The 57,671-nt window shown below is 29.2% G+C and carries 63 protein-coding genes, 1 tRNA gene and 1 other RNA gene (2 of these 65 only partly in view); 47 read left to right on the top strand and 18 right to left on the bottom strand.

Features of this window, described 5'->3' with window-relative positions:
- The 10 genes from pglF to CLLT_RS06375 form a co-directional block, all read left to right on the top strand.
- Positions 1-138: the 3' portion of a UDP-N-acetylglucosamine 4,6-dehydratase (configuration-retaining) gene (pglF, locus tag CLLT_RS06330; protein ID WP_074692827.1), read on the top strand. The gene continues 1,626 nt to the left of window position 1, outside the view; only the last 138 of its 1,764 coding nucleotides appear in the window; its start codon lies beyond the left edge, outside the window; its stop codon occupies positions 136-138.
- Between the two features lie 113 nt (positions 139-251).
- Positions 252-629 carry a chemotaxis response regulator CheY gene (locus CLLT_RS06335; protein ID WP_039619063.1) on the top strand — a complete coding sequence of 126 codons (378 nt, stop codon included), beginning with the start codon at positions 252-254 and terminating at the stop codon, positions 627-629.
- A gap of 12 nt (positions 630-641) precedes the next feature.
- A complete protein-coding gene (locus CLLT_RS06340; protein ID WP_074692830.1) occupies positions 642-1,478 on the top strand; it encodes a 50S ribosomal protein L11 methyltransferase in 837 nt (278 codons plus the stop codon).
- Positions 1,478-3,400: an ATP-dependent zinc metalloprotease FtsH gene (ftsH, locus tag CLLT_RS06345; protein ID WP_074692832.1), complete on the top strand. Its 1,923-nt coding sequence runs from the start codon at positions 1,478-1,480 to the stop codon at positions 3,398-3,400. Before CLLT_RS06340 ends, ftsH begins: the two co-directional genes overlap by 1 nt.
- Positions 3,400-4,017 (top strand): phosphatidylserine decarboxylase, encoded by a 618-nt coding sequence (locus tag CLLT_RS06350; protein ID WP_074692834.1) that lies wholly within the window; start codon positions 3,400-3,402, stop codon positions 4,015-4,017. The genes ftsH and CLLT_RS06350 overlap by 1 nt, the downstream gene beginning before the upstream one ends.
- A complete protein-coding gene (pssA, locus tag CLLT_RS06355; RefSeq protein WP_074692835.1) occupies positions 4,014-4,724 on the top strand; it encodes a CDP-diacylglycerol--serine O-phosphatidyltransferase in 711 nt (236 codons plus the stop codon). The genes CLLT_RS06350 and pssA overlap by 4 nt, the downstream gene beginning before the upstream one ends.
- A gap of 63 nt (positions 4,725-4,787) precedes the next feature.
- Entirely contained in the window at positions 4,788-5,342 is a 555-nt protein-coding gene (locus CLLT_RS06360) for a hypothetical protein (RefSeq protein ID WP_074692837.1), read from the top strand.
- A gap of 47 nt (positions 5,343-5,389) precedes the next feature.
- Positions 5,390-5,479 (top strand) — tRNA-Ser (locus tag CLLT_RS06365).
- A gap of 14 nt (positions 5,480-5,493) precedes the next feature.
- Positions 5,494-6,960: a Y-family DNA polymerase gene (locus CLLT_RS06370; protein WP_074692838.1), complete on the top strand. Its 1,467-nt coding sequence runs from the start codon at positions 5,494-5,496 to the stop codon at positions 6,958-6,960.
- Complete coding sequence (locus CLLT_RS06375; protein ID WP_012661969.1) at positions 6,953-7,141, top strand: hypothetical protein; 189 nt, start codon at positions 6,953-6,955, stop codon at positions 7,139-7,141. The genes CLLT_RS06370 and CLLT_RS06375 overlap by 8 nt, the downstream gene beginning before the upstream one ends.
- A 3-nt stretch (positions 7,142-7,144) precedes the next feature.
- Here CLLT_RS06375 and ciaB read toward each other — a convergent pair whose 3' ends face one another.
- On the bottom strand, positions 7,145-8,980 hold the full coding sequence (ciaB, locus tag CLLT_RS06380) for an invasion protein CiaB (RefSeq protein WP_074692840.1): 1,836 nt from the start codon (positions 8,978-8,980) through the stop codon (positions 7,145-7,147).
- 64 nt (positions 8,981-9,044) lie between these two features.
- Between ciaB and CLLT_RS06385 the strand changes: the two genes are divergently transcribed.
- Complete coding sequence (locus tag CLLT_RS06385; protein ID WP_012661971.1) at positions 9,045-9,449, top strand: acyl-CoA thioesterase; 405 nt, start codon at positions 9,045-9,047, stop codon at positions 9,447-9,449.
- A gap of 64 nt (positions 9,450-9,513) precedes the next feature.
- Complete coding sequence (locus CLLT_RS06390; protein WP_074692841.1) at positions 9,514-10,443, top strand: ribose-phosphate pyrophosphokinase; 930 nt, start codon at positions 9,514-9,516, stop codon at positions 10,441-10,443.
- Between the two features lie 151 nt (positions 10,444-10,594).
- Here the strand turns inward: CLLT_RS06390 and ssrA are convergent.
- Together ssrA and CLLT_RS06400 are read right to left on the bottom strand one after the other, a co-directional pair.
- Positions 10,595-10,953: a transfer-messenger RNA gene (gene ssrA / locus CLLT_RS06395) on the bottom strand.
- 1 nt (position 10,954) lies between these two features.
- Positions 10,955-11,365 carry a histidine phosphotransferase gene (locus CLLT_RS06400; RefSeq protein ID WP_074692843.1) on the bottom strand — a complete coding sequence of 137 codons (411 nt, stop codon included), beginning with the start codon at positions 11,363-11,365 and terminating at the stop codon, positions 10,955-10,957.
- Between the two features lie 87 nt (positions 11,366-11,452).
- Between CLLT_RS06400 and ruvB the strand changes: the two genes are divergently transcribed.
- Positions 11,453-12,463, top strand: coding sequence for a Holliday junction branch migration DNA helicase RuvB (ruvB, locus tag CLLT_RS06405; RefSeq protein WP_012661975.1), 1,011 nt, complete (start codon positions 11,453-11,455; stop codon positions 12,461-12,463).
- Positions 12,453-13,496, top strand: coding sequence for an AI-2E family transporter (locus CLLT_RS06410; RefSeq protein ID WP_074692845.1), 1,044 nt, complete (start codon positions 12,453-12,455; stop codon positions 13,494-13,496). Before ruvB ends, CLLT_RS06410 begins: the two co-directional genes overlap by 11 nt.
- Before the next feature lie 6 nt (positions 13,497-13,502).
- Here the strand turns inward: CLLT_RS06410 and CLLT_RS06415 are convergent, their stop codons facing one another.
- A complete protein-coding gene (locus CLLT_RS06415) occupies positions 13,503-14,804 on the bottom strand; it encodes an MFS transporter (protein ID WP_074692846.1) in 1,302 nt (433 codons plus the stop codon).
- A gap of 76 nt (positions 14,805-14,880) precedes the next feature.
- Here CLLT_RS06415 and rdgB point away from each other — a divergent pair, with 76 nt between their 5' ends.
- Positions 14,881-15,498: an RdgB/HAM1 family non-canonical purine NTP pyrophosphatase gene (gene rdgB, locus CLLT_RS06420; RefSeq protein WP_074692848.1), complete on the top strand. Its 618-nt coding sequence runs from the start codon at positions 14,881-14,883 to the stop codon at positions 15,496-15,498.
- Positions 15,499-15,522: 24 nt separating this feature from the next.
- On the opposite strand, the gene CLLT_RS06425 is transcribed toward rdgB, so the two are convergent.
- From CLLT_RS06425 to CLLT_RS06435, 3 genes are read right to left on the bottom strand one after another with little or no spacing between them, the layout of a single operon-like run.
- On the bottom strand, positions 15,523-17,988 hold the full coding sequence (locus CLLT_RS06425; protein WP_074692849.1) for an efflux RND transporter permease subunit: 2,466 nt from the start codon (positions 17,986-17,988) through the stop codon (positions 15,523-15,525).
- Positions 17,988-18,557: a Tgt2/MlaC family protein gene (locus CLLT_RS06430; protein ID WP_070257238.1), complete on the bottom strand. Its 570-nt coding sequence runs from the start codon at positions 18,555-18,557 to the stop codon at positions 17,988-17,990. Before CLLT_RS06430 ends, CLLT_RS06425 begins: the two co-directional genes overlap by 1 nt.
- A 9-nt stretch (positions 18,558-18,566) precedes the next feature.
- Entirely contained in the window at positions 18,567-19,253 is a 687-nt protein-coding gene (locus tag CLLT_RS06435; RefSeq protein ID WP_070257236.1) for an MlaA family lipoprotein, read from the bottom strand.
- 219 nt (positions 19,254-19,472) lie between these two features.
- On the opposite strand from CLLT_RS06435, the gene modA reads away from it, so the two are divergent.
- The 3 genes from modA to CLLT_RS06450 are packed head-to-tail and all read left to right on the top strand — an operon-like array spanning position 19,473 to position 21,468.
- The gene (gene modA / locus CLLT_RS06440) at positions 19,473-20,219 is read left to right on the top strand and encodes a molybdate ABC transporter substrate-binding protein (protein ID WP_074692851.1); all 747 of its coding nucleotides are present in this window, start codon (positions 19,473-19,475) and stop codon (positions 20,217-20,219) included.
- Positions 20,216-20,605: a hypothetical protein gene (locus CLLT_RS06445; protein WP_074692852.1), complete on the top strand. Its 390-nt coding sequence runs from the start codon at positions 20,216-20,218 to the stop codon at positions 20,603-20,605. Before modA ends, CLLT_RS06445 begins: the two co-directional genes overlap by 4 nt.
- The gene (locus CLLT_RS06450) at positions 20,599-21,468 is read left to right on the top strand and encodes a sulfate/molybdate ABC transporter ATP-binding protein (RefSeq protein ID WP_074692854.1); all 870 of its coding nucleotides are present in this window, start codon (positions 20,599-20,601) and stop codon (positions 21,466-21,468) included. Before CLLT_RS06445 ends, CLLT_RS06450 begins: the two co-directional genes overlap by 7 nt.
- 21 nt (positions 21,469-21,489) lie before the next feature.
- Here the strand turns inward: CLLT_RS06450 and CLLT_RS06455 are convergent, their stop codons facing one another.
- Complete coding sequence (locus CLLT_RS06455) at positions 21,490-23,142, bottom strand: 4Fe-4S dicluster domain-containing protein (RefSeq protein ID WP_074692855.1); 1,653 nt, start codon at positions 23,140-23,142, stop codon at positions 21,490-21,492.
- A gap of 89 nt (positions 23,143-23,231) precedes the next feature.
- Here CLLT_RS06455 and selA point away from each other — a divergent pair, with 89 nt between their 5' ends.
- From selA to CLLT_RS06475, 4 genes are read left to right on the top strand one after another with little or no spacing between them, the layout of a single operon-like run.
- Positions 23,232-24,563, top strand: a complete 1,332-nt coding sequence (selA, locus tag CLLT_RS06460; RefSeq protein WP_074692857.1) for an L-seryl-tRNA(Sec) selenium transferase — start codon at positions 23,232-23,234, stop codon at positions 24,561-24,563.
- Positions 24,556-26,361: a selenocysteine-specific translation elongation factor gene (gene selB, locus CLLT_RS06465; RefSeq protein WP_074692859.1), complete on the top strand. Its 1,806-nt coding sequence runs from the start codon at positions 24,556-24,558 to the stop codon at positions 26,359-26,361. The genes selA and selB overlap by 8 nt, the downstream gene beginning before the upstream one ends.
- 53 nt (positions 26,362-26,414) lie before the next feature.
- Positions 26,415-27,128 carry a bifunctional thiol oxidoreductase gene (locus tag CLLT_RS06470; RefSeq protein WP_074692860.1) on the top strand — a complete coding sequence of 238 codons (714 nt, stop codon included), beginning with the start codon at positions 26,415-26,417 and terminating at the stop codon, positions 27,126-27,128.
- Positions 27,115-27,642, top strand: coding sequence for a hypothetical protein (locus CLLT_RS06475; protein ID WP_074692862.1), 528 nt, complete (start codon positions 27,115-27,117; stop codon positions 27,640-27,642). Before CLLT_RS06470 ends, CLLT_RS06475 begins: the two co-directional genes overlap by 14 nt.
- A 22-nt stretch (positions 27,643-27,664) precedes the next feature.
- Here CLLT_RS06475 and gdhA read toward each other — a convergent pair whose 3' ends face one another.
- The 4 genes from gdhA to gltX form a co-directional block, all read right to left on the bottom strand.
- Complete coding sequence (gene gdhA / locus CLLT_RS06480) at positions 27,665-29,032, bottom strand: NADP-specific glutamate dehydrogenase (protein ID WP_081352042.1); 1,368 nt, start codon at positions 29,030-29,032, stop codon at positions 27,665-27,667.
- A 12-nt stretch (positions 29,033-29,044) separates the two neighbouring features.
- On the bottom strand, positions 29,045-29,710 hold the full coding sequence (locus tag CLLT_RS06485; RefSeq protein ID WP_012661991.1) for an MqnA/MqnD/SBP family protein: 666 nt from the start codon (positions 29,708-29,710) through the stop codon (positions 29,045-29,047).
- A gap of 246 nt (positions 29,711-29,956) precedes the next feature.
- Positions 29,957-31,192: a malic enzyme-like NAD(P)-binding protein gene (locus tag CLLT_RS06490; protein WP_074692863.1), complete on the bottom strand. Its 1,236-nt coding sequence runs from the start codon at positions 31,190-31,192 to the stop codon at positions 29,957-29,959.
- The gene (gene gltX / locus CLLT_RS06495) at positions 31,192-32,583 is read right to left on the bottom strand and encodes a glutamate--tRNA ligase (protein ID WP_012661993.1); all 1,392 of its coding nucleotides are present in this window, start codon (positions 32,581-32,583) and stop codon (positions 31,192-31,194) included. Before gltX ends, CLLT_RS06490 begins: the two co-directional genes overlap by 1 nt.
- 64 nt (positions 32,584-32,647) lie before the next feature.
- On the opposite strand from gltX, the gene CLLT_RS06500 reads away from it, so the two are divergent.
- The gene (locus CLLT_RS06500; protein WP_070257224.1) at positions 32,648-33,475 is read left to right on the top strand and encodes a peptidylprolyl isomerase; all 828 of its coding nucleotides are present in this window, start codon (positions 32,648-32,650) and stop codon (positions 33,473-33,475) included.
- 20 nt (positions 33,476-33,495) lie between these two features.
- Here the strand turns inward: CLLT_RS06500 and CLLT_RS06505 are convergent, their stop codons facing one another.
- Positions 33,496-34,827, bottom strand: a complete 1,332-nt coding sequence (locus tag CLLT_RS06505) for an acetyl-CoA carboxylase biotin carboxylase subunit (protein ID WP_012661995.1) — start codon at positions 34,825-34,827, stop codon at positions 33,496-33,498.
- Between the two features lies 1 nt (position 34,828).
- Entirely contained in the window at positions 34,829-35,278 is a 450-nt protein-coding gene (gene accB / locus CLLT_RS06510) for an acetyl-CoA carboxylase biotin carboxyl carrier protein (RefSeq protein ID WP_012661996.1), read from the bottom strand.
- 131 nt (positions 35,279-35,409) lie between these two features.
- Here accB and dcd point away from each other — a divergent pair, with 131 nt between their 5' ends.
- The 7 genes from dcd (at position 35,410) to CLLT_RS06545 (ending at position 42,054) form a co-directional block, all read left to right on the top strand.
- The gene (gene dcd, locus CLLT_RS06515) at positions 35,410-35,970 is read left to right on the top strand and encodes a dCTP deaminase (RefSeq protein ID WP_074692865.1); all 561 of its coding nucleotides are present in this window, start codon (positions 35,410-35,412) and stop codon (positions 35,968-35,970) included.
- Between the two features lie 50 nt (positions 35,971-36,020).
- The gene (pseB, locus tag CLLT_RS06520; RefSeq protein WP_074692866.1) at positions 36,021-37,025 is read left to right on the top strand and encodes a UDP-N-acetylglucosamine 4,6-dehydratase (inverting); all 1,005 of its coding nucleotides are present in this window, start codon (positions 36,021-36,023) and stop codon (positions 37,023-37,025) included.
- 2 nt (positions 37,026-37,027) lie between these two features.
- Positions 37,028-38,158, top strand: coding sequence for a UDP-4-amino-4,6-dideoxy-N-acetyl-beta-L-altrosamine transaminase (pseC, locus tag CLLT_RS06525; protein WP_074692868.1), 1,131 nt, complete (start codon positions 37,028-37,030; stop codon positions 38,156-38,158).
- A complete protein-coding gene (locus tag CLLT_RS06530; protein ID WP_074692871.1) occupies positions 38,151-39,422 on the top strand; it encodes a DUF4910 domain-containing protein in 1,272 nt (423 codons plus the stop codon). Before pseC ends, CLLT_RS06530 begins: the two co-directional genes overlap by 8 nt.
- Positions 39,419-40,201: an AAC(3) family N-acetyltransferase gene (locus CLLT_RS06535; RefSeq protein ID WP_074692873.1), complete on the top strand. Its 783-nt coding sequence runs from the start codon at positions 39,419-39,421 to the stop codon at positions 40,199-40,201. The genes CLLT_RS06530 and CLLT_RS06535 overlap by 4 nt, the downstream gene beginning before the upstream one ends.
- Position 40,202: 1 nt before the next feature.
- Complete coding sequence (locus CLLT_RS06540) at positions 40,203-41,720, top strand: amino acid adenylation domain-containing protein (protein ID WP_074692874.1); 1,518 nt, start codon at positions 40,203-40,205, stop codon at positions 41,718-41,720.
- Positions 41,721-41,823: 103 nt separating this feature from the next.
- The gene (locus CLLT_RS06545; RefSeq protein ID WP_115614000.1) at positions 41,824-42,054 is read left to right on the top strand and encodes an acyl carrier protein; all 231 of its coding nucleotides are present in this window, start codon (positions 41,824-41,826) and stop codon (positions 42,052-42,054) included.
- Here the strand turns inward: CLLT_RS06545 and CLLT_RS06550 are convergent.
- The 3 genes from CLLT_RS06550 to CLLT_RS06560 are packed head-to-tail and all read right to left on the bottom strand — an operon-like array spanning position 42,047 to position 45,257.
- Positions 42,047-43,258, bottom strand: a complete 1,212-nt coding sequence (locus CLLT_RS06550; RefSeq protein WP_074692876.1) for a DUF2920 family protein — start codon at positions 43,256-43,258, stop codon at positions 42,047-42,049. The genes CLLT_RS06545 and CLLT_RS06550 overlap by 8 nt on opposite strands.
- A gap of 5 nt (positions 43,259-43,263) precedes the next feature.
- A complete protein-coding gene (locus CLLT_RS06555) occupies positions 43,264-44,010 on the bottom strand; it encodes a hypothetical protein (protein WP_074692877.1) in 747 nt (248 codons plus the stop codon).
- Positions 44,010-45,257: a DUF2920 family protein gene (locus CLLT_RS06560; RefSeq protein WP_074692879.1), complete on the bottom strand. Its 1,248-nt coding sequence runs from the start codon at positions 45,255-45,257 to the stop codon at positions 44,010-44,012. The genes CLLT_RS06555 and CLLT_RS06560 overlap by 1 nt, the downstream gene beginning before the upstream one ends.
- A 237-nt stretch (positions 45,258-45,494) precedes the next feature.
- On the opposite strand from CLLT_RS06560, the gene CLLT_RS06565 reads away from it, so the two are divergent.
- From CLLT_RS06565 to CLLT_RS06645, 17 genes are all read left to right on the top strand, one after another.
- Positions 45,495-46,799: a YeiH family protein gene (locus CLLT_RS06565; RefSeq protein ID WP_074692880.1), complete on the top strand. Its 1,305-nt coding sequence runs from the start codon at positions 45,495-45,497 to the stop codon at positions 46,797-46,799.
- 9 nt (positions 46,800-46,808) lie between these two features.
- Positions 46,809-47,474 (top strand): AAC(3) family N-acetyltransferase, encoded by a 666-nt coding sequence (locus tag CLLT_RS06570; protein WP_074692882.1) that lies wholly within the window; start codon positions 46,809-46,811, stop codon positions 47,472-47,474.
- A 152-nt stretch (positions 47,475-47,626) separates the two neighbouring features.
- Complete coding sequence (locus tag CLLT_RS06575; protein WP_074692883.1) at positions 47,627-48,214, top strand: hypothetical protein; 588 nt, start codon at positions 47,627-47,629, stop codon at positions 48,212-48,214.
- Between the two features lie 10 nt (positions 48,215-48,224).
- A complete protein-coding gene (locus CLLT_RS06580; RefSeq protein WP_074692884.1) occupies positions 48,225-49,145 on the top strand; it encodes a ketoacyl-ACP synthase III in 921 nt (306 codons plus the stop codon).
- Positions 49,142-49,372, top strand: coding sequence for an acyl carrier protein (locus CLLT_RS06585; RefSeq protein WP_081352044.1), 231 nt, complete (start codon positions 49,142-49,144; stop codon positions 49,370-49,372). The genes CLLT_RS06580 and CLLT_RS06585 overlap by 4 nt, the downstream gene beginning before the upstream one ends.
- Before the next feature lie 14 nt (positions 49,373-49,386).
- Positions 49,387-49,626 (top strand): acyl carrier protein, encoded by a 240-nt coding sequence (locus tag CLLT_RS06590; RefSeq protein ID WP_074692885.1) that lies wholly within the window; start codon positions 49,387-49,389, stop codon positions 49,624-49,626.
- Entirely contained in the window at positions 49,610-50,419 is an 810-nt protein-coding gene (locus tag CLLT_RS06595) for an AAC(3) family N-acetyltransferase (RefSeq protein ID WP_081352045.1), read from the top strand. The genes CLLT_RS06590 and CLLT_RS06595 overlap by 17 nt, the downstream gene beginning before the upstream one ends.
- Complete coding sequence (locus CLLT_RS06600; RefSeq protein ID WP_074692887.1) at positions 50,400-51,464, top strand: 3-oxoacyl-[acyl-carrier-protein] synthase III C-terminal domain-containing protein; 1,065 nt, start codon at positions 50,400-50,402, stop codon at positions 51,462-51,464. The genes CLLT_RS06595 and CLLT_RS06600 overlap by 20 nt, the downstream gene beginning before the upstream one ends.
- Positions 51,461-51,694 carry a hypothetical protein gene (locus CLLT_RS06605; protein ID WP_074692889.1) on the top strand — a complete coding sequence of 78 codons (234 nt, stop codon included), beginning with the start codon at positions 51,461-51,463 and terminating at the stop codon, positions 51,692-51,694. The genes CLLT_RS06600 and CLLT_RS06605 overlap by 4 nt, the downstream gene beginning before the upstream one ends.
- Positions 51,694-52,443, top strand: coding sequence for an SDR family NAD(P)-dependent oxidoreductase (locus CLLT_RS06610; protein ID WP_234944987.1), 750 nt, complete (start codon positions 51,694-51,696; stop codon positions 52,441-52,443). The genes CLLT_RS06605 and CLLT_RS06610 overlap by 1 nt, the downstream gene beginning before the upstream one ends.
- A gap of 27 nt (positions 52,444-52,470) precedes the next feature.
- Complete coding sequence (gene pseF, locus CLLT_RS06615; RefSeq protein WP_074692891.1) at positions 52,471-53,166, top strand: pseudaminic acid cytidylyltransferase; 696 nt, start codon at positions 52,471-52,473, stop codon at positions 53,164-53,166.
- Complete coding sequence (pseG, locus tag CLLT_RS06620; protein WP_074692893.1) at positions 53,163-53,987, top strand: UDP-2,4-diacetamido-2,4,6-trideoxy-beta-L-altropyranose hydrolase; 825 nt, start codon at positions 53,163-53,165, stop codon at positions 53,985-53,987. The genes pseF and pseG overlap by 4 nt, the downstream gene beginning before the upstream one ends.
- Positions 53,984-54,490, top strand: a complete 507-nt coding sequence (pseH, locus tag CLLT_RS06625; protein ID WP_074692894.1) for a UDP-4-amino-4,6-dideoxy-N-acetyl-beta-L-altrosamine N-acetyltransferase — start codon at positions 53,984-53,986, stop codon at positions 54,488-54,490. Before pseG ends, pseH begins: the two co-directional genes overlap by 4 nt.
- Positions 54,490-55,110, top strand: coding sequence for a formyltransferase family protein (locus CLLT_RS06630; RefSeq protein ID WP_074692896.1), 621 nt, complete (start codon positions 54,490-54,492; stop codon positions 55,108-55,110). Before pseH ends, CLLT_RS06630 begins: the two co-directional genes overlap by 1 nt.
- 29 nt (positions 55,111-55,139) lie before the next feature.
- Positions 55,140-55,733, top strand: coding sequence for a class I SAM-dependent methyltransferase (locus tag CLLT_RS06635; RefSeq protein ID WP_074692897.1), 594 nt, complete (start codon positions 55,140-55,142; stop codon positions 55,731-55,733).
- A 6-nt stretch (positions 55,734-55,739) separates the two neighbouring features.
- On the top strand, positions 55,740-56,498 hold the full coding sequence (locus CLLT_RS06640; RefSeq protein ID WP_074692899.1) for a hypothetical protein: 759 nt from the start codon (positions 55,740-55,742) through the stop codon (positions 56,496-56,498).
- Between the two features lie 12 nt (positions 56,499-56,510).
- A complete protein-coding gene (locus CLLT_RS06645) occupies positions 56,511-57,290 on the top strand; it encodes a sulfite exporter TauE/SafE family protein (protein WP_074692901.1) in 780 nt (259 codons plus the stop codon).
- Here the strand turns inward: CLLT_RS06645 and flhB are convergent.
- Positions 57,282-57,671, bottom strand: the final stretch of a protein-coding gene (gene flhB / locus CLLT_RS06650; protein ID WP_074692903.1) for a flagellar biosynthesis protein FlhB. 687 nt of this gene lie beyond the right edge of the window; the window shows 390 of its 1,077 coding nt (coding positions 688-1,077); its start codon lies off the right edge, out of view; its stop codon occupies positions 57,282-57,284. The genes CLLT_RS06645 and flhB overlap by 9 nt on opposite strands.

The following is a 57,671-nucleotide window of genomic DNA, read 5'->3' on the forward strand; positions in this document are numbered from 1 at the left end:
ATATTTGTTACCACTAGTGAAATTAAAGATTTAAAAATTTTAAATCAAGAAATAGAAAAATTACTCCAAAGCACCGATCCTGCAAAAGTTTTAAAGGAAATTGTGCCTGAGTTTAATCATAATAAAAATGGAGAGTGATTAAATTCTAATTTTATTTTTAAATGGTATAATATAAACTTTTAATTGATTAATAAAAATAAAAACGATACAATTACACTTTTATGTAATTACATCAAGACAAAGGAAAAAAAGTGAAATTATTAGTAGTTGATGATAGTTCTACCATGAGAAGAATAATCAAAAACACTCTTGTAAGATTAGGTCATAAAGATGTTTTAGAAGCTGAACATGGAGTTGAAGCTTGGGATTTGCTTTCACAAAATGATGACATAAAAATTTTAATTACCGACTGGAATATGCCTGAAATGAATGGCTTGGAATTAGTAAAAAAAGTAAGGGCAGAAGAAAAATACGCCGATATGCCTATTATCATGGTAACTACAGAAGGTGGTAAGGCAGAAGTTATTACAGCTTTAAAAGCAGGTGTAAATAACTATATCGTAAAACCTTTTACACCTCAAGTATTAAAAGAAAAACTTGAAGATGTTTTAGGAACAAACGAAGGCTAATTATAAGTTTTTATGCAAACACATTATTACGAACTTTTTTTTCAAACAGACAAGGAATATTTAGATTTATTCCTTGATCTTATTTTTTCTCTAGATATAGACGCCATAGAAGAAAAAAACGATGGCATTTATATACGATCAGAAGAAGATATAGAACTCATTCAAATAGCCTTACAAAATTTTCATCAAAAATTATGTGAAAAATTTAACACTAATATTTATTTTCATTCTACTTTAGAAAAAAAAGAAAATAAAAACTGGATAGAAGAGTATAAAAAAGGTATACAAGCTTTAACTATTGACAATATCCACATTCATACCACTTGGCAAGAAGCCATACAAGATAAAATCAATATCATTATAGATCCTGCCCTAGCTTTTGGCTCAGGACATCATGAAAGCACTTATACTTGTATAGAATTTTTACAAAAATACACAGATGATTCCAAATTTTGTTTAGATGTAGGCTGCGGAAGTGGGATTTTAAGTATCATCATGGCAAAGCTTGGAGCTAAAGTGCAAGCTTGCGATACAGATGAGCTAGCCATAGTTGCAAGCAAGGAAAATGCAAAATTAAATCAAGTTAACTTTGATGATATTTGGGTAGGTTCTATTAATAAAAGCTTACATAAATATGATATAGTTGTGGCAAATATCATTGCTGATATTTTAATCATACTAGAAAAAGATCTTAAAGAAAAAACCAAAGAAGGTGGAATTTTAATCTTATCTGGTATTTTAAACAAATACAAAGAAAGAATTAAAGATAAATTCAAAGATTTAACTTTGTTAGAATGCAAACACAAAGGAGAGTGGTTGAGTTTAGCTTACAAAAAGGAAACAAAATAATGAATAAAAAACCAAACGAACCAAAAGATAATCCAAACAATAATAGCTTTTTCAACAAAAATCCTATTTTTATTTTCGCTATTTTTGCCATTGTGATGATTCTTTTATTTAAAGGATTTTCAGATGATGGTAGTATGGGTATTATGGGCGGAGAAAACACCAAAAAAGTTACTTATTCTGAATTAAAAACTTTAATTGAAAACAATCAAATTGCCCAAGTTAATATAGGCCAAACCACCATAAAAGCTGTATCTAAAGCAGGAAATATGGTATATATTACTAAAAAAGTTCCAAATGATGCTACTTTTGTACCTTTGCTTGATTCAAAAGGCGTTTCTTATGGAGCTTTTAATGAGAGCAATTGGTTTATAGACATCTTGCTTTCTTGGGTTTTACCGGTATTTATTTTCTTTGGTATATGGATGTTTTTAGCCTCTCGTATGCAAAAAAATATGGGTGGATCCATACTTGGCATAGGAAGTTCTAAAAAGCTTGTAAATTCAGAAAAACCAAAAGTTAAATTCAATGATGTTGCAGGTGTTGAAGAGGCTAAAGAAGAAGTTAAAGAGATTGTTGATTTTCTAAAATATCCTGAAAGATATATAAGCTTGGGTGCTAAAATTCCAAAAGGACTTTTACTTGTAGGCCCTCCAGGTACGGGTAAAACTTTGCTTGCAAAAGCAGTAGCAGGTGAAGCTGATGTGCCTTTTTTTAGTGTTTCAGGATCATCTTTTATAGAAATGTTTGTGGGTGTTGGAGCTAGCAGGGTTAGAGATTTATTTGAAAATGCCAAAAAAGAAGCTCCAGCTATAGTTTTTATAGATGAAATTGATGCCATTGGTAAATCTCGTGCTGCAAGTGGTATGATGGGTGGAAACGATGAAAGAGAACAAACTTTAAATCAACTTTTAGCAGAAATGGATGGCTTTGGGACTGAAAGCTCTCCTGTTATAGTTTTAGCAGCTACAAATCGTCCTGAAGTTTTAGATGCAGCCTTGCTTAGACCAGGTCGTTTTGATAGACAAGTTTTAGTTGATAAGCCTGATTTTAAAGGAAGATGTGATATTTTAAAAGTTCATATGAAAGATGTTAAAATTTCACCTGAAGTAAAAGTTGAAGATATAGCAAGATTGACAGCAGGACTTGCGGGTGCTGATTTGGCAAATATTATAAATGAAGCAGCTTTACTTGCAGGTAGGGATTCTAAAAAACATGTAGAACAAAAAGACTTAGTTGAAGCAGTAGAAAGAGCTATAGCAGGACTTGAGAAAAAATCACGCAGGATAAATGATAAAGAGAAAAAAATCGTAACTTATCATGAGTGCGGCCATGCTTTAATCGCTGAAACTACAAAAGGTGCTAAAAAAGTAAGTAAAGTTTCTGTTATACCAAGGGGTTTGGCTGCTTTAGGATATACGTTAAATACACCTGAAGAAAATAAATTTTTAATGCAAAAACATGAACTTTTAGCTGAAGTTGATGTACTTTTGGGTGGGCGTGCGGCTGAAGAAATTTTCATAAAAGAAATTTCAACTGGCGCAAGTAATGACCTTGAACGTGCAACAGATATTATAAAAGCAATGATTTCTATGTATGGTATGAGTGATATAGCTGGACTTATGGTGCTAGAAAAACAAAGAAATACTTTTTTAAGTGGTGGACAAACTATCAAAGATTATTCTGATAAAATGGCTCAAGATTTAGATGAGTATGTGAAGAAAACCTTAGATGAACGCTACGCAGGTGTAAAAGAAATTTTAAAAACTTACAGCGGTGCTATAGAAGTAATGGTACAAGCACTTTATGAAGAAGAAACTATTGATGGTACTAAAGTAAGAGAGATTATTAAAAACTATGAAGAAGAAAACAATCTTCCAACACGTTTAGAAGAAAAAGAGCAAGAAGTTACTAAGGATAACTAATGAAAACAAATTTTATTGCAAAGGCTGGCTGGAATTTACTCATAGTTCTAGCTTTAGTTTTTGCAATAGCTCAATTTATATGGGGATTTTCTTGGTTTTTATGGTGTATTTTTATACTTTTTGCTTGCCTTTTTAGAACTAGTAAGATCGATTATATAGCAGATCCAAGTACTATCATAGCCCCCATAGAAGGAAAAATAAAATGCATTAAAACAAGCTCATATAAAGAACTTGGTGAATGCATAGAAGTACAAATTATAAATAATATCGTTCATCAAGGCAATATCATAGCCCCGCTTGATATGGATATAGAAGAAACTAGACCAAGACACGGACTTTTTTTATGTCCATTTATGAAAAATACAAATTTAATGGGTGAAAGAATGCTATTTTTAGCACGTTCTAAAGGTAAACAATGGGCATTGCGCATCATTTTTGGTGCTTTAAACAGAAAAGCTCATATTGATGATTTTGGTCATCATTTAAACCATGGACAAAATATAGGTTTTATGTTTGATGGTAGTGTGAGTTTATTGCTTCCAAAAGATACAAGAATTTGTGTAAATGAAAATGACAAAGTGCGCATTGGCGCATTAATAGGATATTTAAATCCATGAATTTTAAACTAATTTATATTTTACCTAATCTTTTTACAGCTGCTTCTATATTTTTAGGCATTATTTCAGTGATTGCTTCTATTAATCAAAATTTTGATAAAGCATTAATTTATATCATTTTATCATTAATTTGTGATGGCTTAGATGGACGCGTTGCAAGAGCTACTAATTCTACTTCTAAATTTGGAGTTGAATTTGACTCGCTAGCAGATTTAATAGCCTTTGGTGTTGCACCTGCTATGCTTTTTTATATGAGTATAGGTTATGAATATGGACGTTTTGGTTCATTGATAGCTGGTTTATTTGTAGTTTTTGGCGCCATACGCTTAGCAAGATTTAATGTCACCACAGGTACTTATGAACCTTCAGTTTTTATAGGACTTCCTATACCAACAGCTGCAGTTGTAAGTGCTTTATGGGTAAGTGCTTATTTGTATTATGATTTTTTGCGTGATTTTTCTTTGATGGTAGTATGTATTCAAATGCTTTTAGCTTTTTTAATGGTAAGCAATATAAGATATCCAAGTTTTAAAAAAATCGATTTAAAACGGGCAAATGTTTTAAAGGTGTTAATCCTTTTGGTAATCTTATTTTCCATGCTTTATTTGTATTTTTTAGAAAGTGCATTAATCGTTGCAAGTTTATATGTGCTTTATGGAATCATACGAAGCTTTTTTACTCTAGCTCGTAAATTTAAAAAAGATTAAAAATTTTATTTTCACTTCACCCTTTAATAATACACTTCTCATTATTTTCAAAAAGGAGTAAAAATGAATAAAAGCAAATTATTCAGACAAATTCACATTTACATTAGCTTGTTTTTCTTGCCGCTAGCATTTTTATATGCTATTACTGGTTTTGCTTATATAGCTGGTTTTGACGGGGAGAGTGGAGCCAAAGTTCAAACTCAAAAAATCCAAGCTATTATCCAAGAAGGCGCTGAAGCTGAATTTTTAATTGATTTTTTAAAGAAAAATAACTTAAAACTTCCTTCATCTTTAGAACCAAAACTTAACAAAAAAGGTGATGGTATAGAGCTTGGCACTATAAACTATACCGCAAGTATTGTCAAAATAGATGAAAATAATTATAAAATCATCACAAGAGAAAGAAGTTTGCTTGGAAATATGATTTTGCTTCATAAAGACAAAGGTATGTGGTATTTTTCTGTACTTGGATTAGCTTTTGCACTTGCCATGATAATCCTTTATATTTCAGGACTTTTAATCACTTTAATAGCTATACGCAAAGACAGAGGTAAACAAATCGCAGTTTTAGGTGCTGGTTTTGCTATAACTTTAATCATAGCTTATTTCAGTGTATAAATTTAAGGTATATCTTATAAAGTTTAAGATATACTTTCAACTTTTAAGGACAGATGGGTGAGTGGCTGAAACCACACCCCTGCTAAGGGTGCAGATCTTAACGGGTCTCGAGGGTTCAAATCCCTCTCTGTCCGCCACTTTTGGTTATTTTATGCAAAATTATCTTTATGCTTCTATAGATTTAAAATCATTTTATGCTTCAGTTGAGTGTATTTTAAGAAATTTAGATCCTTTAACAACAAATCTTATTGTAGCAGATAAAGAAAGAACAGATAAAACTATAATATTAGCAATTTCTCCTGCATTAAAAACTTATAATATACCTAGTAGATTAAGACTTTTTGAATTTAAACAAAAAATACACTTGCTAAATAAAGAAAGATTAAAACAAAACAAAAAGCACATTTTTAAAGCTAAAAGTTTTAACATTAATGAGCTTAATAAAGATATAAATTTAGAAATTGATTATATCATCGCCAAACCATCAATGGCTACTTATATAGAATTTAGCGCCAAAATATATAGCATTTATTTAAAACATTTTGATCCAAAAGATATACATGTGTATTCTATTGATGAAGTTTTTATAGATCTTAGCTCATATCTTGATAAATACAAGCTTTCAGCTTATGAATTACTAACTAAAGTTTTGCTTGATATCTTACATACATGCAAAATCATCGCAACAGCTGGCATAGGAACAAATTTATATCTAGCAAAAATTGCCATGGATATACTAGCTAAAAGACAAAAAATAGATGAAAATGGCTTATTAATAGCATTTTTAGATGAGAAATTATATAAATATAAAATGTGGGCACACAAGCCATTAAAAGATTTTTGGCGTATTGGTAAAGGTATTGCCTTAAAGCTTGAGAATTTAAACATTTATACTATGGGAGATCTTGCAAGATTTTCTTTAAACAATGAAGCTTTGCTTTATAAACATTTTGGAATTAACGCTGAACTTTTAATAGATCATGCATGGGGCATTGAAACTTGCACGATGAAAGACATTAAAAATTACAAATCACAAAATCACTCTAAAATCATGGCTAAAGTTTTACCCTTTGCGTATGATCATAATCAAGCAGTAAAAGTTTTAAAAGAATTAATCGATCATTTAACACTTGAATTAATCAAGCACAATCTTAAAACAAATCACATCACACTAGATATACAATATGATAAAAGTAATTTAGAAAATTTAAATTCTTACAAAGGCTTTATCATCAAAGATGATTATGGAAGAAATATACCAAAAAATGCACATGCAAGTATAAATTTAGAAAATTACACTAATTCTTTAAAACTCATAAATAAAAAAAGTTTAGAGCTTTTTTATAAAATCATTGATAAAAATTTAAGTATTAGAAAAATAAGCTTAAGTTTAAATAACATCACCGCAAATGCACAAGAAAATTTTCAAGAATTAAATTTATTTAGTGATTTAAATGAAATTTTACAAGAACAACATCAACTTGCAAAAGAAGAAAAATTGCAAAAAGCAAGACTTCAAATTATGCATAAATTTGGCAAAAATGCTATTTTAAAAGCTTCAAGTTTAGACAATGAAACAAAAGGAATTTCTTCTTTAATAGGAGGACATAATGCATGAAAAATATGAAGATATTATAAATTTAAAATATCAAAAATCAAAAAATTTTCCACCAATGCCAAGAGAAAAAAGAGCAGCTCAATTTGCTCCATTTTCAGTATTAAATGGCTTTCAACAAGCCCTTAAAAAAGTCCAAAAAGACATGGAAAAAAGGCTTGAAAAAAGCAATTATGAAAAATAATTTTTAAATTTGATTGCTGTATTTTTCAAATTCTCCACTCTCATCAATATCATTGCCATATAATTGATAAAGTTCATAATAATACTTCACAAATTCTTTACAATCATCATCACTAGGTAAAAACACCCCATCTTCTAAAATGCAAAATTCATCTAAATAAATTTTTGCATCTTCTTTTAACATATAATGTCTTGCTAACTTATAGTAATTTTGCATAAACACAGCTTTAAAGGCTTCATAAGCTTCCTCATCAAATTTAATGTTTAATTTCCCATTTGCAAAAGATAACACCCCTGATTTAAACAACAATGATAAATGAATCAAACCTTCTGTATAATAAGGCTTAACCTCCTCTACTCTTTGCCAAGCAATCAATCCTATAGCCCTTTTAATAAGCTCATAAAACACAGGAAGTTTTAAATCATCTTCTTCATGCAAGAAAAAATTTACAAGCCCGCCTGCAGTGGCTTTAAACTCTTCTATATTTTTAAACACCCCGCTTTCATTCATTTTTTTCTCACTATCATTTGCCACAAAGAAAATATGCCCAAATTCATGTCCTATAGTAGAAACTTCATATATTCTTTTCCATAATTTTTCATTGTAAAATAAAATTTCCCTACCATAATCTAAAAATTCTTTTTCAAACACCATAGATGAAAGCTTCATGAAAGGTTTAGTTTTAGCATTTTCATAAACATAATTTAAAAATGCAAAAATCTTTTTACCAGCGATATTACTTACATATTCATCATTTGGAACGACTTGAGCTGAAAAAAGTCCCTTAAGCTCTGCTCCATAAAAAATCATAGGCATGCAAATATAAAGTTGGGTTTTATCTAAATTAAAATTTACCTCTTCGAAAAGTTTTTCATCTTTTTCTTCTAAATTTTCATAAATCATAGAAAAACTTTCTTTGATATTTTGCTTAAAAATATCAGCATCAAAATCACTCACATCTTCTAAGCGTATATCCCACTCAAGCGCTACTGCATGCGTATAAGAATCCTCATAATATTCTAGTGGATGTCCTATTTGTAAAGGTGATTTTACTTCCATCCATGCAAGTTCAGCCTCTTGCCATTTTTTAATCACCTCATCGTTATTTTTCTCACAAAATGCAAATTTTAATTTTTCTATGTAATTTATATAAGCATTTTTTTCATCATCGCATGTGCAATTTCTTAATTTTTCTAATAATTTATCAAACTCATATTCAAGTTTTAAAACTTCATTTTCAAAGGCTCTTGCATAAGGTAAAAATTTCCAAATAGTCCCTATTTTCACTAAAGCCCCATAGCTTCTTTCACAAATTTGTCCATCTTGGTTAAGTTGGTAAAGCTCATTTTGTTTTAAAAATTCCAAAGCATCGCTTAGATTTGGAAATTGTTCTTTTAAAATTTTATTATTAGTATCTAAAATTTGCTTACTCCAAACAAGATCAAAAGCATTCATAACAACACCTATATTATGCACACCTTGAACCAAATTTAAGTAAAACTCATCTAATAAATTTTTACTTTTAATTTCATCAATTAAATCTTGATGTTCTACTTCATAAAAGGCTCTTACTAAAGAATGAACTTTGTATTTAATTTTTGTGATTTCTTCTTCGTTTAAACCCTTTTTTTCAAGCTCTTGGACTAAATTTTCTTCTTTTAAATCTACCAAGCGTCGCAAAAGAGCTAAAACATTGCTTTTTTCATTGTCAAGTTCAGCTAATTCTAAAGCTCTATCTATCAAAGGATGGTTTTGATTGGTTTGAAGTATATTATAAAGACTATTGATATTTTGTTTCCTATTTTTCACAATTTTTGCTATTTGCTTAAAATCATTCATTTTTTACCTTTCTTTATTTTTAAAACTTAATTATAATGTTTTTTTTAAAACACAAGGAGAATGTATGAAAGATATGGGAGAACCTAAGCTAAGAGTTATAGCTATGCCAAGCAATACAAACCCCGCTGGTAATATCTTTGGTGGTTGGATCATGTCACAAATTGATCTAGCTGGAGCCATTGCAGCAAGAGAACTTTCCCCACAAAGAGTTGTCACGGTTGCGGTAGATAAAATCATTTTTAAAGAACCAATTTTCGTGGGTGATTTGGTATCTTGCTATGCAAAAATAATCAAAGCAGGCAATACTTCTATCACCGTAGCAGTAGAAGTAGTTACTCAAAGAGCTAATGAATATGGCCGTGTGTATTGTATGCATGTAACTTCAGCTGTAGTAACTTATGTAAGCGTAGATAAAGATGGAAATAAATTTCCTATTGATGCGGATTTAAAAAGATTACATGGCTTTTAATATGTTTTATTGTATTTTCAAAAAAAATTTTATATCATCACAAAAAATTTTCTAAGGCTTATATATGCGTGGATATAAAATATTTTCTGGTTCAGCAAATGAGGAATTTGCTAAAAAAATCTCAAAATACCTTTCATTACCTCTAAGTAATGCTGGAGTAAAGCGTTTTAGCGATGGTGAAATTAGCATTCAAATAGATGAAAGCGTGCGTGGTAAAGATGTGTTTATTATACAAAGTACTTGCGCACCAACAAATGATAATCTAATGGAACTTTTAATCATGACTGATGCACTGCGTCGCTCAAGTGCAAGCTCTATCACAGCTATCATCCCTTATTTTGGCTATGCTAGACAAGATAGAAAGGCAAGCCCTAGGGTGCCAATTACTGCAAAATTAGTAGCAAATCTCATAGAATCAGCAGGAGTAGATAGAGTAGCCACTATAGACTTACATGCTGGACAAATTCAAGGATTTTTTGATATACCTGTGGATAATCTTTATGGAAGTATTATCTTTAATGATTATATCAAAAATAAAAACTATAAAAATCCTATCATTGCAAGTCCTGATATAGGCGGTATAGCAAGAGCTAGAAGCGTAGCAAAAGCTTTGGGGCTTGATATAGTTATAGTAGATAAAAGACGCGAAAAAGCTAATGAAAGCGAAGTGATGAATGTCATCGGTGATGTAAAAGATAAAGAAGTGATTTTAGTAGATGATATCATCGATACAGCAGGGACTATAGTCAAAGCTGCTGAAGTATTTAAAAACAAAGGCGCAAAGTCAGTTATAGCTTGTTGTACTCATGCTGTACTTAGTGGTGTAGCTTATGAGAGGATAGCTAAAGACTCACTTGATGAGTTAGTAGTAACTGATACCATACCTTTAAAACAACAAATGGACAAAATCAAAGTCCTAAGTGTAGCACCTATTTTTGGCGAGGTGATACGCAGAGTTTATCATAATGAAAGTGTAAATTCTTTATTTGTATAAATTCTTTGCAAGGATAGCCTTGCAAAGAAAATCCAAACTCCTAATAACTCTATAATTTATATTAATGATAACAAAATATATTAAGAATTTATAAGCATAAATATTTTTAAACTTTTTTGTAATTTATCTTGTTGTTGATATAAAATGATATTGGTGGAGACGAGGGGAATTGAACCCCTGTCCAAAAATAAAACAACCACGGCATCTACATGCTTAGCAAAGGTGAAAAATTCATCTAGCCAAACTCACCTTCCAAAATTTCAAGCTAGACTAAGACTTTAATTTCAATTAAAATTTGTCAAATTTCAATCTACACTATCAAAAATGACCAAATTCTAAGCTAGATAGTATCACTTAAAATTCAGGCTCAACTGAACTTACGCAGCTTTAGCGTAAGCAGGAGCGAATTTAACGTTGTTTGCGTTTAATTTTAATTTGAGCTTTTTACGCTTTGCTCAAAGCGACATGCCACCAAGGCCACTCTACTCCTGTCGAAGCCAAGTCGTCCCCGTTATTTAGAAATTCTATCCGGTACATTAGCAATTTGAGGATTAAATACGCTTAAAAAAGCTGCGTTTTTTTCATAATCAGCACAATATCTATCAAGCTGCTCAGCAACCAAAAACATCCAATCAACAAATTCATCACTCGCTGGGCCATTAAATTTCAATGCCTCGTTTGCAACTTCTTCACAAAAGGTGCAAAAATTGACTATTTCATCTAAATTTAATCTTTTAGCAGCCCATACGACATTATGAATATTTTGCTCTAGATCTTTTAAGGCTTCTTTGTATTTTTGACTATCACTGCTAAGTTTTACGATCAAAGGTTCTAAAACATCACAAAGACTTCTAAAAAAATACAAAAAACGCTCGATTTCTTCAAGCTCATAATCTAACTCTAATTGCTCTAAAATTCCCATGAAAACTTCTATAATATAAGTTTAAATGTTTATTTTAGCAAATTTTAGATAAAATTAAAATTTTATGAATTTAATTTTGGAAAAATGATGGATAGAATCGTAGAGATTGAAAAATTTTCCCCAGATGAAACCTATGAAACTAGCCTTAGACCTTCAAATTTTGATGGCTATATAGGACAAGAAAATATCAAAAAAAATTTAGAAATTTTTATAAAAGCTGCTAAGAAAAGAAATGAATGCTTAGATCATATCCTTTTTAGTGGCCCTGCAGGGCTTGGAAAAACTACTTTAGCAAATATCATTTCTTATGAAATGAATGCAAATATCAAAACTACCGCTGCACCCATGATAGAAAAAAGCGGAGATTTAGCTGCGATTTTAACCAACCTTAGCGAGGGAGATATTTTATTTATCGATGAAATTCATCGCTTAAGCCCTGCTATAGAAGAAGTGCTCTACCCTGCTATGGAAGATTTTAGACTTGATATCATCATAGGTAGTGGCCCTGCTGCACAAACTATAAAAATTGACTTACCAAAATTTACTCTAATAGGCGCTACAACAAGAGCTGGAATGCTTAGTAATCCTTTACGCGATCGTTTTGGTATGCAATTTCGCTTAGAATTTTATAAAAATGAAGAATTAGCCATCATTTTAGAAAAAGCTGCTCTAAAGCTTAATAAAACATGCGAAAAAAACGCAGCTTTGGAGATAGCCAAACGCAGTCGCTCTACTCCAAGGATTGCTTTAAGATTGCTTAAGCGTGTAAGAGACTTTGCTGATGTTAATGATGAGGAAATCATTAGTGAAAAAAGAGCTAAAGAAGCACTTGATTCTTTAGGGGTAAATGAGCTTGGCTTTGATGCGATGGATTTAAGGTATTTAGAGCTTTTAACAGAAGCTAAAAGAAAGCCTATAGGACTTTCTAGTATAGCAGCAGCATTAAGCGAGGATGAAAATACCATAGAAGATGTTATAGAACCATATTTACTAGCAAATGGTTATATAGAAAGAACAGCCAAAGGTCGTATTGCAAGCTTAAAAAGCTTTGATGTTTTAAAATTAAAATACAACAAGGGTTTATTTGATGAAAAGTAGTAATTTTTTCTTAATTAGTTTTATTTTATTTATTTTATTTTGGGTACTTTTTTTATTCAAGCCTTTTTTGATGAATATAGCCATAGCCAGTTTAATGGCTGTTTCTACTTCTAATGTGAATGTGAAATTTTTAAGTATTTTCAAGGGTAAAAAAGTCATAGCAGCAGCAGCTACCACTGCTTTTATGCTAGCTTTATTTTTTATACCTTTTGTATATGCTATTATAGAACTTGCAAAAGCAGCTAGCGGTTTTAATATAAGTTATATTCACAATACCATAGAATATTTTAAAAATTATTCTTTGCACCTACCTGAATCTTTAAGCTTTATAGAGCCCAAAATCAAAGAAGCATTAGCAAGTATTGATTTAAATTCTATCTCTAAAGATGTTTTAACCTATCTTTCAAGCGCGACTAAATTTGGGACTAAATTTCTAACTGATATGGTGTTAATTTGTGTGTTTTATTTCTTTGCTAATCTTTATGGAGCCCAACTTATTGGCTATATCAAAACCATAGTACCTATGAAAAAAGAAGAAACTCAAGGCATTTTAAGCGAAGTGAGTAATGTAATGTCTGTTGTGTTTTATTCTATGGTGTTAAATGCTATTTTACAAGGGGTGCTTTTTGCTATCATTACTAAATTTTATGGTTATGATGCGATTTTAATGGGGATATTATTTTGCTTTAGTTCTTTAATCCCTGTTGTAGGCGGGGCATTAATTTATGTGCCTGTTTCTTTATATGAATTTGCCAATAACAATCTAAGCGGTGCTTTAGTAATTTTCATTTATAGCGTGGTAATGATATCTTTTATCGCAGATACTTTAGTAAAACCCTATATCATTAAATGGATCAATGAAAAACTTGTTCAAATTCCAACACAAATTAACGAACTTTTAATTTTCTTTGCGATGATAGCAGGAATTTCAAGTTTTGGTTTTTGGGGTATTATCCTTGGACCTGCTATTTTAACTTTCTTTATTTCTACTTTAAAATTATATGTGATTTTAAAAGAAAAACATTTTGTATAAAGGCGATTATTTTTCAATAATCGCTAAAATTTCTTCTTCGCTTGTGAGTTTTTTATTGTATTTAATCACTAAAAATTTAGAGTTTTTATACACATCTAAAACTCCATTTATGCCTTTAATATTATTTAAACCATGCTTTGTTTCTAAAGATAAATAGACATTTTTAAAATCCGCTGGACTTTGTAAAAACAAAAGTAAAACAAACCAAATTACAGACAAAATAACCAAAATAAAAGCAAGAGTAACTAAGCTAAAATGATGTAAAAAATATCCTCCTACAACACCACCTAAAAAGCTTCCAAAATAGCCAAAAGCATTAAATACACCCAAAGCTGCACCTTTTTCATTTACCTTAGCAAATTTACTCGCACAACTTTGCATAATAGGCTCATGCAAATTAAATCCTATAAAAAACACTACAACGCCTACCATAAACACTAAAGCATTATGCGAAAAAGCAAATATAATATAAGCTATGATAAAAAATGCCACACCTAAAAGCAATATCTCTTTGCTTAAGCCTCTTTTTTCTCCTAAAGATCCTGATAAACCCATAGCTAAAAACCCAAGCACCATAGAGCTAACATAAACATGCCATAAATTTTCACTTGGATAATTAAACTCATGTACTAAAACCAAAGGAATACTTAAAAATGCAATACTCATAAGCATTTTTTGCATACAATTAGTAAGATTCATCAAAGCTAAGTTTTTTTCTTTTAAAAGCTTTTTTAATGGGGTTTTAGTATTTTCATGCACTATTGTATGCTCTTTTGGCACAACACTAAATAAAAGCACGATACAAATTAAACTTAAAATGGCACTTAAATCAAACAAACTTGAAAGTCCAAATTTAGCACTCATTAAAGGAGAAAGCACCAAAGAAGCTGCAAAAGAAAGTCCTATAAATGAACCCATGATAGCCATAGCCTTACCACGATTTTCTTCATTGATAAAATCACTTATCATAGCAGTAGCTACTGCTCCTATGGCCCCTGCTCCTTGTAAAAGCCTTCCAAACATCATCGTATAAATATCATCAGCATATGAACATACCAAAGAACCTATAATAAACACTACAAGTCCTATTAGCATAGTTTTTTTACGCCCTATTTTATCTGAAATGATTCCAAAAGGAACTTGCAATGCCATTTGAGTTAGAGCATACACACCCACTAAAAGCCCTACTAAAAACTCATTGGCTCCTTTTAAATTTAAAGCATATAAACTTAAAACTGGTAAAACTATAAACAATCCAAAAAATCTAGTTCCTACAATAAAAGACAAAGGTAAAACGGTTTTTAACATCTTTTCTCCTTATAAAGGATAATTTTACTATGATTTTGATAAACTTTTTTTAAAGTCAAAACAAAAAGAGTAATTTATGAAGAAAAAATTAAAAATCATTCTAGCAACTTCTAATGCACACAAAGTAGAAGAAATTAAAAAAATTTTAACTTCTTATGAAATTTATGCCTTAAATGAAATCATCACTCCTTTTGAAATCATCGAAGATGGCACAAGTTTTAAAGAAAATGCTTTGATAAAATCTAAAGCCATTTTTAATGCTTTAGGCAAAAAGCAAGATGAATTTATCACCTTAAGTGATGATAGCGGTATAAGCGTAGAGGCTTTAGATAATGCACCAGGGATTTTTTCTGCAAGATACTCTCAAGAAGGCACTGATGAGGCCAATAGAAACAAGCTCATTCAAGCTTTGCATGAAAAAAATCTACATCAAAGCAAAGCTTTTTACACTGCAGCCATAGCCATAAGCTCAAAATATGGACATTTTAGCACGCATGGATATATGCATGGCCTTGCTATTGATACTCCAAGGGGTAATAATGGCTTTGGATATGATCCTTTATTTATCCCGAAAGGTTTTGATAAAACCTTAGGTGAATTAGATGAGCAAGTAAAATTAAAAATTTCACACCGCTCTCAAGCACTAATGTTTGCTACTTACATCTTAAGAGCATTAGAAAAAATGGAGTGTTAATGAAACAATTTATAAAATATATGCTTATTGCTTTTGGGCTTTATGTGGTTTGGATGTTGCTTTATTATAATTTTGCTTAAGATAATGATAGCTTAAAATAAAACTTGGCAATAAAAAAAGCGAACCCAATAAAAGCAAACTCATAGCCAAAACCGTAAGCAAGCCAAAATAAATCGTTGGGATAAAATTACTACTAATCATCACTAAAAAGCCTAAGATAATCGTAACGCTAGTATAATAAATCGCACTTCCTATACCCATATGCGAAGCTTTTATAGCTTCTTCTAAACTTTTATGTTTTAATTCTTCTTTAAAACGATGAATATAATGAATCGTATCATCAACCCCTATTCCTATACAAATAGCAGCTATGGTAATACTCATAATATCAAGTGGTATATTAAAAACACCCATTAAGCCAAATATTAAAGCTAAAGGTATGAGATTGGCCAAAATCGCCACAAAAGCATAAATAAAACTTCTAAAAATCACCACAAACAAAGCAAAAATCACAAGCACCACAAAGGCCAAAGTATCAAATTGTGATGAAAAAAGACTTTGAAGCATATTATTATACAAAGGCATAATACCACTGATTTTAACCTCTACATTGTCATTTTGCAAAAGCTCATTTAAGTCTTTCTCAAGCTGTTTTAAAAAAGCATCGCGTCTTAAATTTGGATCACTATCTAGCATACGCACGCTAAATCGCAACTCATTGTTTTCTACACTAACAAAAGGGGTTAAGACTTGCTTTTTAAAATTCTCATCTAAATTTTCATATAAAAACGCTAGAGCAAAATCATCTAAAGCCTTGCCATCATTAATGCTTTTTCCAAGCTCTAGCAAACTTTGCAAGCTAAGCACAGAGCCTACATATTTTTGCTTACTTAAAAACTCATGAACCTTAGCAGCTATTCTTGTTTTTTCACTGCTAAAAAAATACCTATCATCTTTGGCTAAATCATCAAATTCTTGTTCAAATTCATCTAAACTTTCATTTTGTTTTGAATCTTGCTTAAATTTGACAATCACATCTAAAGGCATAGTTCCACCTAGCTCTTTATCTATAACTAGCAAGCCTTGTTTAATCCTAGAACTATCTTTAAAATAACTCACAAAGCTATTTTCTACTTTGATTTGTAAAATTCCATATAAAGCAAAAGCCACACAAAATAAACTTATACCATAGATAATTTTTCTATGTTTTAAACTTGCATTTGCACAAAAACTTAAAAATTTCAACGAATTTTGATTTAGCTCTTTAAAATTTAGACGCGGCATTAATACTAAAATACTCGCAAAATAAATATAAGCTAAAATCAAACTCACACTAATGCCAAGACTCATCATAATACCAAGTTTGATAATAGGCTCAATATCTGAAAAAACAAAACTTAAAAACCCAACAACTGTAGTTAAAATAGCATAAAAACTAGGACTTGCTTTATCAAGTAAGGTTGAGAGTAAAAGCTTATAAACACTAGCTTTTGGGTGTTTGTGACAATTTTCTATAAAATGTACGATCAAATGTATCACAACAGAAACAGTGATAATAAGTACCAAAGCTACATAGTTTGAAGACACTACGGTAATATCAAAGCCCAAAAGTGCGAAAATCCCGCTTGAAGTAAAAAGCGAAATCACGCAAATTCCCAAAGCCAAAAACACTAAGCGCAAAGAGCCAAAAAACCACCAAAGTGCTATAAATAAAAGTCCTATTAAGCTAAGACCATAAATTTTTAAATCACTTTTTACATAATTAATCATATCATTAGCAATCATTTCTACACCGCCAAGATGCAAAAAGTCTCCATTTTGACTATACTTAGATACTATTTTAGTAATTTCTTCTAATCTTTTTGCACTAAATTCCCTTGAGCTTTCTTGATGTTTTTTAATCAAGGCTCTAAAATGCTCTTTTTCATTTTCATTTTGCGCATTATCCCTTGAATTAATCAAATCATTATAAACAAGATCAGGCGCTAGATAAATCAAAATTCCCGTTGTTTTTCCATCTTTTGAGATGATATTATTTTTATAAAAGGGTTGGTTTGAAATTTCTTTTTTAGCTAGATTAATATCCACATCTTGATTAAAAATATTAGGTATATTTTGGATAAGCTCTTTTAGCTCTTTATCTTTAGAACTTGCAAGTAAAGGCGCATTAGCGATAGAAAACACCTTTTGCACACCCTTGATTTTTTCCAAATCGAAAGTTAAGCTTTTTATAATTTCTAAATTTTCTTTAGTAAAAATATCTTTATTTTTAGGGGCAAAAGCAAGCATTAAAAAATTATCATTGCCATAGCGTGCTGAAACTTCTCTATATAGTTTCAAACCCTCATCATGCTCTAAAAGCAAGCTTTCAGCACTTGCATCAACACTTAAATTTTTAGCAAAAAAACTAAAAAATATGCAAAAGATTAAAGTAATCCCCAAAGTTAGCTTTGGGAAATTAAGAAAGATTTTTAAAATTTTACTTAGCATTATTTAGAAAAATCAACGCTAGAAAGCTTTTCAAGTAAGGTTTTAAAATCTCCATTTTGCAAGACATCTTTAAATTGCGAGCGATAAGTTTGTATGATGCTTATACCAAAAATATCTACATCATAAATTTGCCAATCATTATTTTTATCATAAAATTTAAAAATTACAAAATTTTCTTTACCATCTACTATCATAGAAGTTTTCAAAAAAGCTCTTTTATTTTTTTCTTCTAAATTAATCACTTTTAATTTTTGAGAATCATACAAAGCAAGCTTATCTGTGAAGCTTTTTTTAAGGTTTTTTTCAAAAGCTTTATTAAATTCATTTTTTTCATTTTCATTCAATCTTTCATATCTTGTAGAAAGACTAAGTTTAGCCATAAGTTCATAATCAAAAACACCATCAAATAAAACAAAAATTTCTTGCGCTGCTTTAGCTTTGTTATTTTTATTTTGATCTAAAATTTTTAAACTCTCATCAATTTTTTCTTGCATAGTTTTAGAAATATCTTGCAAATTTAAAGCAAATGCAAATACTACACTACAAAGCAAAACTATGATTTTTTTCATTTATTCTCCTTATTTGATGAGCTCTTGGCGTCTTTGTTCATATGCATCGCGTATAAAAGTGTAATAATCTACACTATTTTGGTAAATATCATCTATTTTTTCATGCTCAAAACTTAACTCATTCAGTTTTAATGCAGCATTTACACCCACACCAACCCAAAAATTATCTATATATCCCTCAGGAACCATAAACCAATTAGCAGGCATACTCAAAGCATCTCTTACATTAGATGGTCCCAATAATGGCAACACAAGATGAGGGCCACTACCTACTCCCCATTTGCCCAAAGTTGTTCCAAAATCAGCTTCATAACTTTTTAAAGAAGTTTTGCTTGCACTATCTAACAAGCCAAATCCAAAAATAACATTCACACAAAATCTTCCAAATTCCTCTCCAGCTTTTCTAAATTCCAAACTTAAAAGGTGATTGATAAATCTAAAAGGCGATCTTGTGGTATCAAAAGCATTTTTTACCCCTGTTCTTACAAAATTTGGAGTAACACTTTTATAAGAAAGCGTAAGAGGTCTTAAAAAATAAGTATAAAGATTATAATTAAATTTACTCATAGCTTTATTATAACTATAAAAGCTATCTTTGACTTCTTTTTTTTGGTATTCTTGTTCAAAATCTTCAAAGTCATTGGCTAAAATTAAAGTGTTAAAAAATAAACACGAAATTAGTATGTATTTTAACAAGTTTTTCCTTTTAAAATTTCATAAATTAAAATCATAGATTATACAAAAATTAAAATAAATTTTTACATTAAAATGTTTTGAAAATATTCTTTAAAAAAATTAAAAATTTTTATTTGCTTATAAAATAAGTCATAGAAAATATGCAAAAAATACAAATTTATTTTTGCTTTTAAAAATAAGCTATAATTTTTTCAAAATTTACTACCAAAAGGATAAAAAATGAAAAAAATTTTCACCCTACTTTTTTTATGTATTTTTGGCTATAGTGCTGATGTAAATATCGCTGCAGCTGCAAATGTAGCTTATGCTTTTAAAGCCTTGCAAAAAGAATTTCAAAAAGAAAATCCTGATATTAGTGTTAATGTAAGCTTAGGCGCTAGTGGAAATTTAGTCTCACAAATCAAAAATGGAGCACCATTTGATATATTTATGGCTGCAAATATGAAATTTGCACAAAGCTTATATGATGATAATTTTGCTAGTACAAAACCTGTTATTTACGCTCAAGGAGCTTTAGCTTTACTCAGTGTTAGAATGGATTTAAGCAAAGGATTAGATATGCTTAAAGAAGAAAAAGTAAAAATCATTACCATAGCTAACCCCAAAGCCGCTCCTTATGGTCAAGCTAGTATAGAAACTTTACAAAATGCTAAAATTTATGAGCAAACAAAAGCTAAAATCATCGAAGCAAAATCCATAGGAGAAGCACTTACTCAAACACTAAAAGCAGCTGATGTAGGTTTTATAGCAGCAAGTGCTTTATATGAAGATACGCTAAAATCTTATAAACTCCAAGAAGGAAAAAATTATATTTTAATCAATCCAAAGCTTTATGAACCAATCAACCAAGGTATTATCATCACTTCTTATGGTAAAGATAATGCTAAAGCTAAGAAATTTTATGATTTTATTTTAAGTAAAAAAGCTAAGGAAATTTTCAAAGCTTATGGCTATAATATCCCATGATTAAAGCCAAAATAAATACCATAAAAAATCATGAAAATATAAACTGGGTAGAATTTCTTATAAATAAACATAAATTATATATGCTTGCTTTAGAACTTGATGAAAAAGCAAGCATTAATCAAGAAGTTTTACTTGCTTTTAAAAGTAGCGAATGCTTACTTAGTAAAAAAAATTTAGAAAACTCATTTTTAAATACCTTTTATGCAAAAATCATTGATATTTTCCAAGGACAAATCATCACTATCGTAAGATTAGAAAATGAAATTTGTACTTTCGAAGCTCAAATTAGCACCCATGAGTTTTTAGAGCAAAATTATCAAAAAAATGATTTTGTATTTGCTTATGTACATCCTAGTGCTTTGTTTATCAAAGAGTATTTATGCTAAAACTTGACTTTGAAAAAATCTTTAAAAATAAAGAAAAAGAATTTAAACTTAAGGTTAAATTTGAAGTTAAGGAAGGGGATTTTTGTGCTATTTTTGGAAAAAGTGGCAGTGGCAAAACTACGCTTTTGAGAATTTTAGCAGGTTTTGAAAAAGCACAAGGAATTTGTACTTTTAACGATACTATATTTTTTAATGATAAAAACTTTCTAAGTCCACAAAAAAGAAAACTTGGCTTTGTTTTTCAAGATTATGCTTTATTTGAAAATATGAATGTAGAGCAAAACTTACTTTTTGCTAAAAAAGATCTAAAATTTGCTAATGAACTTTTAGAGCTTTTAGATTTAAGCAAACATAAAAAAAGTCATATTTTAGAATTAAGCGGGGGGCAAAAACAACGCGTAGCTTTAGCAAGAGCCATTATGCAAAAACCCAAACTTTTACTTTTAGATGAGCCATTTAGCGCCTTAGATAATGAGATAAAACTACACTTGCATGATTATCTTTTAAATATACATAAAACTTATAAAATCACTACTATTTTAATCAGTCATGATGTAAGCGAAGTTTATAAACTAGCCAATAAAGTCATCATTTTAGAAAATGGAGCCATCACCAAAGAAGGCTCGCCTAATGAAGTTTTTTTAAAAACACAAGGCTCGCAAAAATTTGCCATAAAAGCACGCATTTTAAAATTGCAAAAGCAAGATAGCATATTTATAGCTATACTTGCCATAGGCAATCAAATCAGCCAAGTAGCACTAAGCCCTTTAGAAGCTAAAGATTTTAAAGAAAATGATGAAGTGCTTTTAAGTCAAAAGGCTTTTGCGCTAAATTTGAGTAAAATACAAAACAAAGTCAATTAAACTTTGTGTTTATTTTTTAGTTTAAAGCACATTCATACTTTGTATCATTACTTTTGCTTTACATTCAGCACAGCAATATAGTGTTTTTATCTTACTTTCATCACCCATAAATCTTGGCTTCATAATGCTAGCGATTTTTTCAATGGCCTTTTTAGTAGCAAATTCTTTCCCACACTCTACACAAGTAAAAAGTTCATCTTGAGCTAAAACCATAAAAGAAAAATACTCTTTTTCTAAATCTATCCCACTTCTTTGAAGCATTAAAGTATCTTTTTCAGCACAACTTGCCTCACAATATCCACAGGTAGTACATAAACTAGCATTAAATTTCAAAGAATTATCCTTAGCATCAGCTACTAAAGCTCCTACATTGCAAGCTCCCACACAAGAAAGACATAAGGTACAGGTATCTGTATTGATAGTGATTTTTCCATAGCGTATCCATTCTTTACTTGGGATATTACCTAAATTTTCTTCTTTTATAAGCTCTCTTAATCTTATAGCAAAATCTTCTCTTTTTAAAAGCGCAGGATTATAAGATATAAATTTAAGATTTTCTATAAAATGCGCTTGATTTATAGCCTCTAAAAGTTCTTTTTCATCTTTAGCTAGAAAAATTGCATTTTGTTTAAATTTTCTTTGAAATATTTCATTCATCAAAGCTATCACTTCTAAAGCACCTTGTGACAAACCATCGCTATAAAAAATCACACTCGCACCACTTGTTTGAAGCATAGCTAAAAAATGTGCTTGATCAAGATAGTTTTCACCTTTAATCATAAAAGGCACTGCATCTTCTTTTAAAGTGATATTTAAATTTTCTATAGACATTTTCTCAGGGATTATTAAAATGATTTTATCTTCATAAAATTTTAAAATTTCATAAAAACTATTGCGTGGCATAGGCGCATAATCAAGCGCCCCGCTAGGACAAATTCCCACACAATCACCACAGTTTAAACAATCCACATGAGAAAATTCTAATTTCCTTTGCTCATCATCTTTTAAAATAGCCACACTAGGACAAATTTCAGCACATTTCCCACAATGAATACTTCTTCTTTCATGGTATTGACAAATGCTATCATCATAACTAATATAATTTCTAAATTTATATTTTGGAGAATTAGAATTTAAAAGTTTTATAAGCTCTTCTTGACTTAAAGTAGTTAGATCATAGCAACCACTTTGTTGATCAAAACTTTCTTTTTTTACATCATATAAGAAAAAATCACAATCAATTTCTACTTGCTCATTATCTTTTAAAGCTATCACGCAAAGCTCGCCCACGCAACCTAAAACACCCAAACATTGCTCATTACTTAGTTTTAAAACCTTGTATTCTTGTTTTTTTAAGCTTTCTATAAGCTCATTTTGATCCTCATTGCTTGCAATAATTACATTTTTACCCACTTCTTTGGTGTATTCTAAATCAAGCCCTAAATCATAAACTTTAGATCTAATCTTATATAAAGACTCAATAGTTTTGGCTTTTTTTAGCACATCATCTTGTGAGTTTTTAAGGTAAAAATTAATCTCAGGTGCATAAACTTCAGGATTTAAAAGCTTTGAATTTCCTATAAAAACTTCTTCATTACAGGCTTTTTGAACTATGTTAATATCATCACTTAAAGGAATTAAATCTTCATTTTCTAAAAATACAAAATCTTTCATAATACTCTCTTTTAAATTTTTTAATCTTAATTATATAAATTTCATTATAAAAAAGTTATAATTTTACTAATTTATTCTTAAGGTTTAAGATGAACAAATTTAGAAATTTTCCACCCATAAACACACTTATAAACGATGGAAACTTGGCTAATTACCCTTTGTATTTAAGAGCTCATTTTGCAAAAATAATTGTTTCAAATTGTAAAAAAGAACTAAGTAAAAATGAAAATTTAAATTTTAGCTTGCAAGATTTACTAAAAAAAACCACTCAAAGTATTGATGAATTTTTAAATGCACAAAGTCAAAGCTTGATCAATGCTACTGGAGTTATCATACATACTAATCTTGGTCGTAGCATTATTGATGAGAGTATTTTTGAAAGAACTAAAGAAATCATCTGCTCTTATTCTAATTTAGAGTTTAATATGCAAAGTGGCAAAAGAGGCTCAAGGTATGACGCACTTAGTGCGAATTTAAAAATATTATTTGATTGTGAAGATTGCTTGGTTGTTAATAATAACGCTTCAGCTGTATTTTTGATCTTAAACACCTTAGCAAAAAATGAAGAAGTTATTACTTCAAGAAGTGAGCTAGTTGAGATTGGGGGAAATTTTAGAATTCCTGAAGTCATGCTAGCAGCTGGTGTTAGGCTAAAAGAAATAGGCACAACCAATAAAACTCATCTGTATGATTATGAAAAAGCTATCAATGAAAATACTAAAATGATTTTAAAAACCCACCGATCTAATTTTGCTTTTAAAGGATTTTTTGAAGAGGTAAGCTTAAGTGAAATTCACACTTTAACAAAAAAGAAAAAAATCATTTCATATTATGATTTAGGCTCAGGCTGGTGTGAAAAAATTAATAAACAACTTAGTAAAAACGAGCCAAGTGTGAAAGATCTTTTAAAACATTGTGATATTTTAAGTTTTAGCGGAGATAAGCTTTTTGGTTCTACTCAAGCAGGCATTATACTTGGAAAGAAAAAATACATTCAACAACTAAAGAAAAATCAACTTCTAAGAATGCTAAGGGTTGATAAAATTACTCTAGCTTTTTTAAATGAAACTACCAAAGCTTACTTAGAAAAAGAATATGAAAAAATCCCCACACTAAAACTTTTAAATGATGATTTAAAAACCATAGAAAAAAAGGCACTCTTTATCAAAGAAAAAATTCCTATAAAATGTGAGTTAAAAGCTTCTAAAAGTTTAGTAGGTGGTGGCTCTATGCCTGATAAAAGCTTAGATACTTTTGTGCTAAGTTTTGATAAAAAAGCTTTGCTTTTACAAGAAAAATTTAGAAAAAAAGGCGTGATTGGCCGTGTTGAAAATGGGCATTTTGTGCTAGATTTTAGAAGTATTTTAGAAAAAGATTTAAACCGTTTAATCCACGCTATCAAAGAGGTATTTCATGCATAGTATCATCATAGGCACTGCTGGACATATTGATCATGGTAAAACTTCGCTTATTAAAGCTTTAAATGGTTTTGAGGGTGATGATTTAAAAGAAGAACAAGAAAAAGGCATTACGATTAATCTTAGCTTTTCAAATTTAAAAAGTGAAAATTTAAATATTGCTTTTATCGATGTACCTGGGCATGAAAGCTTGATCAAAACTATGATAAGTGGTGCTTTTGGCTTTAGAGTATGTATGTTTGTCATAGATATAAACGAGGGTTTAAAGGCTCAAAGTATAGAGCATTTAAGGGTTTTGGAATTTTTAGGGGTAAAAGATGTGGTGCTTATTTTGAGTAAGGTTGATTTATGCAAGAATTTAGCACAAAAACAAACAGAGCTTTTAAAAGAATTAAAAACCTTTAAAATCAATATCTTAAAAGTTTTTCCAACTAGCATTTATGATGAACAAAGTATATTAAATTTAAAAAACTATCTGCTTAGTTTAAAGCCTAAAGAAAATGATGAAAATTTGATTTTTAGATACTACATTGATAGAATTTTTTCTCTAAAAGGTATAGGAGCAGTAGTAACAGGAAGCTTAAATGAAGGAAAAATCAGTAAAAATGAAAAAATCTTTTGCCTTGAAAATCAAAAAGATATCATTGTAAAAAATATACAAATTCATGAAGAAAATGTTTTAGAAGCAAAAGCTTATAATAGAGTTGCTTTAAGTTTAAACTGTGATTATCATGAGTTAAAAAAAGGCTATGTATTAAGCAAAAAAGGTGTTTTTAAAAGTTTTAAAAGTATCGATGGAGTTGTTTTTAATACAGAGATTAAACACGGAAGTATTTTAGAATTTTGCAGTGGCTCAAAAAAACTTAATGCAAAAATTAGTGTAATTAAAGAATTTGAAGATAAAACTTATATTAGTTTAGAGTTTGATAAAAACTTACCTTTGTGTTTTGATGATAAATTTATCTTGCTTGAAAATGGGCGTATTAAAAGTGGCGGTGTGGTGTTAAATGCAGTGAGTGAACCTTTAAAAAAAGATATAAAAGCTAAATATCTAGCGCTTTTAGAACAAAAAGATTTTAAAAAAGTATTTGAGTTTTTAAAACAAACTCACAAACTTGGCTTTGGATTGCTTTCAAGCTATCAACGCTTTAAACTCACTCATGAACAAGCTTTAAACTTGGCAAAAAGTTTAGATCATGTTTTTGTCGATGAGCAAGCTTTAAATGTATATGATTTAAATGCTATGCAAACTTTGAAAGAATTTATTGATTTTATTTTCTCTAAAAATCCTTATGCTTTAATCTCGCCTCATTCTATTGCCTTAAGGCTTAGCTGGGCGAGTGAGAGTTTTTGTGCTTATGTACTCAAGCAAATGCAAGGAAAATTAGATTTTAAAGATGGCGTATGGTTTTTAAAAGGACAAAATTTTGAAAAATTACAAGAAAAGGCTCATTGTGAGCTTTATGAAATTTTAAAAAAAGAAGGTATAAAACCCACCGCACCTTATAATCTTTATGAGTATTTAGAGCTTGATAGAAAAAACGGGGATCTTATCTTAAAAAAACTCACCAAAGAAAACAAAGTCAAAAGATTAGCGCATAATCTTTTTATAGAAAAAAATGCCCTTGAAAATCTCATGCAAGATTTTTTAAAGCTTTTGCAAGATCATCATTTAGATGTCGCTTTTGTAAAAAATCATTTTCAAATTTCAAGAAAATACGCCATAGCTTACTTAGAATACCTTGATAAAAACTATCCTCAAGTGATAAAAATCGAGGAAAAAAGAATGCTAAAAGTATAAGTGTTAAAATTTACATTTTATAATTGTGTGAAAATTTAAAACAAAGGAAAATAATGAAAAAATCTTTAGCTCTTTTAACTCTTGCTAGTTCTTTATTTGCTGCAAGTAATGAAGAAATTATTAATTTTTTTAAGAAAAATCCAAATTTATCAAATGCAAATATTAGTGTTTCTAGTAGAGAAAAAATTCCTGATACTAACTTTGAAGCTGTGATAGTTAATTTTGAAATTAGTGGTAAAAATTTCCAAGAAATCGTTTTTACTCAAGATAATATCATCACAACCGAAGTAATTGATGTAAAAAAAGGTGAGTTTTATTCTCAAGTTTATCAAGCAAAACTCATGGAAAAACAACAAGCTGAATTTTCAAAAAAAGCCTTAGTGGAACTTAAAAAAGAAAAAATGTTTGTTTCTTTAGGCGATAAAAACAAACCTTTGCTTTATGTTTTTAGCGATCCTGAATGTCCATATTGCAGAATGCATTTAGATAAGATAGAAGAAACACTAAAAACTCATCAGGTTAAATTTATCTTAACTCCAATCCATGATACAAGCGCATTTGAAAAATCTGCATTAATCTACAAAGAAAGCAAAAACGCTAAAGATGATGCGCAAAAAATTGCTATCATGAAAAAATACTATGATAAAGATATAAAAGATTATAAAAAGCCTAGTGAAGCTGAAGTTAAAGCAGTAAGAGAAACTTTTGCAAAATACTCTAAACTTGGTCTTCGTGCCGTACCAACCATAATCGATGCTCAAAAATAATCTTTTCTTACTTGTGCTTGCACTGTTTTTAAGTGCTTGCACAGGTCCTATGCAAACTTTTATCCAAACAAACAATGAAGGTATTTTCCTACATGCTAATAAAAATCAAAGTTTTTCTTTACACATCAATAATCCTTCAAAATTAAACACGAATTTAGAAGCCAAAATCACTCAAAAATTACAAAATTTAGGATTGGTTTTAGATAATACTCAAAGTGATTATAAAATTTATATCAATATAGTAGATTTTAAAAAATTTTCTTACGCACAAAGACTAATTGCTTCTAATGCGAGATTTTTTTATAATGACTTTGATAAAATAGATGATGTTTTTGAAATGGAAGTAGAAAATTACTATCTTTTGCAAGTTAATTTACAAATTAGCTACAAAAACTCTACTCAAAGCACCTCGCTTTTAGCAAGAACTGCTTATCTTGGCAACATAGACAGAGCCAAAGAATCTTTAGAAGAAAAAATCGCTAATCAAATAACAAGCTTTTTTTATATGCATTAAAGATGGCATTTAAGCCATCTTTTTAAATATAACCATGATCAATCATCGCATCAGCTACTTTTTTAAAGCCTGCTATATTTGAACCTACTACTAAATTTCCTTCATGATTATAAGCTTTTGCACACTCGTATGAATTTTCAAAAATATTTTTCATAATCTTATGCAATTTTGCATCAACTTCCTCAAAACTCCATTGACACATGCTTGCATTTTGTTGCATTTCAAGTTGAGAAGTTGCCACTCCTCCTGCATTTGCAGCCTTAGCTGGGGCAAATAAAAAGTCTTTTTGATTTAACATAAAATCAATCGCTTCAAGCGTGCTTGGCATATTAGCTCCCTCTGCTACCATACGACAACCATTATGATATAAGGTTTTAATATCTTCTAAATTTAACTCATTTTGCGTAGCACTTGGAAAAGCTATATCACAAGGTATACTCCATACTCCATTACAACCTTGCTTATATGCACTTTTTGGAGTAAAAATAGCACCTTTTTTAAGCGCTGCATAATCACTCACCCTAGCTCTTTTTACTTCTTTAATTTCTTTTAATAAATCCAAATCTATCCCATCTTTATCATAAACAAATCCATCACTATCACTTATTGTGATTGCTTTTGCGCCAAGTTGGTGTAATTTTTCTATGGTATAAATTGCCACATTTCCGCTACCTGAAACTGCGCACTCTTTTCCTTCTAATGCATTGTTATATTTTGCTAGCATTTCTTGAGTAAAATACACACAACCATACCCTGTTGCTTCTGTCCTTGCTAAACTTCCACCCCATGGAATTTTCTTTCCCGTTAAGGTTCCATCAAAATTAGAGCTAATTTTCTTATAAGCTCCAAACATATATCCAATTTCCCTAGCACCAACCCCTATATCACCCGCTGGCACATCGGTGTTTGCACCTATGATTTTTGAAAGTTCAGCCATAAAAGCTTGACAAAAACGCATAATTTCTGCTTCGCTTTTACCTTTAGGATCAAAATTTGCTCCACCTTTAGCACCGCCTATCATTAAACCTGTTAAAGAATTTTTGAAAATTTGCTCAAAACCTAAAAATTTCAAAACATCCAAATTCACACTAGGATGAAATCTAAGTCCACCTTTATAAGGACCTAAACTAGAATTAAACTGCACCCTATAGCCAAAATGTGTTTGAGCTTTACCTGCATCATTGATATATACAACTCTAAAAATAGTCGTTTTTTCAGGCATTACAATACGCTCTAATATCGCATGATCTTGGTAGGTTTTGTTAGATTCAAGTAAAGGTTCTAAAGAATTTAATACCTCAGTTGCTGCTTGAAAAAAGATAGGTTGTCTTGGGGAAATTGTTTGAATTTTTTCTAAAGTTTCGTTGATATATTGTTTAGCCATACTCATAAATTGTCCTTTTTATAGTATCTTGCTGTTTGTTTTAGCTAAAAATTTTTTTAGCGCCATTTGCTCCTTTGTTCCTATTTTGTAGTAAATTAGCTTTAAGTATGCGCTAATTTCCTTTTGAGAAAGATTTCTTGATTTAGAATAATCTAGCAAAATATATTGTGGAATGAAAATTTTACTTTTTGTGAAATTTTTCATCATTCTTTTATAAATAGAAAAATTTTTAACGCAAGAAAAGCGTGCAAAAACAAAAGGTAATTTTGTCTTCTCATACCATAATTCACATAAATCAATATAATCTTTTGGATTTTGCAAATAAAGTTTTAAAGCCTTATCACCGATGATAACCTCCCCTTTTTGCTTTAAAACTTTTGCAAGAGCATTAGAAGTTGCAGAGCTTGCATCTTCTTTGCTTTGAGAATGTTTTTTCACTAAAACGCTTTTTACCTTTTTGCTTGCGCAAATTCCCACATTTAAGGTTTTGTATTTTTTTCTACGACTTTCAATACTTGAGATAATCGCTGCATCAATGCGTCTAAAATACAAATGGCGATTTAGCTTACTAGGAACCCCTTTTTTGTATTCTGTAGTTTGCTTAACATAGCTAGGAAAAGCTGTTTTTTTAAGATAGATATGCAAAGGGAGTAAATTAAGATAATCTATCTTTCCAAAAACCATCTTAGCCTTTCTATGATTAAGTATTAGTATCCTATAAAAAAATATCTTAAATATAAATTAATTTAATTAAAAATATAATCAATACTAAAATTTATATAAAAATTTAATATTTATTATTAAAAATATTTTGTAATCTAAGATTATTAAATAAAAAATAAAATAAGAGAAAGGTTAAATTGAAAGATTGAAAATAAAAATTAAGTTTTATTTAAAAAAATATTTTAAATAAAACTTAATCCATAAAAACTATTGTAAGCTTGCTAAATATTTTTGATAGTCAAATTCTTTGACCAAAGCCACTCCATCTTCAACTGCAGCTTTTGCCACAGCAGCGCTAACTACAGCTTTTACTCTGCTATCAAATGGTTTTGGTATCACATAATCTCTACCAAAGCTAAGCTCTTCTATTCCATAAGCTTGTTTTACCTCATCAGTTACCTCAAGCTTAGCTAAATCAGCCAAAGCCTTAGCAGCAGCTACTTTCATATTTTCAGTGATTTTGGTCGCTTTTACATCTAAGGCTCCTCTAAAAATAAAAGGAAAACCTAAAACATTGTTAATTTGATTTGGATAATCACTTCTACCTGTTCCAACTATAGCATCACTTCTTACTCTTTTAACATCCTCAGGCATTACTTCAGGCACAGGATTAGCTAGTGCAAAAATCACAGGATCCTTAGCCATACTTAAAATCATTTCATCATCTAAAATCTTGGGCGCACTTAAACCTAAAAATACATCAGCACCTTTTAAAGCCTCTCTTAAAGTACTATCTTTGGTATCGCTTACAAATTCTAGTTTGTATTTATTTAAATCATTTCTTTGGGTATTAATCACACCTTTACTATCTACTAAAACGATATTTTTAACCCCTAAATTTCTATACATTCTAGCACTTGCAATACCCGCTGCACCCGCGCCACTTACTACTACTTTAATATCTTCAAATTTTTTACCACTAATTTCCATAGCATTCATTAACCCTGCTGTGGAAATGATCGCAGTGCCATGTTGATCATCATGCATTACTGGAATTCCAAGATCTTGCAAAGCAGCTTCTATTTCAAAGCATTTTGGTGCTGAAATATCTTCTAAATTAATCCCTCCAAAAGTAGGCGCTACAGCTTTACAAAAGGCAACAATCTCATCTACACTATGAGCATTAATTTCTATATCATAAGCATTAACATTAGCAAATTTTTTAAACAAACATGCCTTTCCTTCCATCACAGGCTTACTTGCACTTGCACCTATATTGCCAAGTCCCAAAACCGCACTACCATCACTTACTATGGCAACTAAATTAGCTTTATTAGTGTATTTATAGGCTAAAGTTTCATCTTTTGCTATTTCAAGGCAAGGTTCAGCAACCCCTGGAGAATACGCTAAAGATAAATCATGCGCACTATCCATAGGTTTTTTAGCAATTATATCTACTTTCCCACCAAGGTGGTATTCTAAGGCTTCTTCTTTTAAATTCATTATTTCTCCTTCATGTAAGTTAGTAAATTTTCTATTCTAAGCTTAGCTTTTTGCACTCCTAAAAATTCTAATACTTCAAATATACTAGGACTTACCGAGCTTCCAGTGAGTGCAATGCGTATGGCTTGAGCTAGATCTTTTAACTTAAGATTATTTTCTTCTAAGAATTGATTAGTTAATTCTTCAAATTCGCAAGCATTTTTTTGCTCATTTAAAACCATAGCGTATTTTTCCAAATAAGTTAAATTTGTTACATTAAGAAATTTATCTACAGCCTTTTGATCATATTCTTTTGGTTCATTTAGTAACACTTTAGCCCCACTAATGATATCATGTAAGGTTTTAGCTCTCTCTCTTAACATATCCAGTAAAAATCCTGCTTTTTCATACTGACTTAAATCAAATCCTAAATCTTTTAATTGTCTATTGATTTCTTCAAAAGGTAAAGTTTTAATATAATGAGCATTAAGCCATTCTAGCTTTTTAAAATTATAACAAGACGCACTTTTGTTAATATGATTTGGATCAAAAAGCTCTTGCATGCTTTCTAGTGAAAAAATTTCATCATCGCCATGACTCCAACCAAGACGCACTAAAAAATTTAACAAAGCTTGAGGTAAAATTCCCATATTTTTATACTCCATCACATCAGTTGCCCCATGACGCTTAGAAAGTTTTTTACCATCTTCTCCATGTATCATAGCCACATGATAAAATTTAGGAATTTTAAAGCCTAACGCTTCATAAAGAACTATTTGTTTTGGAGTATTTGATAAATGATCATCCCCTCTTATAACATCACTTACGCCCATTAGTGCATCATCAATTACAACGGTTAAATTATAAATTGGACTACCATCACTTCTTGCAATTACAAAATCATCTAAAATATCTTCAGCCTTAAAACTAACCTCACCTTTAATACCATCTATAAATTTAATCTCTCCACTTTGTGGTGCTTTTATACGTACCACTGGCTCAATACCACTTGGAGGGGTTCCTTTAAAATCTCTATATCTACCATCATATTTTGGGCGCTCTTTAGCTGCTTCTTGCTTAGCTCTTAACTCATCAAGCTCTTCCTTGCTCATATAACAATAATAAGCCTTACCCTCATCCAATAATTTTTGAATGTATTTTTTATAAATATCAAATCTTTGGGATTGATACTCAATCGTTCCATCATAATCAAGTCCACACCATTTAAATGCTTCTATAATAGCTTGTGTAGCTTCTTGTGAATTTCTTTTTAAATCCGTATCTTCAATACGCAATAAAAACTTACCCTTATTTTTTCTTGCATAAAGATAATTATATAAAGCTGTTCTTAAGCCTCCAATGTGTAAATATCCAGTAGGAGAAGGAGCAAAACGCGTTGTGATTTCTTGCATATTTTTACCTTTTTTAAATTTTTATTGTTATAATGCTATATTTACACTTAAATAAAGGTTTTATATGAGAAAATTTTTAATATCTTGTTGTTTTGCTGCAAATGTTTTATATGCTCAAACCCTTGGTGGCGTAGCAATGATAGTAGAAAATCAACCTATTACTCTTTATGATATAGAACAAACCATGAAAGAATTAAAAACTAACGATAAGCAAAAGGCTATAGCATTTTTAGTAGATGATAAAATTCAACAAAGTGAAGCTAAAAAGCTAGGAATTTATGTAAGTACTTTTGAGCTTAATGAAAAATTAGACCAAATAGCAAAAGGCAATAAAACTGACATTAATGGTTTGCAAGCAAGAATGGAAAAAGATGGTTTAAGTTTTGAAGTTTTTAAAAATAAGGTTAGAAAAGATCTTGAAAGAGAAAAACTTTATAGAAGCATAATGCAAAATGCAAAAATCAATATCGATGATGAAACACTAAAGCATTTTTATGAAAGCAATCTTGATAAATTTAGCACTTTTTCAAATATAGACTTAGTTGTTTATAATTCTACTAATCCTGAGCTTTTACAACAACTTGCACAAAATCCTATGTATAAAAATTCTCAAATTAAATCAAAAGCCATTAGTTTAAACGCAGCTAGCATAGATCCAAGATTGCTTGCTTTATTAAATAATACCAAAATAGGAGAATTTACACCGGTATTAAATGGCGAAAATGCTTATATAGTATATTTTGTAAAAGAAAAATATGGTAAAAACCCTATCGAATTTGATTTAATCAAAGATCAAATTACAAATGCATACACTATAAATCAAAAAGAACAAGCTTTAAAAAATCATCTTGATAAAATAAGAGCTAATGCTCATATAGAAGAATTAAGATAGGTTAAAAAAACCTATCTTAATTAATGTCTTGAAAGATAATTTGTATCATAATTATTATTGATAAAATCTGCATTATCCATCATAGCTAAATGAAAATCTTTAGTTGTTTTAATCCCACCTACGATAAGCTCTTGCAAGGCTATTTTCATTTTAGAAATAGCTGTATTTCTATCTTCTCCCCAAACAACTAACTTTCCAATCATAGAATCATAATAAGGAGGCACACTATAATCTTGATAACAATGACTTTCCATTCTTACATTGCGTCCTGCTGGAGCTACATATTTGGTAATCTTACCTGGACATGGCATAAAGGTTTTAGAATCTTCAGCAGTGATTCTACATTCTATAGAATGGCCTTTAAGTTTTATTTCTTCTTGTTTTGGCAAAGGATACCCTTCTGCTACTTTAATCATAAGCTCGATAATATCCACCCCACTTACCATCTCACTCACACAATGCTCAACTTGTAAACGCGTATTCATTTCTATAAAATAAAAATCTAAATTTTTATCCACTAAAAATTCAAAAGTTCCTGCACCTTCATAATCAATAGCCTTAGCTGCTTTAACTGCGGTTTCATGAAGTCTTGCTCTTGTTTTTTCATCGAGTAAAATTGCAGGAGATTCTTCTATTAATTTTTGATGGCGTCTTTGCATAGAACAATCTCTTTCGCCCAAATGAATTACATTACCAAAGCTATCTCCTATGATTTGCACTTCTATGTGGCGTGGGTTTTGGATATATTTTTCCATATACATAGTTCCATCACCAAAAGCGCTCATAGCTTCACTTTCAGCTGACCAATAAGCTTTTTCTAAATCTTTTTCATCTTCGACTACACGCATACCACGGCCACCACCGCCTGCTGCTGCTTTTAAAATCACAGGATAACCTATTTCTTTAGCAAGCTTTTTAGCTGCTTCAACTCCATTTAAAGCCCCATCGCTTCCTGGTATAACAGGCACACCTGCTCTTTGCATTACTTGCTTTGCTTTGCTTTTATCACTCATTAATGCCATAGCAGCTACGGAAGGGCCTATGAATTTGATATTATGTTTTGCACAAATTTCAACAAAATTTTGATTTTCACTTAAAAATCCATATCCTGGAAAAATCGCATCCGCTTCGCTAATTTCAGCTGCACTAATAATAGCTGGGATATTTAAATAACTTTCTGAACTTCTTGCATTTCCTATGCAAATACTTGCATCAGCATATTTTAAATACAAAGCATCTTTATCTGCAGTTGAATACACACAAATTGCTTTTTTTCCCATTTCTTTTACAGTTCTTAAAGCTCTTAATGCAATTTCTCCACGATTTGCTATTAAAACTTTTTTAATTTCCATTTTATAATTTCTCCACCACAAATAAAGGCATGCCAAATTCTACAGGCTGACCATCTGCAACTAGTACTTCTACTATTCTACAATCATACTCAGCTTCGATTTCATTCATGATTTTCATCGCTTCAATAATTGCTATAGTACTTCCTTTTTTAATAGTTTGTCCTGCTTTAGCAAAAGGTGCTGCACCTGGGCTTGGAGCTTGATAAAAAGTACCTACCATAGGACTATTGATAGTTGGTTTATTAGAAGAGCTTGAGCTTGCTTTGGTTTCATTAACTACATTTACATTAATTGGCTGTGGAGCTGGAGCAACTGGAGCTGGAGCTGGTAATTCACAACATAAATCTTTTTCTAGTTCTATTTCAAATCCATCTTGTTCTTTTATTTTAATCTTGCTTATACTTGCTTCTGCAAAAAGTTGCATTAGTTCTTTAATTTCTTCTTTTGTCATATATTCTCCTTAATTTATAAGACTTAATTTATAATTATATATAAAAATACTAAAAATAACTTCAATTATTTATTTTTTACTTTTATTTTAAGATATAATTTAAAAATTCACTTTAATTATAAAGGACAAAAATGGGCTTAAAAGCAGATAATTGGATCAAAAAAATGGCATTAGAGCACAATATGATAGAGCCATTTTGCGAAGCAAATATAGGCAAAGGTATAGTTAGTTATGGGCTTTCAAGCTATGGATATGATATAAGAGTTGGAAGAGAATTTAAAATTTTTACTAATGTAAATTCCACTGTTGTAGATCCTAAAAATTTTGTAGAAGAAAATGTAGTGGATTTTGAAGGTGATGTTTGCATAGTTCCTGCAAACTCTTTCGCCCTAGCAAGAACGGTTGAGTATTTTAAAATGCCAAATGATGTTTTAGCCATTTGCCTTGGTAAAAGCACTTATGCAAGATGTGGCATCATAGTAAATGTAACTCCTTTTGAACCAGGTTTTGAAGGACATATCACTATAGAAATTTCAAACACAACCCCACTACCTGCTAAAATTTATGCTAATGAAGGTATAGCTCAAGTTTTATTTCTACAAGGAGATGAGCCTTGTGATGTAACATATGCTGATAAAAAAGGCAAATACCAAGCCCAAACAGGTATAACTTTACCAAGAATTTTAAAATAATTTTATTTTCAGCCGATATAAAAACTTAGTCAAGTAATAGGAAAATAAATATGTTTAATGGAAAAAGCATTTTAATCACCGGTGGTACAGGAAGTTTTGGAAAGACTTATACAAAAACTTTACTTCAAAAATACCAACCTAAAAAAATCATCATCTATTCACGCGATGAACTTAAGCAATTTGAAATGGCAAGAGAATTTAATGATAATTGTATGCGTTATTTCATAGGCGATGTAAGAGATAAAGAAAGATTAAATATAGCAATGAAAGATGTGGATTTTGTAATCCATGCAGCTGCTATGAAACATGTACCAATTGCAGAATATAATCCCATGGAATGTATAAAAACTAACATCCATGGAGCACAAAATGTAATTGATGCGTGTTTAGAAAATAATGTAGAAAAATGTATCGCACTTTCAACCGATAAAGCATGTAATCCTATTAATTTATACGGAGCTACAAAGCTTGCGAGTGATAAGCTTTTTGTAGCAGCAAATAACATCGCAGGAAGCTCTCATACTAAATTTAGTGTTACACGATATGGTAACGTAGTAGGCTCAAGAGGCTCTGTTATACCATTTTTCAAAAAACTAATCAATGAAGGTGCCAAAGAACTTCCTATTACAGATGAGAGAATGACAAGATTTTGGATATCTTTAGAAGATGGAGTTAATTTTGTACTGAATAATTTTGCATGCATGCATGGAGGAGAAATTTTTGTACCAAAAATTCCTTCTATGAAAATCGTTGATTTAGCTAAAACCATGGCTCCTAATTTGACTCATAAAATCATAGGCATAAGAGCAGGTGAAAAACTACATGAAATTATGATTTCAAGAGATGATAGTCATTTAACTTATGAATTTAAGGATTATTACGCTATAAGCCCAAGTATTCAGTTTAATAATATTGATATTGATTTTAGCATAAATGCAAAAGGTCAAAAAGGCAAAAAAGTTTCTAATGGTTTTTCTTATAGTTCAGATAATAATCCATCATGGATTAGCCAAGAAGAACTTTTAAATATCATTAATCATACTAAGGTAGATTAATTATGCTTACTTATTCTCATCAAAATATTGACAATCAAGACATACAAATAGTTTGCGAAGCTTTAAAAGATGATTTTTTAACCGGTGGTAAAAAAGTTGAAGAATTTGAACAAGCCCTTTGTGAATATATAGGTGTAAAATATGCTTGCGTACTAAATTCAGCTACTTCTGCCTTACACCTTGCGTATTTATCTTTAAATGTAAAAGATAAAATCGTTTTAACAACCCCTATAACTTTTGCAGCAACTGCAAATGCAGCTTTAATGGCAGGTGCTAGGGTTGAGTTTATAGATGTAAAAAGTGATGGAAATATTGATGAGAAAAAACTTGCTTTAAGATTAAGCCAAGATAGCTCCAATATAGGAGCAATTTGCGCGGTTGATTTTGCTGGAAATAGCGTAGAAATGGATGAAATCTTAACCTTAGCTAAACAATATAACATCCCACTGATTGATGATGCAAGTCACGCCCTAGGTGCTATTTATAAAGATCAAAAAGTAGGATCTATGGCGGATTTAAACATATTTTCCTTTCATCCAGTTAAACCTATCACGACCTTTGAAGGTGGTGCTGTTGTTAGTAATAATAAGGAATTAATTTCAAAAATCAAGCTTTTAAGAAGTCATGGCATAGTCAAAAAAAGACTTTGGGATAGTGATATGATCGATTTAGGATATAACTATCGTTTGAGTGATGTGGCCTGTGCTTTGGGCATAAATCAACTTAAAAAACTTGATAATATGCTAGAAAAAAGAGAAATAATCACAAGTTTTTATGATAAAGAGTTTGAAAAAAATCCTTATTTTAGCATCATAAAAATCAAAGATTATAAAAAAAGCTCGAGACATTTATATCCTATTTTGCTTTTCCCTGAATTTTATTGCCAAAAAGAAATTATTTTTGAAAAATTATTAAATTTGGGCATAGGTGTACAAGTGCATTACAAACCTACTTATGAATTTAGTTATTATAAAAACCTATATGGAAATTTATTCTTAGAAAATGCGGATAATTTTTACAAAGCCCAGCTTAGTATACCTGCTCATCAAGAAATGAGCTTAAAAGAAGCACAATTTATTAAAGATAGTTTATTTAAGATTTTAGAAGAAACTAAAAAGGGATGTTGTGAGTAAAAGTATACATGAGCTAGCTTGTAAGCTTTTTCCTATATGCAGAAGCATTACAGGTGAAGGTTTTAGACAAAGCTTGAAAATACTTGATGAGGCTATGGGTGGAGGTATATTAAAAATTCACTCTATAGCAAGTGGGAGTAAAGTGTTTGATTGGGAAGTGCCTGCTGAATGGGAAATAAACGATGCTTATATCATCACTCCAGATGGAGAAAAAATTTGTGATTTTAAGCAAAATAATCTTCATGTGTTAAACTATAGCGAAGGTATAGACACAGAACTTGATCTAGCAAGCCTACAAGAACATCTTTACTCTATAGAAGACTATCCTGATGCTATACCTTATGTGACAAGCTATTATAAAAGGCGTTGGGGATTTTGCATCAAACATGAAGATAGGGTTAAACTAAAAGAAGGAAAATATAAAGTTTTCATAGATGCAAAACACCATGAAAATGGGGTTTTAAACTATGCTGATTTACTCATACCTAGCACACAAGAAACAAAAGATGAAATTTTAATCTCTACTTATCTTTGTCATCCATCTATGGCAAATAACGAGCTAAGTGGCCCTGTAGTAGCTGCGTTTTTAGCTAAATGGCTTTTAGAGCTTAAAGAAAGAAAATACAATTATCGTTTTGTTTTTGCTCCTGAAACCATAGGGAGTATAGTTTATCTTAGCAAACATTTAAAGCATTTACAAAAGCATACCAAAGCAGGCTTTGCACTCTCTTGCATAGGTGATGATAATGCTTACTCACTCATACACACTCCAAGTGAAAATACCCTAGCAGATAAAGTAACCTTGCATACCTTAAAAGAAAAAAATAATTTTAAAGAATTTAGCTTTTTAGATAGAGGTGGAAATGAAAGACAATTTTGCGCACCCTTAATCAATTTACCTGTTGTAGGAATCTGCAGGACTAGATTTGGCGATTATAAAGAATACCACACTAGTAAAGATGATTTAAATTTCATCAGCGAAGAGGGATTACAAGGTGGTTTAAAAGCTATGCAAGAAATCATCATGAATTTAGAAATAAATGAAACTTATAAATTAACAACATTTTGCGAACCTAATTTAGGCAAAAGAAACTTATACCATACTTTAAACCAAGGAGTTGTCAAAAAACCAATCTCGGTCGATTTTCTAGCCTTTTGTGATGGCAAAAATGATGTTTTAGATATAGCCTCAAAGCTTGATATACAAGCTTATGAATTAAAAGATTTAGTAGAAAAATTAAAATTTCACGAATTAATAAAATGAAATATTTCTTAAAATATAATAATAAAAATTATTCTAATGTTGATTTATTGAAAACTTTTGAAAAACTTGATATTAAAAAAGGTGATATTTTATGCGTTCATACAGAATTATTTAATTTTGGTAGACCGTTGCTTCCTAGAAATGAATTTTTACAAACTATATTGGATTGTTTTTTTGAAGTTATAGGCAAAGAAGGTACTTTAATTATGCCTACATTTACTTATAGTTTTTGCAAAAATGAAGTTTATGATAAATTAAATTCTCCAACAAAAATGGGTGCTTTAAATGAATATTTTCGTAGATGGGGGGGGGTAAAACGCACCAATGATCCTATATTTTCTTTTGCCATTAAAGGAGCTAAAGAAGAATTGTTTTTAAAGGATACTACAAGTTGTTTTGGAGAAAATTGTGTATATGAAACACTTCGAAAAAATAATGGAAAAATAATGCTATTTGGAACATATTTAATAGGATATACATTTACTCATTATATAGAAGAAGTAGCTAAAGTACCCTATAGGTATTTTAAAAATTTCAAAGGTATTTTAATAGATGAAAATAATATTAAGCATAATACAAATATAGACTATTATGTAAGATATATAGATAAAAATTCTTCAATCTCTAAGCAACAACAAATAAATATATTAAAAGAAAACAATAATTTCAATATAATTAATTTTGCAGGTTCTCACATAGTGAGTCTTGAAAGCAAAAGATATTTTTTAGATACAATGAGATATTTAAAAGATAATCCATATGGTTTACTAAAGGAATAAAATGACAACCCACATCAATGATTTTTTACAAGAAAGCGTTGCTAAATTTGGAAGTAAAAATGCTTTTGTTGAGTTTAATGGCAGAAGTATAAGCTATAAAGATTTTGATGATTTAAGTAAAAAAATAGCAAGTAAAATTCTTTCTAAACTTCCTACAAAAAGCACACAAGAACCTGTATTAATCATACTTCCTAAAGGGATTGATTGTTTGCTTTCTTTTTTTGGTGTAGCAAAAAGTGGAAATTTTTATACACTTTTAGATGAAAAAAGTCCTAAAGAGCGTGTAGAAAAAGTCATAGAAGTTTTAAAACCAAAGCTTTTAATCACTTCTAAAAAATTAAATTTAGGTTTTAATCTTGATACTATCTTCACAGAAGATTTTGAAAGCTTTGATATAAATGAAAATGCTTTAGAAAAAGCTTTAAATAATCACATAGATACAAACTTGCTTTATGTCTTTTTTACAAGTGGAAGCACAGGAACTCCAAAAGGAGTGAGTATAAGTCATAAAAGTGTTATTGATTATACTTTTTGGGTATGTGAGACTTTTAAACTAAGTCATGAAGATATACTTGCTAATCAAGCGCCATTTTATTTTGATAATAGCATTTTAGATATTTTCTCATCTATAAAAGCAGGCGCTACACTTCACATACTTCCAAATCATTTATTTGCTTTTCCAAATAAAATAATGGAGTATTTAGTTAATAATGAAGTAAATACTATATTTTGGGTGCCTTCTGTACTGATTTATTTTGCTAATACCAACGCTCTTGATACTTTCAAACTAGAATGTTTAAATAAAGTCCTTTTTTGTGGTGAAATCATGCCAAATAAGCAATTAAACATTTGGCGTAAACACCTTCCTAATGCTTTATTTGCAAATTTATATGGACCTACAGAAATTACTGATGTATGTTCTTTTTATATAATTGATAGGCAATTTAGCGATGATGAACTTTTACCTATAGGAAAAGCTTGTAAAAATACTCAGCTTTTAGTATTTGATGAGGATTTAAATTTAATTACTCCAAGTCAAGTGGGAATTAAAGGCGAGCTTTATGTAAGAGGGACTTGTCTTTCTTTAGGGTATTACAACGATAAAGAAAAAACACAAAAAGCTTTTGTACAAAATCCTTTGCATGATAATTACCTAGACTTGCTTTATAAAACAGGTGATGTAGTAGCTTATAATGATTTTGGCGAGCTTTTATGCTATGGAAGGATAGATCATCAAATCAAATACATGGGTCATCGTATAGAACTTGGAGAGATAGAAAGCATTATAAATTCTCATGAGAATGTAAGAAATTGTGCTTGTATTTTTAAAGAAGATATTATTTGTTTTTACGAATGCAAGGAAGAGTTAGATTTTAAAAACTTTTTAAAAGACAAACTCCCTGTTTACATGATACCTAAAAAATTTGTTAAAATAGAACAATTTGCTTTAAATGCAAATGGGAAGATTGATAGGAAGGTTTTAATAAACTTTTACAATAAGCAAAATGAAGTTTTATAAACATCAATAAATAATAAAGTCAATAAAACAGCATTTATATTCTATTTTACAAAATTAAATATGGTATAATCTTTAAAAATTTAGTATTTAAAAGGAAGTATTTATGAATATTACGATTGAAAATATACAGAATATGTTTAATGCAATTAATAGAAGTGACATTAACGAGAGTAGTCGCAATTTAGTAGATGAAGATATTATTGACAGTATGGATATGATGAAATTAATCTTAGAAATAGAAAAATTTATTGGAAAAAATTTAGACGCTAAATATATAACTCCAGATAATTTTGAGGATTTTTCCGCAATAAAAAATATGCTTGAGACTATATAATCTCAAGCACAAATTTATCACCTTTATCTTTAAAAGTAAAAACTTTATCTTTGCAAGGATAACTTATACTATCTTCTTTTATATCAAAAGTTTTATCTTTTAATTTTTCAAGCATTAAAGGTAATTCTTTATTAAACATGGCTTTATCAGTTATACCACAACCATGATCTAAATTTTTAACAAATTTGCCATCTATATCTTCTTCTTTTATTAAATGAAAATTTACTTCATATCCTAAGGCTTTTAAAAATTCCATAAATTGTGTTTTATACTCATAAGATGTCATTTCATCTGCTGAGCTATGATAGCTTGTATAAATTATATTTTTACTTTTATTTGCTTGTATAAGTAAATGATCTTTATTTAGTAATGTTCTAATTAAAAAATTTTCATCTTTAAAACAATAAGGAGAATTTCGATCAGCATTCCAGAGTGTTTTTAAATAAGCACCAATTGTATAATTTTGTCCATGATAAAATGCATCAACATTATTTAAGTCTTTTCCTATAATATAACCTAAAAGCAACATCGCTTCACCTGAATTATCTATCACTCCATCAATATACCATGGAGCTATTTTTGCAATCAACAATGAAAGATATCCCCCATAAGATTTTCCACTATATATTTTAGGTAAAGTTTTAAATTTGGGATATTTTTTAATGATATCTTTTAAAACATTTACATGATCAATTGCAGCCATAATGCCATAGTTTTGATATTCATCATTTGGAGGACATAAGTCTAATGACAAAAATATTTTATAATCTTTATTTAAACAATCTTTTTGTTTTAAAGAAGTAATATTTGCATCTAATATCTTAAAATACTCTCCTGCATTAAAAGCATTCATTCCATCAATATTTATTTTAAACATATTTAAAGTATTTTTAAGTTTAATTACAGTTTGTGGATCAAATAAAAAACTAGCACTATATTTTTTATCTTTTTCATTAATCCTACAACTAAAACAATGATATAAAACATTTACCGCTACAACATCAAATTTTTTTGCAACAAATTCTCTGTTAAAATCCATTATAGATAAATCAATATTTGCACCATAACCACCTATGATAAAAACTATAGCTTTCATAGTTTTTTCATCATCATAACTTATTCTATATTCAAGCTTATTTTTTCTTTTTATACCAAGTTCTACATCATCACAAGAATCAATAAAATAAGTTTCATTTTTTAGCATTTTAATTACTCAAAATATTGTGTAAATTCATCATGATATTTTTTTTCTAAATTATCATAAACCTCTTGAACGCTGTTAATAAATTTTTCATTTTTATATGCTTGCATAGTCATAGAATTGATCTCTTGAAAAGCAAAGAAATCAAATTTTTCTTCATGCGTTAAATCTTCAAGATAAATTACTTTTTTATAATGATCATAAGTATATTGCTTAAGAGTATCTTCGATAATTTCAAGCACTTTAAATACAAAAATCATTATAGGTTCTTTTCTTAAAATTAATGTATTTTCTTCAAATTCTTTCAAAAATTCATCATTTTTTCTATGTGTAATCGTACAATAATGCTTTTTCGCATCTTTATAAAATATATCAAATAAAGCACAAGGCTTAACTCCTAAAAAATTTCCATCATAATCAACTTGTGGATAATATGGATAAAGCTTGCAAATTAAAGGGCGTAAGCTATGTGGATCACAAAGTCCATTTAAATCACATTTTGCAAAATACATATTAATTTTTTTGCCGTTTTTTAAAGTTAGCGTATTGACTTTTCCATTTTCTAAATAATTATTCCCAGCTTGTTTTAAGCTAAGATATTCAATTTCTAACATTGGCAAAATCACTGCATTTGATTTATTAAATTTAAAATATTGTGCATATATATTATGACAACATCCTCCATTACAAGTTTTATAACATTGTGGTGCAAAAATAAATTCTTTATCTTTTAAAGTGCTAAAAAAATTTTTCATTATTGTCCTTTGCTTTTTTGAATTTCTAATAATATTTTATTATTAATTTCTTTAAAAGTATAGATTAAATCATCACTCTCATAAGAAATTTCTTTTTTACAAATTTTATCGTTAAATGGTTCTTCTAAAATTTGTGGCAAATGCTTTTTGATAAGCAATTTCACAGGTATCCCCATGCCATGTTTTAAATTTTTAATAAATTTTCCATCAATTTGCTTTTCATCGTATATTTTTATAATTTCAAGATCAAAACCAAGCTCATTTAATATATCAATACAAGCTTCTTTTTCCTCTAAAGGAACATATTCATCATGAATGCTATAATATATAATATATTTTGGTTTTGGGTATTTTGCTTGAGTGGATAAGTGATTTTTATTTAAAATTTCTCTAATTAATTTTCTTGCATTAGAAAAATAATAAGGTGATTTTTTATTAGTAGTCCATAGCGTTTTTTCACAAGCACATAATCTAATATTATTAAAAAAAGCAAAAGTTGCAAAACATGCATACTTACTAAAATCAATTTCTTTCCCAAAACCTATATACCTCCATGCATCACCTTCTAAGGTTACATGAGTAGAATTATCAAGCACAACATCTATAAGCCATGGAGCTATTTTTGCGCATAAAAACGCCATATACGATCCATGAGATACACCAACTGTTATAATTTTTAATTTTTTATTTTTAAAAATACTTGTTTTTGCATAAAGTAAAGCATTTAAAACATCAATAGTTTGCATAATGCCATAATTTTGATATTCATTATTTGTAGTGTTTAAACTAACACTTAAATTTAAAAAATAATCCCTATTTAACTCCCAATCATCTTTCATAGTTTGAATTTTTTTATTAAGATAATCCATAGCAGGATGAAATTCTTCAAAAGTATTTAGTTTTTGTATATCATAAGGAATTGTTATATCAAGAGCTTTTATGCTTGCTTCAAAAATTAATTTATCAATATCATCCAAATACCACTTTGCTCCAATTTGAGGACGATTTCCTATAGCATGATAATTAACACTCATTAATGCCACATCATATTTTGTAGCAAAATACTCCATATTAAATTTAAGCACAGGATCGTTTATATCAGCCCCAAGCCCTTGTATAATACAGACTATAGCTTTAATATCTTTACTATCATCATATGTAAGTATAACTTCAGGCTTACTTTCTCTTTTTATACCAAGCTCAATATCATCGCAAGAATCAATAAAATAAGTTTTTTTTTGGAGCATTATTTTCTTTCTATAAATTGCAATTTTAGCTATTATATCCAAAAATTCAAGAAATTACCGTGAATTTTGCAATTATGTTTTATAAGAAGATTAAATATTTATTTTATTTTTTATTTGATAAAAAATTGAAATTTCTATATACTTTTTATCTTAAAGAATATTATAAAATAGATCAAAATACTTAATTGTCTAATATAACACTTATATTTTTACATCAAAGTATAAAAAAGGTTTTAAGTGGAATGGTTTAAAAAAGAAGATATTCAAGCAATTTTCATAAGTTCTTTTATTATAGCTATAATATCTATATTGTGGATGTTTGACTTAAATTTTATTTATAAGTTTATAGATATTAAATTTACATCTTGGAATTTTGATAATATCTTTGAAAAAACATCCTATTTTAGCATTTTTAATATTATATTGTTTTATATATTTTTTGCTATGTGTTTTACTTTTGCTTTTGTTTTTATGAAATATGATATTAAAAAATACCTCACAAACTTCAGTATTATTTTTATACTTTCTATTTTAACCAACTTTGTTAGTACTCACGAATTTGCTAAAACTTGGCAATTAGAAACACCACTAATAGCCTTAATTATAGGACTTTTAATAGGAAACATCTTTCATATTCCCAAATGGTTTAAAGACACCTTAACTACAGAATTTTATGTCAAAATAGGCATTATACTCATGGGAGCCACCTTGCCACTAACTTTAATCATACAAGCAGGCTCTATAGCGATTATACAAGCTTGTATAATCACAATCATCACTTTTTTCTCTATATTTTTTATTGCTACTAAATTTTTTAAACTTGATCCTAGATTTGGAGTAACATTAGGTGGAGGAGGATCTATATGCGGAGTAAGTGCTGCCATAGTTATAGGAAATGCTGCAAAAGCTAAGCAGGAACATATTTCAATCACAATTAGCATAGTAGTATTTTGGGCAATATTAATGATACTATTTTTACCATTTTTATGCAAAATTTTAAATTTAGATCCCGGAGTTGCTGGAGCATGGATAGGCACATCAGAATTTGCTGATGCAGCGGGAATAGCTGCTGCATCAGCCATAGGAGATGAAAGAGCTATAGCAGCTTTTACTCTAATAAAAGTGCTGGGCCGTGATATGTTTATTGGTATTTGGACTGTTTTGGTGGCTTTTCTTTCTATAACTTTTTGGGAAAAGAAAAATAACAAAAAAACCAATATAAAACTAATATGGCAAAGATTTCCTATTTTTATAGCAGGTTTTATATTTATGTCTATTTTTACTACATTTTTTATAATTTCTTTGCAAGATCATGGTAAAATTTATCAAAATGAAGTTTTATCGAGTATAAAAAATTTTAGAAATTGGATTTTTACTTGGACTTTTTTATGTATAGGTTTAAGTGCAAATATTAAACAAATTTTATTACTAGGATACAAACCTCTAATAGCTTTTAGCCTAGGTGTTATGATTAACCTCCCTTTGGGTTTTATATTATCTAATTATATTTTTGTTGATTTTTGGAAAAATTTTTTAAGATAAGGATTATATGTGGATTATAAATTACTAGATTTAAAAAACATATTAACTCAAAATATTAATCCTGAACATGAAGTAGTATTTATTGCTGGGAATTTAGCAAATTTTGGACGCTTCAACTCAAATAACAAAAAGGATTTACTTGATTTAATCATAGAAAGCATCATGCAAGCTAGCAATGAAAAAAGCACCATAATGACTCAAACTATGAGTTTTCAAATTTGCAATACAGATATTCCATTTCATCGTTATACATGGGCAAATTTAGGTGCTTTTGGTAATTATTTATTAAATCTTGATGGTAGCATAAGAAGTTTACATCCTTTTGCTTCCTATACAGCATTTGGTAAAAATGCAAAGATTTGCGATTGTCAAATTCCTTTTGCATATGGCTTGCAAAGCCCATATGATAATATGCTTAAATATGATAATATTTTAATGATAAGTATGGGTATGAAGCCAAATATGACTTGCTCCATAGTTCATCATGCAGAATTTAATATGCATGTTCCTTATAGATATATCAAAGAATTTAATCATCCCATACAGTTAAATGATGAAATTACTTATAAAAAATTTTATCTTCATGTATTATATAAAGAATACTACGAGGAAAACTACAAAAGAAATCTTAATATTAATTTTTTTAACTACTTTTTGCAAGAAAAAAAGCCATAATCAAAGAATTTTCTTTAGGGAAAAATGCCATTTATATTTATAATTATAAAGATTTTTACAATTCTTGCATAGAATATCTCCAACAAAACATTTATGCCTGGATGAGCGAAGAACCAAAAATAAAACCTTTTATATTTTAAAATGGAAAAGATATGATAAAAAAACTAGAATTTAATTTTAAAGAAAATCGTAATTATATACATGGAACAAATATTTATAATACATTATTATCTATATACAAAGATGATATTATTTCAAATTTTGAAATTTCTTTTCACAATATTGCTTATAATAATTTAACTTTAACCGATACCAAACCCGATGATTTAAAAGATCTGAGATTTATTTGTCATTTTATAGCAAAAGATTCCATGACACATTACCTTTATGGAATCGATAATCCACTTTCTAAACCAACACTTTCTAAACCTTATCCAGAAGAAAACATCACAAAAGATGCCACTATCAACCATGATGAAAAAAGTATTATTTTAAATAATACTAGCAACTTTACTTATATAGAAGAAATTGTCGCTTTGAATAAGCATTTGCTAAATAATATTTTTCCTCAAGCTAAAGGAAAATGGTATTTTTCAAAATTGCAATTCCAAAACATTCCATTAGAAAAATCTTATCCTATTAAGATTGTTTTTAAAAGCAATTTTAATTTTTTAATTGTAAAAAGTGAAATTTATTTTAATGATAAATTTATGGGATTTATTTATTTTAGTTTAAAATAAAGGTATGTTAATGCTAGGTATTTCTGATATAGGAACTTATATTTGTTCTGATAAAATTTCTAATTTTGATAGAAAAACAGATTTTGATATCAATGATGAGTTTATTAAAGAAAAAATAGGCTTTCAAAGTCTTAGCAAAAGCTCAGATGATGAAAAAACCTCTACCTTATGTTTAAAGGCATTTGAAAAAATAAAACACAAAATTGATTTATCTAATATTGATTGCTTGATTTTAATTTCACAAAACCCCGATGTAAAAATTCCACATACTTCAGCAATTTTACATAACAAATTAAATCTTTCCAAAAATTGCGCTTGTTTTGATGTAGGACTTGGATGTAGTGGTTATGTATATGGACTTTCCATTATACTTTCTTTTATGCAAAATAACAATTTAAAGCATGGCTTGCTATTTACCTGCGATCCTTATAGAAAAATTATAGATGATAATGATAAAAATACTTCCTTATTGTTTGGCGATGGAGCAAGTGTTACTTATATTAGTAAAGATTTTATATATACTCCTATAGCATTTAAATTTGGAACCGATGGAAGCAAATTTGAAAGTATTTTATGCAAAAAAGATATTTTGAGTATGAATGGACGCGGAGTGTTTGAATTTAGTGCTACTACTATACCAAAACATATAATGGATTTTTTACAAGAAGAGCAAATAAATCTTAACAATGTAGATCGTTTTATTTTTCATCAAGGTAGTAAATATATAGTTGACACTCTTAGACAGCGATTAAAATTAGATGAAGAAAAAGTTCCATTTGACGCAAATTTTTATGGCAATACCGTTTCTTCTTCAATACCAATTTTATTAGAAAATGAATTTAAAAAAGAAAAGTGCTATAATAATATACTGATTTCAGGATTTGGCACAGGTCTTTCTTGGGCTAGTGCGATATTGCAAGGAAAAAAATGAAAATTGAAGCTAAGGATATTTTAGAAATATTAAAAGAAGTTGGTGTTTTAGTTGATATAAACACTCTAGAAATAAACAAGCCTTTAAAAGATCAAGGAATAGACTCTTTAGATATGGCAAACCTTTTCTTGAACTTACAAGAAAAATATAATATTGAAATTCCTATGGAAGATGTGGAAAAATTAACTTCTATAGAAAGTATAATGCAATATATAAATTTAAAATAACACAGGAAATATTAATGGATACAATTCAAGAATTTTTTAACAATATTGGAAGATCTGATGTAAATAAAAACTCAAAGCATCTTCTTAGTAGTGGGACTATAGATAGCATGGATGTCATTTCTTTAGTTAGTGAAATAGAAAAATACTACAATAAACCAATACAATCTAACTTTGTAAAACCTGAAGCATTTGAAGACTTTGAAAGTATCCAATATATGATAAGAGAAGGCATAAACCGTGACTCATCTTTTTAAAACCCAAAATCATATTTTTACAACAGATGATTTAAAACTAACTTTACAAAATCTTGGCATAAAAAAAGGAGATATATTATATATCCATAGTGAAATTTTTAATTTTGGGATCCCAATGATTAACCTTCACGATCTTCAAAAAAATATTATAGATTGTTTTTTTGAAATAATAGGAAACGAAGGTACGCTAATAATGCCAACTTTTACCTATAGTTTTTGTGATAACAAAGTTTATGATAAGTTAAACTCAAAAACAAGAATTGGTGTTTTAAATGAATTCTTTAGAAAACTTCCTGGGGTTAAACGCACCAATGATCCTTTATTTTCTTTTGCAGTTAAAGGTGCAAAAGAAAAATTATTTTTAAAGGATACAGATAGTTGCTTTGGAAAAAATAGTGTATTTGATGTATTAACTCAACAAAATGCAAAATTAGTTTTATTTGGCGGGAGATATGTTGATCATTCCTATATACACTATATAGAAGAGCATATGAAAGTTTCTTATAGGTTTTATAAAAATTTTAGTGGTGAAATTATAGATGAAAATGGAAATAAAACAAATAAAGATATTATGTATTATTGCAGACATTTAGATATAAATTCTGAAACAACCATCGAATCAGTTTTAAAAATGCTAGTACAAGATAATAATATTCAAAGTGAAAATTTTGCAAATGCTGAAATATCAATAATCGACATTAAAAGATTTTTTGAAACAGGAACTAAGGTTTTAGCAAAAAATGAAAAGGCTTTATTAAAACAAGAGAATAAAAATGCAATGTGTATTCAATAATGTTAAAATATCAGCAATGATTTCGGTAGTTCCTGATAACAAAATTAACATAGATGATGAATTACACACAAAATATCAAGGAAATATTAAAAAACTAAATAAAATTAAACAATCTACGGGGATACAGTATCGATATTTGGTTGATGAGCAAACTTCTGTAAGTGATTTAGCAATATATGCTTGTAATATACTTTTTAATGAATATAAACTAGATAAAAATACCATAGATGGCATTATTGTTACAACGCAAACACCTGATTTTCTTATGCCTGCAACTGCATGCTATATTCATGGTAAGCTTGATTTGCCTCAATCTACAATCGCTTTTGATATCAATCAATCATGTGCTGGATATTTATATGGTCTTTATGTTGCTTTTAATATGCTAGAAAATCAAAGTTGTAAAAAAATATTATTTATTTGTGGAAATACCGTTAATAAAGGACTTAATACTAACGAGCTAATAGGTCATGGTGTTAGCGTTAGCATTTTAGAATATACTACAATTTCAAGTAAAAGTTTTTTTGAAATCAATAATGATGGCAAGGGTGTGCCATTTTTATTTACACCTTTTGGTGCATATAAAACACCTACAAGTGATGAATTTGAAGAAAATGGATGGGAAAACACTCCTATTAAAGACTTTTTTATGGATGGATTAGAAATTTTTAATTTTGCAATAAGCAAAGAGCCAGAAAGCTTTAATAGTTTATTAAAATTTTCTAATTTCAATAAAGAGCAATTAGATTATATTTTTTTTCATCAAGCCAATAAAAGCATAGTGGATCTTATTATAAAAAGACTGGGATTAGATTCTAAAAAAACTCCTAGTGATACTATGTATAAATATGGAAATTTAGCCTCTGCTTCAATTCCTGCAGCAATTTGCGACACATTAAACACTCATCAGAATAAACTAAATCATAAAATAAATACTGCCTTGTGCGGGTTTGGCGCAGGGCTTAGTTGGGCCAATGCTATAATTACACTTGATGAGAATTTTTGGTGTAAAGAAACTCAAGTATTTAAAAAGGAAACACGATGACAAAACAAATTTTTTTAAAAAAATTAGAAGAATTATTACAAGTTGATTATGCTTTAGAAGAGAATATGTTATTAAAAAACATTGAAGAATATGATAGCTTGGCTTTATTATCACTTACAGTTTTTTATGATCAAGAATTTAATATTTTTGTAGAAGGAAAAAAACTTAAATCTTGTCAAAGTATTTCAGATTTAATTGCATTAATTCCTAGTGAAAAATTGGAATTTTGATGATATTTAAAGAAAATCTATTTAAAAATAAAAGTTTTATAATTACAGGTGCTAGTAGTGGTATAGGAGCTCATATATCCTTAACCCTAAATAAGCTTGGCGCTAAAATCATAGCTATCGGTAGAGATAAAAATAAGCTTTTAAGTCAAAAAAAACAAGCTAAAAATCCTGATGATTTCATTATAATTTCAAAAGATTTATCAAATTTTGAAAATATTGATAAATGGACACTAGAACTTGCAAAAGAATATGAAGGTTTTGACGGAGCGGTTTTAGCTGCGGGTATTGCACAACCTCTAGGAATTAACTCTCCTTATTATACTGATAGTGCAAAAGAAATTTTTAATATAAACTATTTTGGAAATCTACAAATTTTAAAAGGTTTAATAAACAAAAAAGCAAAAACAAAAGATGAGGCAAGTTTTATTTGGATTAGCTCTACTGCTAGCAAAACTCCAGGAAAAGGATTAAGCTCCTATGGTGCAAGTAAAGCAGCTATAAATGCAGCAGTCAAATCTATAGCATTAGAAATAGCTCCAAAATATAGAATAAATTCAATACTACCAGGATTTATAAAAACTCCATTAACAGAAATTGGTTTCGATAGCGAACCTTTTGAAAATTCTTACCCATTAGGAATAGGAAAAGTTGAAAATATCTCCCCTTTAGTATGTTTTCTTTTGAGCAATGCTTCATCTTGGATTACTGGGCAAGAAATCATTATAGACGGAGGTGGAGAGTCTCTTTGAATTAAACATTTTGACTCTTGAAAAATCATGAAAAATCTTTGTATTATACCAGCGCGTGGTGGTTCTAAACGCATTCCTAGAAAAAATATCATTGATTTTTTAGGAAAACCTTTGATTGCTTATAGCGTAGAAAGTGCTTTAAATTCAGGCATTTTTGATGATGTGATTATCTCAAGTGATGATGATGAAATCATCGAAGTAGCTTTAAAATATGGCGCAAAAGCTCCTTTTGTGCGCAAAAAAGAATTAAGTGATGATTATACAAGCTCAACTGCTGTAATCCAAGATGCTATCATTACCCTAAAAATGCAAGATAAAATCTATGAAAATGTATGTTGTTTATATGCTACTGCACCACTTATAGATGAGTTTATCTTACAAAAAGCTTTTAAGCAATTTATTCAAGATGAGTGCAAATTTTTATTTTCAGCTTGTGAATTTGAATACCCTATACAAAGAGGTTTTTACCTTGATGAACAAAACAAAGTTTATATGTTTGATGAGTCAAATTATCATAAACGTTCACAAGATCTTATTAAAGCTTATCACGATGGTGGTGCATTTTACTTTGGTAAAAAAGAAGCATGGCTAGAAGAAGATTTTATGTTTAAACCTCATTCTAAAGCCTTTTTACTTCCAAGGAATAAAATTTGCGATATTGACACCTTTGAGGACTTAGAATTTGCTAAAATACTTTATCAATTCAACAAAGGCAAAATTTGAAAGTTCTTTTTAGAAGCGATAGTTCTAGCGCTATAGGACACGGACACATTAAAAGAGATCTTTTGCTAGCTAAACAATACCAAGATGTATCTTTTGCTTGTTTACCACTAAAAGGCTCTTTAATAGATGAAATTCCTTATCCTGTTTATGAGCTAACAAGTGCTAGCATATATGAACTCATCAATCTCATCAAAAAGGAAAAATTTGATCTTTTAATCATTGATCATTATGAGATTACTGCAAATGATGAAAAACTCATTAAATTAGAAACAGGAATTAAAATTCTTAGCTTTGATGATGAGATAAAAGAACATTTTTGCGATATTTTACTTAATGTCAATGCTTATGCTAAAGAAAGTGATTATGAAAATTTAGTACCAAAATATTGTGAATTAAGATGTGGCTTTTCCTATGCTCTAATACGCGATGAGTTTTATCAAGAAAGCAAGATAAAAAGAGATAAAATTTATGATTATTTTATCTGTATAGGGGGAAGCGATCCAAAAAATATTTCCTTTGATATAGCAAATAAACTAAATAAAAATAAAACTGTCATCATAGCTACCACAAAAGCAAATTCTCATCTAAACTTACTTCAAAAATTAAGCCAAAAAAACCCTAATATACAAATTCTCATTGACCATCCTAGCCTTGCTAGATTAATGAATGAAAGTAAAAAACTCATCATTAGTGCAAGCTCATTAGTCAATGAAGCTTTGATTTTAAAAGCAAATTTTAAAGCCATAGTTTATGCTAAAAATCAAGAAAAAATTGCAACTTGGCTAGCTAAAAAAGGCTATGAAGTGGAGAGTTTTATATGATAGTTTTAAAAGATTTTATCCACTTAAATCAAGAAGAAATCAAGCTCGTTTTAAAATGGCGAAATAATGAAAGTATTGCTAAATTTATGAAAACACAAAATATCACTTTAAAAGAGCATTTAAGCTTTTTATCTAGCCTAAAAACAGATACAACTAAAAAATACTTTTTAGTTTATGATAGCAAACAAGCTATAGGCGTGATTGATTTTATCAATATAACTAACAATTCATGCGAATTTGGACTCTATGGTATAAAAAAAGATGTAGGCGAACTTTTAATGCAAGAAGTTAAAAACTATGCTTTCAATGTTTTAAAAGTTCAAACTTTAAATGCTTGTGTTTTCAAAGAAAACACAAAAGCTTTAAATTTATATTTAAAACATAAATTTAAAATAATCAAAGAAAATAATAATTTTTATCTCATGTTTTTATTTTTGGATATTATGGGGGGGGGTAAGCTTAATACTTCTTATAACTTTACCTTTCTTAAAAAGGCAGCATAATGAAAATAGCTTTACTTACTTCGCCTAATCAATGGTTTGTACCCTATATTAAAAAACTACAAAAATTAATACCTAACTCTTTGGTATTTTACAAGCATGAACAAATAAGTGGTTATGATATAGTTTTTATACTTTCCTACCACCGAATAATCTCGAAAGAATTTTTAAGCAAAAATAAAAACAACATTGTCATACATGCTTCAAATTTACCACAAGGTAAAGGATGGGCTCCTCTTTTTCATCAAGTTTTAGAAGGAAAAAATGAAATTATTTTTACTTTATTTGAAGCAGATGAAAAAGCAGATAATGGCGATATATATCTACAAAAAACATTGGTTTTAAATGGCTTAGAACTTTATGAAGAATTAAGAGATAAACAAGCAAATTTTACTATAAAATTATGTCTTGAATTTTTAGAAAATTTTTCAAATATAAAAAAGACTCCCCAAAAAGGCAAAGAAAGTTTTTATCCAAAAAGAACTTCAAAAGATCATGAGCTTGATATTAATAAAACTATAGAAGAACAATTTAATCTTTTAAGAATTTCCAATAATGAAGAATTTCCTGCATTTTTTTATAAAAATGGAAAAAAATTTATTATAAAAATTTATTTAGAATAGTTAAGTATAATACTTAGCAAGGAATAAAAATGAATAATGAACTTTGGGAAAAAATTTATAAAGAACGCTCAAGATGCATCTTATATCCTAATGAAAATTTTATTAGTTTTTTTTATAGAAATTTTATAAATAATGATTTAAAAAATATCAATATACTTGAAATAGGATGTGGCTGGGGAAACAATCTAAAATTCTTAAAACAAGAAGGATATGATCCTATTGGTGTAGATTTTTCTCAAGAAGCTATAGAATACTTAAAAACTCAAAACTACAATGTTTTTTGTGGAGATATCGCCAAAATAAATATGGAAAAATATCGCTCTAAGTTTGATTTAATTTATGCTTGCGGTGTTTTAGAATGCAATGATACAGTAAGTATTCAAAAAATTTTATTATTTTGTAATGTAGCATTAAAAGACAATGGAAAATTATATATCTTTAGCACCAACAATGACTTTTATGATAAAACTTTAGCACCTACTCCTATAACACAAGAAATATTTTTAAATGTTTTAAAGCAAAATAATATCAAATTTAAAGATATACAAATTGATTATTTAACAAAAACTTTTAACAATCAAACACAGACTATAAAATCGATAGAAATTATATGCACAAAGTAGTTTAATATGGGTGAAAAAAATATTTTTTTTAAAAAATTGCAAACAACAGAATTTGTCTTTTTTAAGGAATGTTATACTACATGTGATGGTTATTGTTGTAAAAATTTTCATGCGAATAATTTTAAATTTCTTAATCAAGAAGATGTTATCATACCATTATTAGAACCAGAATTTCAATTAATAAATAATTATCCAGAAAAAACTTTTTTAAATTTTAAAGAAAAAATTTTTACACTAGATAATAATAAAAAAATAAAGATATATTTTCTTAAATGCTCTTCTAAGGGACTATGTCATCCTCATTGTATTAGACCTTTAATTTGTAAAATTTATCCTTATTTTCCTATAGTTAATTTTGATGGAGATTTTTTAGGTGTACGAGAGTGTGCTTTTCTTGATCTATTTTATAAAAATGAAAAAAACCATCCTTGTACTTTAGTTAGCCAACACAAACAACAATTAATTCTTGATTTTAAGCAAAGTACAGAATTTCTTAGGCGACAACCAATTATGATTTTTGTATTTATGGTTTTAAAATATTTAGATGAAGCTTTAATGTTGTATTTTAAAAAATCTTTGAATGGTAAAATTTATCTTGATGAGCTAAATGAAAAAGAAAAACAAAATTTTTTTGAATTATATGAAAATAATGCTCTAACATTTAATGCATGGAAAACGCAAGAATTTAAAAACAATATTAACAACACTTATGAAATATTAGAACAAAAATATGGTGAAGAATTTACTCAATATTTTTTTGATTAAAGCGTATAGAATATGGATTTAACTTTACTTCCTTATATGATTATAGGAATTTTTTCAGGTATAGCTTCGGGAGTTTTTGGCATAGGTGGTGGCATGATTATCGTTCCATTTATGCTTACTTTAGGACTTAGCTCTCACCATGCTGTTGCAATTTCAGTTGTACAAATGATTTTTGCTTCTATTTTTGGTTCTTATCTAAATTATAAAAAGAAAAATTTAATCTTAAAAGATGGTCTTATCATAGGCCTTGGAGGTTTTATTGGGGCTATGTTTAGCGGGGTTTTACTTGCATATTTTTCAGATATAACCTTAACAAGTATTTTTTTATGCGTGAGTATTGTATTCTTTTTAAAATTTGCTTTTAATCAAAAAAGTACCATTGGAAACATCAACCACTCTAATATTTTAAAAAATTCTATTTTGCTAATTTGTGGTATATTTACAGGAATTTTTGCCATATCTTTAGGGATTGGTGGTGGGCTTTTAATTACCCCTATTTTGGCTTATTTTTTAGGCTATGATACTAAAAAAGTAGTTCCTCTTAGCTTGTTTTTTGTGATTTTTGCTTCCATTTCAGGGATTAGTTCTTTTGTATATAATGATATTATCGATAAAGAAGTCTTACAAAATGGAAGCTTAGTGGGGCTTAGCTCTATGCTAGGGGTTTATCTTGGTATTAAAATCATGGAAAAAATCAATCTCAAATCTCACCGCATAGCACTTTTAAGTATTTATACTCTTTCTATAACTATGACTATCATAAGTTTAATTAAAAAATTAAATTTATTTTAATCTATCAGCAAATTTTTGCCTATTAGAAGTATAGACAAAGCTTAAAACTTCTGCTACTGCCTTAAAAAGCTCTGGCGGTATAAGATCATTTACCTCACAAGCCTTATAAAGCTCTCTTGCTAAAGGTGGATTTTCATAAATCATTACATTGTACTCATATGCCATATCTTTAATACGCAAAGCTAAAAAATCCACTCCCTTGGCTAAAACTTTTGGAGCAGCTTCTTGGGAGCTATCATAACGCAAAGCAACCGCATAGTGGGTAGGGTTGGTAATAACAACATCCGCACTTGCGACATCTTGCACCATTCTACGCCTTGCTGCTTCCATTTGCAAGCGACGAATTCTACTTTTAACCAGCGGATCCCCTTCGGTTTGTTT

The sequence above is a fragment of the Campylobacter lari subsp. lari genome (assembly GCF_013372185.1).
Classification (GTDB): Bacteria; Campylobacterota; Campylobacteria; order Campylobacterales; family Campylobacteraceae; genus Campylobacter_D; species Campylobacter_D lari.

Bases quoted from the DNA above. Each gene is read 5' to 3' on its own strand.
- CLLT_RS06500 (WP_070257224.1), top strand. From the start codon at position 32,648: ATGAGAAAATTTTTAATATCTTGTTGTTTTGCTGCAAATGTTTTATAT.
- pseF (WP_074692891.1), top strand. From the start codon at position 52,471: ATGAAAAATCTTTGTATTATACCAGCGCGTGGTGGTTCTAAACGCATT.
- CLLT_RS06640 (WP_074692899.1), top strand. From the start codon at position 55,740: ATGGGTGAAAAAAATATTTTTTTTAAAAAATTGCAAACAACAGAATTT.
- CLLT_RS06540 (WP_074692874.1), top strand. From the start codon at position 40,203: ATGACAACCCACATCAATGATTTTTTACAAGAAAGCGTTGCTAAATTT.
- CLLT_RS06630 (WP_074692896.1), top strand. From the start codon at position 54,490: ATGAAAATAGCTTTACTTACTTCGCCTAATCAATGGTTTGTACCCTAT.
- rdgB (WP_074692848.1), top strand. From the start codon at position 14,881: ATGAAGAAAAAATTAAAAATCATTCTAGCAACTTCTAATGCACACAAA.
- CLLT_RS06580 (WP_074692884.1), top strand. From the start codon at position 48,225: ATGCTAGGTATTTCTGATATAGGAACTTATATTTGTTCTGATAAAATT.
- CLLT_RS06455 (WP_074692855.1), bottom strand. From the start codon at position 23,142: ATGAAAGATTTTGTATTTTTAGAAAATGAAGATTTAATTCCTTTAAGT.
- CLLT_RS06545 (WP_115614000.1), top strand. From the start codon at position 41,824: ATGAATATTACGATTGAAAATATACAGAATATGTTTAATGCAATTAAT.
- ruvB (WP_012661975.1), top strand. From the start codon at position 11,453: ATGGATAGAATCGTAGAGATTGAAAAATTTTCCCCAGATGAAACCTAT.
- ftsH (WP_074692832.1), top strand. From the start codon at position 1,478: ATGAATAAAAAACCAAACGAACCAAAAGATAATCCAAACAATAATAGC.
- CLLT_RS06350 (WP_074692834.1), top strand. From the start codon at position 3,400: ATGAAAACAAATTTTATTGCAAAGGCTGGCTGGAATTTACTCATAGTT.
- pseH (WP_074692894.1), top strand. From the start codon at position 53,984: ATGATAGTTTTAAAAGATTTTATCCACTTAAATCAAGAAGAAATCAAG.
- CLLT_RS06445 (WP_074692852.1), top strand. From the start codon at position 20,216: ATGATTAAAGCCAAAATAAATACCATAAAAAATCATGAAAATATAAAC.
- CLLT_RS06485 (WP_012661991.1), bottom strand. From the start codon at position 29,710: ATGGTTTTTGGAAAGATAGATTATCTTAATTTACTCCCTTTGCATATC.
- CLLT_RS06475 (WP_074692862.1), top strand. From the start codon at position 27,115: ATGCTCAAAAATAATCTTTTCTTACTTGTGCTTGCACTGTTTTTAAGT.
- CLLT_RS06340 (WP_074692830.1), top strand. From the start codon at position 642: ATGCAAACACATTATTACGAACTTTTTTTTCAAACAGACAAGGAATAT.
- modA (WP_074692851.1), top strand. From the start codon at position 19,473: ATGAAAAAAATTTTCACCCTACTTTTTTTATGTATTTTTGGCTATAGT.
- CLLT_RS06635 (WP_074692897.1), top strand. From the start codon at position 55,140: ATGAATAATGAACTTTGGGAAAAAATTTATAAAGAACGCTCAAGATGC.
- CLLT_RS06555 (WP_074692877.1), bottom strand. From the start codon at position 44,010: ATGAAAAATTTTTTTAGCACTTTAAAAGATAAAGAATTTATTTTTGCA.
- CLLT_RS06430 (WP_070257238.1), bottom strand. From the start codon at position 18,557: ATGAAAAAAATCATAGTTTTGCTTTGTAGTGTAGTATTTGCATTTGCT.
- selA (WP_074692857.1), top strand. From the start codon at position 23,232: ATGAACAAATTTAGAAATTTTCCACCCATAAACACACTTATAAACGAT.
- gltX (WP_012661993.1), bottom strand. From the start codon at position 32,583: ATGCAAGAAATCACAACGCGTTTTGCTCCTTCTCCTACTGGATATTTA.
- CLLT_RS06535 (WP_074692873.1), top strand. From the start codon at position 39,419: ATGAAATATTTCTTAAAATATAATAATAAAAATTATTCTAATGTTGAT.
- CLLT_RS06560 (WP_074692879.1), bottom strand. From the start codon at position 45,257: ATGCTCCAAAAAAAAACTTATTTTATTGATTCTTGCGATGATATTGAG.
- CLLT_RS06450 (WP_074692854.1), top strand. From the start codon at position 20,599: ATGCTAAAACTTGACTTTGAAAAAATCTTTAAAAATAAAGAAAAAGAA.
- CLLT_RS06490 (WP_074692863.1), bottom strand. From the start codon at position 31,192: ATGAATTTAAAAGAAGAAGCCTTAGAATACCACCTTGGTGGGAAAGTA.
- CLLT_RS06400 (WP_074692843.1), bottom strand. From the start codon at position 11,365: ATGGGAATTTTAGAGCAATTAGAGTTAGATTATGAGCTTGAAGAAATC.
- CLLT_RS06605 (WP_074692889.1), top strand. From the start codon at position 51,461: ATGACAAAACAAATTTTTTTAAAAAAATTAGAAGAATTATTACAAGTT.
- CLLT_RS06410 (WP_074692845.1), top strand. From the start codon at position 12,453: ATGAAAAGTAGTAATTTTTTCTTAATTAGTTTTATTTTATTTATTTTA.
- pseB (WP_074692866.1), top strand. From the start codon at position 36,021: ATGTTTAATGGAAAAAGCATTTTAATCACCGGTGGTACAGGAAGTTTT.
- accB (WP_012661996.1), bottom strand. From the start codon at position 35,278: ATGACAAAAGAAGAAATTAAAGAACTAATGCAACTTTTTGCAGAAGCA.
- CLLT_RS06610 (WP_234944987.1), top strand. From the start codon at position 51,694: ATGATATTTAAAGAAAATCTATTTAAAAATAAAAGTTTTATAATTACA.
- CLLT_RS06360 (WP_074692837.1), top strand. From the start codon at position 4,788: ATGAATAAAAGCAAATTATTCAGACAAATTCACATTTACATTAGCTTG.
- pssA (WP_074692835.1), top strand. From the start codon at position 4,014: ATGAATTTTAAACTAATTTATATTTTACCTAATCTTTTTACAGCTGCT.
- CLLT_RS06585 (WP_081352044.1), top strand. From the start codon at position 49,142: ATGAAAATTGAAGCTAAGGATATTTTAGAAATATTAAAAGAAGTTGGT.
- CLLT_RS06470 (WP_074692860.1), top strand. From the start codon at position 26,415: ATGAAAAAATCTTTAGCTCTTTTAACTCTTGCTAGTTCTTTATTTGCT.
- CLLT_RS06390 (WP_074692841.1), top strand. From the start codon at position 9,514: ATGCGTGGATATAAAATATTTTCTGGTTCAGCAAATGAGGAATTTGCT.
- CLLT_RS06550 (WP_074692876.1), bottom strand. From the start codon at position 43,258: ATGCTAAAAAATGAAACTTATTTTATTGATTCTTGTGATGATGTAGAA.
- CLLT_RS06600 (WP_074692887.1), top strand. From the start codon at position 50,400: ATGCAATGTGTATTCAATAATGTTAAAATATCAGCAATGATTTCGGTA.
- CLLT_RS06385 (WP_012661971.1), top strand. From the start codon at position 9,045: ATGAAAGATATGGGAGAACCTAAGCTAAGAGTTATAGCTATGCCAAGC.
- CLLT_RS06645 (WP_074692901.1), top strand. From the start codon at position 56,511: ATGGATTTAACTTTACTTCCTTATATGATTATAGGAATTTTTTCAGGT.
- CLLT_RS06575 (WP_074692883.1), top strand. From the start codon at position 47,627: ATGATAAAAAAACTAGAATTTAATTTTAAAGAAAATCGTAATTATATA.
- CLLT_RS06375 (WP_012661969.1), top strand. From the start codon at position 6,953: ATGCATGAAAAATATGAAGATATTATAAATTTAAAATATCAAAAATCA.
- ciaB (WP_074692840.1), bottom strand. From the start codon at position 8,980: ATGAATGATTTTAAGCAAATAGCAAAAATTGTGAAAAATAGGAAACAA.
- CLLT_RS06590 (WP_074692885.1), top strand. From the start codon at position 49,387: ATGGATACAATTCAAGAATTTTTTAACAATATTGGAAGATCTGATGTA.
- gdhA (WP_081352042.1), bottom strand. From the start codon at position 29,032: ATGAGTATGGCTAAACAATATATCAACGAAACTTTAGAAAAAATTCAA.
- dcd (WP_074692865.1), top strand. From the start codon at position 35,410: ATGGGCTTAAAAGCAGATAATTGGATCAAAAAAATGGCATTAGAGCAC.
- CLLT_RS06425 (WP_074692849.1), bottom strand. From the start codon at position 17,988: ATGCTAAGTAAAATTTTAAAAATCTTTCTTAATTTCCCAAAGCTAACT.
- CLLT_RS06370 (WP_074692838.1), top strand. From the start codon at position 5,494: ATGCAAAATTATCTTTATGCTTCTATAGATTTAAAATCATTTTATGCT.
- CLLT_RS06505 (WP_012661995.1), bottom strand. From the start codon at position 34,827: ATGGAAATTAAAAAAGTTTTAATAGCAAATCGTGGAGAAATTGCATTA.
- CLLT_RS06415 (WP_074692846.1), bottom strand. From the start codon at position 14,804: ATGTTAAAAACCGTTTTACCTTTGTCTTTTATTGTAGGAACTAGATTT.
- selB (WP_074692859.1), top strand. From the start codon at position 24,556: ATGCATAGTATCATCATAGGCACTGCTGGACATATTGATCATGGTAAA.
- pseC (WP_074692868.1), top strand. From the start codon at position 37,028: ATGCTTACTTATTCTCATCAAAATATTGACAATCAAGACATACAAATA.